The organism is Paraglaciecola sp., from assembly GCF_039942875.1.
GTDB lineage: Bacteria > Pseudomonadota > Gammaproteobacteria > Enterobacterales > Alteromonadaceae > Paraglaciecola.
Map to the genome: position 1 here is coordinate 57,672 of NZ_JBDVBQ010000004.1, position 57,671 is coordinate 115,342.

At 40.4% G+C, this 57,671-nt stretch carries 42 protein-coding genes (2 of these 42 cut by a window edge); 11 read left to right on the plus strand and 31 right to left on the minus strand.

Features of this window, described 5'->3' with window-relative positions; translation table 11 throughout:
* Positions 1 to 32, plus strand: the 3' end of a protein-coding gene (gene ybaK, locus ABJE44_RS00795; protein WP_348113074.1) for a Cys-tRNA(Pro) deacylase. Its footprint begins 439 nt before the window's first position; 32 of the gene's 471 nt are visible here — the last part of the coding sequence; the start codon falls outside the window, past its left edge; its stop codon occupies positions 30 to 32.
* Positions 29 to 781 carry a sulfite exporter TauE/SafE family protein gene (locus ABJE44_RS00800; RefSeq protein WP_348113072.1) on the plus strand — a complete coding sequence of 251 codons (753 nt, stop codon included), beginning with the start codon at positions 29 to 31 and terminating at the stop codon, positions 779 to 781. The genes ybaK and ABJE44_RS00800 overlap by 4 nt, the downstream gene beginning before the upstream one ends.
* A gap of 41 nt (positions 782 to 822) precedes the next feature.
* On the opposite strand, the gene ABJE44_RS00805 is transcribed toward ABJE44_RS00800, so the two are convergent.
* The 8 genes from ABJE44_RS00805 to ABJE44_RS00840 all read right to left on the minus strand — a co-directional run bounded on the left by ABJE44_RS00805 (position 823) and on the right by ABJE44_RS00840 (position 12,055).
* The gene (locus ABJE44_RS00805; protein WP_348113070.1) at positions 823 to 2,751 is read right to left on the minus strand and encodes a hypothetical protein; all 1,929 of its coding nucleotides are present in this window, start codon (positions 2,749 to 2,751) and stop codon (positions 823 to 825) included.
* Positions 2,748 to 5,096 carry a hypothetical protein gene (locus tag ABJE44_RS00810; protein WP_348113068.1) on the minus strand — a complete coding sequence of 783 codons (2,349 nt, stop codon included), beginning with the start codon at positions 5,094 to 5,096 and terminating at the stop codon, positions 2,748 to 2,750. The genes ABJE44_RS00805 and ABJE44_RS00810 overlap by 4 nt, the downstream gene beginning before the upstream one ends.
* 4 nt (positions 5,097 to 5,100) lie before the next feature.
* On the minus strand, positions 5,101 to 6,264 hold the full coding sequence (locus ABJE44_RS00815; protein WP_348113066.1) for a BatA domain-containing protein: 1,164 nt from the start codon (positions 6,262 to 6,264) through the stop codon (positions 5,101 to 5,103).
* 30 nt (positions 6,265 to 6,294) lie between these two features.
* Entirely contained in the window at positions 6,295 to 7,191 is an 897-nt protein-coding gene (locus ABJE44_RS00820) for a DUF58 domain-containing protein (RefSeq protein WP_348113064.1), read from the minus strand.
* A 3-nt stretch (positions 7,192 to 7,194) separates the two neighbouring features.
* A complete protein-coding gene (locus ABJE44_RS00825) occupies positions 7,195 to 8,217 on the minus strand; it encodes a MoxR family ATPase (RefSeq protein WP_348113062.1) in 1,023 nt (340 codons plus the stop codon).
* Between the two features lie 59 nt (positions 8,218 to 8,276).
* A complete protein-coding gene (locus tag ABJE44_RS00830; RefSeq protein WP_348113061.1) occupies positions 8,277 to 8,981 on the minus strand; it encodes a DUF4159 domain-containing protein in 705 nt (234 codons plus the stop codon).
* 72 nt (positions 8,982 to 9,053) lie between these two features.
* Positions 9,054 to 10,397 carry a TldD/PmbA family protein gene (locus tag ABJE44_RS00835; protein ID WP_348113060.1) on the minus strand — a complete coding sequence of 448 codons (1,344 nt, stop codon included), beginning with the start codon at positions 10,395 to 10,397 and terminating at the stop codon, positions 9,054 to 9,056.
* 29 nt (positions 10,398 to 10,426) lie between these two features.
* Positions 10,427 to 12,055, minus strand: a complete 1,629-nt coding sequence (locus tag ABJE44_RS00840) for a TldD/PmbA family protein (RefSeq protein WP_133470200.1) — start codon at positions 12,053 to 12,055, stop codon at positions 10,427 to 10,429.
* Between the two features lie 329 nt (positions 12,056 to 12,384).
* Here ABJE44_RS00840 and rlmD point away from each other — a divergent pair, with 329 nt between their 5' ends.
* Positions 12,385 to 13,764 (plus strand): 23S rRNA (uracil(1939)-C(5))-methyltransferase RlmD, encoded by a 1,380-nt coding sequence (rlmD, locus tag ABJE44_RS00845; protein WP_348113059.1) that lies wholly within the window; start codon positions 12,385 to 12,387, stop codon positions 13,762 to 13,764.
* A 32-nt stretch (positions 13,765 to 13,796) separates the two neighbouring features.
* Here rlmD and ABJE44_RS00850 read toward each other — a convergent pair whose 3' ends face one another.
* The 11 genes from ABJE44_RS00850 to mutS form a co-directional block, all read right to left on the minus strand.
* A complete protein-coding gene (locus ABJE44_RS00850) occupies positions 13,797 to 14,153 on the minus strand; it encodes a hypothetical protein (protein ID WP_348113058.1) in 357 nt (118 codons plus the stop codon).
* 213 nt (positions 14,154 to 14,366) lie between these two features.
* On the minus strand, positions 14,367 to 14,783 hold the full coding sequence (locus ABJE44_RS00855) for a hypothetical protein (protein WP_348113057.1): 417 nt from the start codon (positions 14,781 to 14,783) through the stop codon (positions 14,367 to 14,369).
* On the minus strand, positions 14,783 to 16,006 hold the full coding sequence (locus tag ABJE44_RS00860) for a hypothetical protein (RefSeq protein ID WP_348113056.1): 1,224 nt from the start codon (positions 16,004 to 16,006) through the stop codon (positions 14,783 to 14,785). Before ABJE44_RS00860 ends, ABJE44_RS00855 begins: the two co-directional genes overlap by 1 nt.
* Positions 16,007 to 16,171: 165 nt before the next feature.
* A complete protein-coding gene (locus ABJE44_RS00865) occupies positions 16,172 to 16,774 on the minus strand; it encodes a DUF4202 domain-containing protein (protein WP_348113055.1) in 603 nt (200 codons plus the stop codon).
* Positions 16,775 to 16,862: 88 nt separating this feature from the next.
* The gene (locus tag ABJE44_RS00870) at positions 16,863 to 18,332 is read right to left on the minus strand and encodes an NCS1 family nucleobase:cation symporter-1 (RefSeq protein ID WP_348113054.1); all 1,470 of its coding nucleotides are present in this window, start codon (positions 18,330 to 18,332) and stop codon (positions 16,863 to 16,865) included.
* Positions 18,333 to 18,441: 109 nt separating this feature from the next.
* Positions 18,442 to 20,757 carry a TonB-dependent receptor plug domain-containing protein gene (locus ABJE44_RS00875; protein ID WP_348113053.1) on the minus strand — a complete coding sequence of 772 codons (2,316 nt, stop codon included), beginning with the start codon at positions 20,755 to 20,757 and terminating at the stop codon, positions 18,442 to 18,444.
* A gap of 594 nt (positions 20,758 to 21,351) precedes the next feature.
* A complete protein-coding gene (locus ABJE44_RS00880) occupies positions 21,352 to 21,996 on the minus strand; it encodes a hypothetical protein (protein WP_348113052.1) in 645 nt (214 codons plus the stop codon).
* Positions 21,997 to 22,101: 105 nt separating this feature from the next.
* Entirely contained in the window at positions 22,102 to 23,400 is a 1,299-nt protein-coding gene (eno, locus tag ABJE44_RS00885; RefSeq protein ID WP_348113051.1) for a phosphopyruvate hydratase, read from the minus strand.
* 52 nt (positions 23,401 to 23,452) lie between these two features.
* A complete protein-coding gene (locus ABJE44_RS00890; protein ID WP_348113050.1) occupies positions 23,453 to 25,084 on the minus strand; it encodes a CTP synthase in 1,632 nt (543 codons plus the stop codon).
* Positions 25,085 to 25,280: 196 nt separating this feature from the next.
* Entirely contained in the window at positions 25,281 to 25,667 is a 387-nt protein-coding gene (locus tag ABJE44_RS00895; protein WP_348113049.1) for an MAPEG family protein, read from the minus strand.
* A 12-nt stretch (positions 25,668 to 25,679) separates the two neighbouring features.
* Complete coding sequence (gene mutS, locus ABJE44_RS00900; RefSeq protein WP_348113048.1) at positions 25,680 to 28,262, minus strand: DNA mismatch repair protein MutS; 2,583 nt, start codon at positions 28,260 to 28,262, stop codon at positions 25,680 to 25,682.
* Between the two features lie 551 nt (positions 28,263 to 28,813).
* On the opposite strand from mutS, the gene lysC reads away from it, so the two are divergent.
* Both lysC and ABJE44_RS00910 read left to right on the plus strand, forming a co-directional pair.
* The gene (gene lysC / locus ABJE44_RS00905; protein WP_348113047.1) at positions 28,814 to 30,175 is read left to right on the plus strand and encodes a lysine-sensitive aspartokinase 3; all 1,362 of its coding nucleotides are present in this window, start codon (positions 28,814 to 28,816) and stop codon (positions 30,173 to 30,175) included.
* Between the two features lie 199 nt (positions 30,176 to 30,374).
* Positions 30,375 to 32,258 carry a CocE/NonD family hydrolase gene (locus ABJE44_RS00910; RefSeq protein WP_348113046.1) on the plus strand — a complete coding sequence of 628 codons (1,884 nt, stop codon included), beginning with the start codon at positions 30,375 to 30,377 and terminating at the stop codon, positions 32,256 to 32,258.
* Positions 32,259 to 32,334: 76 nt separating this feature from the next.
* On the opposite strand, the gene ABJE44_RS00915 is transcribed toward ABJE44_RS00910, so the two are convergent.
* Both ABJE44_RS00915 and ABJE44_RS00920 read right to left on the minus strand, forming a co-directional pair.
* A complete protein-coding gene (locus ABJE44_RS00915; protein WP_348113045.1) occupies positions 32,335 to 34,302 on the minus strand; it encodes a sulfotransferase in 1,968 nt (655 codons plus the stop codon).
* Between the two features lie 90 nt (positions 34,303 to 34,392).
* Positions 34,393 to 37,038 (minus strand): TonB-dependent receptor, encoded by a 2,646-nt coding sequence (locus tag ABJE44_RS00920; protein WP_348113043.1) that lies wholly within the window; start codon positions 37,036 to 37,038, stop codon positions 34,393 to 34,395.
* Positions 37,039 to 37,312: 274 nt separating this feature from the next.
* Here ABJE44_RS00920 and betT point away from each other — a divergent pair, with 274 nt between their 5' ends.
* Positions 37,313 to 39,280, plus strand: coding sequence for a choline BCCT transporter BetT (gene betT / locus ABJE44_RS00925; RefSeq protein WP_348113042.1), 1,968 nt, complete (start codon positions 37,313 to 37,315; stop codon positions 39,278 to 39,280).
* 285 nt (positions 39,281 to 39,565) lie between these two features.
* Here betT and ABJE44_RS00930 read toward each other — a convergent pair whose 3' ends face one another.
* The 7 genes from ABJE44_RS00930 to lptD form a co-directional block, all read right to left on the minus strand.
* Positions 39,566 to 41,590 (minus strand): methyl-accepting chemotaxis protein, encoded by a 2,025-nt coding sequence (locus ABJE44_RS00930; RefSeq protein ID WP_348113041.1) that lies wholly within the window; start codon positions 41,588 to 41,590, stop codon positions 39,566 to 39,568.
* Positions 41,591 to 41,748: 158 nt separating this feature from the next.
* Positions 41,749 to 42,567, minus strand: a complete 819-nt coding sequence (locus ABJE44_RS00935) for a symmetrical bis(5'-nucleosyl)-tetraphosphatase (protein WP_348113040.1) — start codon at positions 42,565 to 42,567, stop codon at positions 41,749 to 41,751.
* Positions 42,568 to 42,571: 4 nt separating this feature from the next.
* Positions 42,572 to 42,946 carry a Co2+/Mg2+ efflux protein ApaG gene (apaG, locus tag ABJE44_RS00940; protein ID WP_133470220.1) on the minus strand — a complete coding sequence of 125 codons (375 nt, stop codon included), beginning with the start codon at positions 42,944 to 42,946 and terminating at the stop codon, positions 42,572 to 42,574.
* Positions 42,947 to 42,976: 30 nt separating this feature from the next.
* A complete protein-coding gene (gene rsmA / locus ABJE44_RS00945) occupies positions 42,977 to 43,795 on the minus strand; it encodes a 16S rRNA (adenine(1518)-N(6)/adenine(1519)-N(6))-dimethyltransferase RsmA (protein WP_348113039.1) in 819 nt (272 codons plus the stop codon).
* On the minus strand, positions 43,792 to 44,775 hold the full coding sequence (gene pdxA / locus ABJE44_RS00950) for a 4-hydroxythreonine-4-phosphate dehydrogenase PdxA (protein WP_348113038.1): 984 nt from the start codon (positions 44,773 to 44,775) through the stop codon (positions 43,792 to 43,794). The genes rsmA and pdxA overlap by 4 nt, the downstream gene beginning before the upstream one ends.
* Positions 44,776 to 46,071 carry a peptidylprolyl isomerase SurA gene (gene surA, locus ABJE44_RS00955; RefSeq protein WP_348113325.1) on the minus strand — a complete coding sequence of 432 codons (1,296 nt, stop codon included), beginning with the start codon at positions 46,069 to 46,071 and terminating at the stop codon, positions 44,776 to 44,778.
* A gap of 89 nt (positions 46,072 to 46,160) precedes the next feature.
* On the minus strand, positions 46,161 to 48,350 hold the full coding sequence (lptD, locus tag ABJE44_RS00960) for an LPS assembly protein LptD (protein ID WP_348113037.1): 2,190 nt from the start codon (positions 48,348 to 48,350) through the stop codon (positions 46,161 to 46,163).
* A 152-nt stretch (positions 48,351 to 48,502) separates the two neighbouring features.
* Between lptD and ABJE44_RS00965 the strand changes: the two genes are divergently transcribed.
* The 4 genes from ABJE44_RS00965 (at position 48,503) to ABJE44_RS00980 (ending at position 51,906) form a co-directional block, all read left to right on the plus strand.
* Entirely contained in the window at positions 48,503 to 49,510 is a 1,008-nt protein-coding gene (locus tag ABJE44_RS00965) for a phosphotransferase (RefSeq protein ID WP_348113036.1), read from the plus strand.
* Positions 49,503 to 50,174 carry an N-acetylmuramate alpha-1-phosphate uridylyltransferase MurU gene (gene murU / locus ABJE44_RS00970; RefSeq protein WP_348113035.1) on the plus strand — a complete coding sequence of 224 codons (672 nt, stop codon included), beginning with the start codon at positions 49,503 to 49,505 and terminating at the stop codon, positions 50,172 to 50,174. The genes ABJE44_RS00965 and murU overlap by 8 nt, the downstream gene beginning before the upstream one ends.
* Before the next feature lie 13 nt (positions 50,175 to 50,187).
* Complete coding sequence (gene djlA, locus ABJE44_RS00975; protein ID WP_348113034.1) at positions 50,188 to 51,021, plus strand: co-chaperone DjlA; 834 nt, start codon at positions 50,188 to 50,190, stop codon at positions 51,019 to 51,021.
* A 138-nt stretch (positions 51,022 to 51,159) separates the two neighbouring features.
* Positions 51,160 to 51,906, plus strand: a complete 747-nt coding sequence (locus tag ABJE44_RS00980; RefSeq protein ID WP_348113033.1) for a choice-of-anchor H family protein — start codon at positions 51,160 to 51,162, stop codon at positions 51,904 to 51,906.
* Between the two features lie 31 nt (positions 51,907 to 51,937).
* On the opposite strand, the gene ABJE44_RS00985 is transcribed toward ABJE44_RS00980, so the two are convergent.
* The 3 genes from ABJE44_RS00985 to ABJE44_RS00995 are packed head-to-tail and all read right to left on the minus strand — an operon-like array spanning position 51,938 to position 53,201.
* Positions 51,938 to 52,129 carry a hypothetical protein gene (locus ABJE44_RS00985; RefSeq protein WP_133470227.1) on the minus strand — a complete coding sequence of 64 codons (192 nt, stop codon included), beginning with the start codon at positions 52,127 to 52,129 and terminating at the stop codon, positions 51,938 to 51,940.
* Positions 52,130 to 52,134: 5 nt separating this feature from the next.
* Positions 52,135 to 52,332: a DUF4177 domain-containing protein gene (locus tag ABJE44_RS00990; protein ID WP_348113032.1), complete on the minus strand. Its 198-nt coding sequence runs from the start codon at positions 52,330 to 52,332 to the stop codon at positions 52,135 to 52,137.
* 11 nt (positions 52,333 to 52,343) lie between these two features.
* Complete coding sequence (locus ABJE44_RS00995; protein WP_348113031.1) at positions 52,344 to 53,201, minus strand: SPFH domain-containing protein; 858 nt, start codon at positions 53,199 to 53,201, stop codon at positions 52,344 to 52,346.
* A 400-nt stretch (positions 53,202 to 53,601) separates the two neighbouring features.
* Here ABJE44_RS00995 and ABJE44_RS01000 point away from each other — a divergent pair, with 400 nt between their 5' ends.
* A protein-coding gene (locus ABJE44_RS01000; protein ID WP_348113030.1) for an ExeM/NucH family extracellular endonuclease crosses the window boundary here: on the plus strand, positions 53,602 to 57,671 show its 5' portion. Its footprint extends 367 nt past the window's final position; the window shows 4,070 of its 4,437 coding nt (coding positions 1-4,070); its start codon is at positions 53,602 to 53,604; the stop codon falls past the right edge of the window.

A 57,671-nucleotide genomic window follows, 5' to 3' on the forward strand; every position in this document is an offset into this window, starting at 1 on the left:
GAGCCTCATTTTTCAGTATTTGTCAGGCATGATTGAGCTATTTGGCTATACATTGAGTTATCAACACTTGGCTCTACTATGTTTAGTGGCGTTTTTTGTGGGCATGGCCAAAGTGGGTGTACATGGAATTGTCATGTTGGCTGTGCCTTTACTTGCGCTTATTTACGGTGGTAAAGGGTCAACAGGCTTAATGTTGCCAATGATGATCATGGCAGATGTTTTTGCTGTGTTTTATTATCACCGGCATGCTAATTGGGGCTATCTAGGTAAGCTGTTTCCATCGGCAGCAGTAGGTGTAATTATCGGTACTTGGCTAGGTCAAATAATAGATGATCAAGCCTTTCGTAGTATTATGAGTGTGATTATCTTTGTTAGCTTAGCCATGATGATATGGATTGAAAAAGCCAATAAAGAGCGTATTCCTGATTATTTATGGTTCGCCCTACTAATGGGGTTATTGGGTGGGATAACCACCATGATAGGTAACCTTGCGGGGTCTATTATGGCTTTATACTTATTAAGTATGCGGTTACCTAAAAATGAGTTTATAGGAACGGCAGCTTGGTTCTTTTTAGCCATAAACGTGTTTAAAGTGCCGTTCCATATATTTGGTTGGCACAGCATTACTGTTAATTCTTTTTTATTAAATCTTAGTTGCCTGCCATTTATTGCCTTGGGCGCGTGGTGTGGGGTGTGGGTGGTAAAACGCATTGCAGAACAAACCTATCGCTGGTTAGTGATAGCCATGACGGCTTTAGCTGCGGTATTTATGTTGTTTTGAGATTCGTGTATTTAAAAGTTGACTGAATTAGCTCAGCTGCCTTAAAACAATTTCCGTTCTACCCATAAAATGCTTAATGCTAATACTAATGCCACCCATACCCAGAATTTGTTGAGGTTTTTATAATAATTGCTGCTAGCTATGTATTGATGATTTTTTAATACGTATTCAGTGGCGGCTATCGCTTGGGATTGTCGATAAGCTTGCCAGTTTTCTTTGGAATAGACGTAGCCATAGGTATCCACTGTTTTAGCTGTGGAACGAGTTATTCGCTTAACGTTAGGCTCTGCTGATGCCTGTAATCTGTACCAGCCGCTCTGGTTAGGCCATAGAGTCAAGCAATGCTTTTGGGGCTGTAATAACTGATTAGTCAGCGGTATCTCTTGTGGTTGTTGGGGATTAACTAAGGTTGCAAATGTAACTGAATTGGCATCTCCATACAGGCATTGTACAAATAAAGCGTCCTCAAAGTTAATACGATCAGTATCTTCTGACTGCCAGTGAAGAGATTGTTTAGGCCGAGCTAATTGGCTGAGTAAAGATTGCCAATAGTGACTATATTCACTGGTTTTTCCTGATGTTTGCCAACTATAGCTACTATTTATTAAAGATAAGGCAATATTCCCAAGGCCTACATTTTGTTTAATTACTATACTTTGGCCCTCATTCCCCGTGACTAATACTTGTTGGCTAGCGCTGTCTATTTTAGCTTTATTGATATCTATCGCTTCTTCGATACTGCTGTTGGGCCAACTGGGAATACTTGAATAGGTTGCAATATCTAAAGGGGTTATCGACAGTGTATCTAACCATTCAATTTGTTTAAGGGGCCAAGCGGCTGCTAATTCACTATCTACTAAAATAAGCCCCCCTAAACCTAGTTGCACTGAGTCAGATAATGTTTGTATTTGTTCATCTGAAAGATCTAATACTGCTCGCCCATCTAGTATTATCAAGTCAAAGCTTTGTAAGGACTCTACGGTAAGTGGTTCGTTAAGGGCTGCCACCTCTTCTTCATTGAAGTTGATGACTTGTTGGATATCTCTATTTTTACTGATTTGAGTCGCTATTAGCAGTTTGACACCAAATTGACTTGCCCAATTAGAAAAGTGGCGAGTCTCAAAAGAAGGGGCTGATTGTTTAACTAAAACTTGTAGTGGCGTACTTGCATTAATGAGTACTGCTAGGGGGTCTTCAATTAGTAGTTGTTTGCTTGGGTTGGTTAACTGTAATCGATACAACCATTGCCCTTGGGTTTTGACTGGAGCACTTAAATTAAAGGTCTCACCTGTTCTAATCCTCTGTGTTGTTAGCACCTCACCGATAGGGTTGAGTAGGGCTAATTCAAATATTATGTTGTCATTTGAAGTAAGAGTGTCGCTTTGTAAGCGCCCAGTGATTTCAAGAAACTCACCAACTGTTAGGGTTTTCTGAAACCTGATATCAACTAAGCCTAGCGCCTTCTGCTTAGGTGAAAAGTTTATGTTTATTGTCTCAAGGGTTTTAGCAGGTATCACCGAATTTAGATGTTGCCATTGTTGTTCACTAAGGCCGCTGCCTAGAATATGTAAAGCGTGTAAAGGCGTAGTTTGATTGAATATTTGTAAAGCATCTTGAATGACTATCCCTTGTTGCATGGCTTGATGATTCATTAGGTCCTTGCTAATAGGTTCTAAAATGAAAACGTTTTGTGCGTCATCTAATGTATTGAGTTGTTCAACTGTTACGCCCTCGGTAATGAGCACGCTGGTTGGTTGTGTATTTATAGGCGCTTGTATGTCTATAGCTAAAGCGATAATACAGAGACTCGCTACAGCAGAGCTCAGCCAAACTAATAAAAGCCTCAATGAGTGTTTTTTCAGTCGCTGTAATGACAGGTAGGCACTGGTGCCAAGAGTTAATAGTAGCAACACCAATAAAACCAGAGCCATTATTGGGTTAGCTGCAAATTCACCTAGGGAGAAGATCATGGTGACCCCTGCTGTCTATTATCTTGCATAAAATCATTAAAATATTGCACAGTTGGGTTGTTGAGCAAGTATGCTTTTGAGTGGGGGGCGGGTTCGGCAATAGGCTTTGGTATAACTTGCCATAATTTTGTTCGTAAATCTGCAGCGCACTGGCTACAGTTTTCTATTGGTAATTGAGCAGTCAGACTAATCTTTTCTAAGGTGGCGATAAAGACAATATCTTCCGGAGAATTAGCCAGTTGCTCTGTGAAGTAGTTCTTAACTACATTTAAATCGTTTATTTGCTGTTGAGTCAACTCTTTAGTCTGCTTGGTTGCGGTATGGCTGAGTAAACTTAATAGTCTCTTAATGGCTTCTAAGTTTGGTTTTTTTAGCTTAATTTGTTCTTTACGCTCATAGCTGAGGACCTCCGATAAATCCCCTTGGTATCTTCTTTTCTCTGATACTGGTGGCGGTTCAAACCCCAGTCGTTTAACGTAAATACGCTCAGCTCTTTTCGCGCGGTTTAAATATTCAAGAGCTTGGTTCTCAAAGGGTAAAGCGTTAGCAGGCTCAGCTAATTGTAAGTGCAGCTCTGCTTGCCACATGTTGGCAATAGAGCGTTTCATCAAGGTAATTGGACTAGGCACACCACGTTTTACAAAGTTGCCATCATCGGTGGCGCCATGTGCATGACCAAACTGTTCTATAGCTTGATTGTAACCCGACTTATCATTTGAGGATTCATTTTCGCTGTGGTGATGTTTTCGAGATTCAGCTTCCTCACGTAGCGCCTCCTCTTGTTCATCCTGTGTTTCATGGGCCTCTAGTAACGGGTGTGGTAAAGCCTTGTTTTTTTCACTCTGTTCATGGTGGTGGCTAGGCCCTGCTTCCATTGAGTGTAGGGTGACGCTCTCAAATTCATCACCTAAAAATTGCCCATATTTCTTTTTAAGGTCACTTTGTGCAGTCCCTAAAGCACGGGAGGTATTAATGAAGCTTTTTTCACTGATGCTATCTTGGTTAGCAATTAATTCTTGGGTCTCAATAATGATTTGCCGTTGGCTTTTGAAATATTCGGGCACAAAATCAAGTAAAATACCTTCACTATGTATGCCTTCTTGCTCGTCTTCTAGCCATCTAACTATTTTGTTGGCAGAGCGAGTAAGTTGTGGTGCAGGCTGATTGTTTTTCCACGCATTGTCGAAAGCTCTGACGCTAAAGTAAAGTTCATCCCCCGGTTGCATGCCTAGTGCAGATAAATCCCACTCTTTAAAAAACTCATTTTGGCCATCGACTGTTTTTTGTGAATCAAACACAAAGGTTTGATCCCTAAATTTTACTGATTCACCTGAGCCACTGGCAATTGAGCCTAAGATTTCTACTTTACTCAGGCCGAAGTCATCTTGAATTTGCACCTTTGTAACAAAGTGAGGCACTGCATTTTTGGGGATTTCAGTTATGGTTTGAGTGGGTTCAATAAAGCGTATGTTTGGGGGCGTATCTGCTGTCACCTCCAAGGTAAAAATGTCTGAAATAGCGTGTTGTCTATGGGTAATAAAATAAATGCCAGTCGTACTTATTTCAGCATTGGCAGTGTAGATAGCATCACTATTTCTGGTAAATTCGACTTGCTCTTGACCTATCTTAAGGCCTAAATCAGAAGCGTGTATGTCTGATGATAATGTAAGCTGCCAAACCACAGTTGATCCAGCCACAAGGTGTAAATTAAAGTCTGTGGTTTCAACCTTTGATAACCCTGTGTACGCCGGTGGCTGAACTGAAATTTCACTCGACTCAATACGAATAGACGCTGTTGACTCTGCCTCTTGGTGTAAAGCTATGACTTTTGGTGGTGAGCTATGGGAAGCTTGATTACCCAAAAATTTGATAGCAATAGTAGCGAGTAATACAAAACCAATGACTGAAACGGCTATTGGGGCAGGATAATCAGGTAACTTACTAGATAAATCTTTAGCGAGTAGAGCGTTAACTGTAATGGTTATGCGAGCTTTCTGTAATCGTTGCAGTAAGTTCAAAGATTCATCTGGCACTAGAATTAAATGTGCGCTTTCTTCACATTCAGGAAACTCTCTGTTTAAGTGCTGTAAAACGGCTTTCTCAGATATCTTTTGATATGTAGAGGTATATGTTAGTTGCCAGCAAAATAGCAGGGGAGTGCAGGCGAGTACCCAGTAAAGCCAGTTGTTATCACCAATTGTTAAATAAAATCCAGCCCAAACTGTTACTACACACACCAAGCTATATATAAGTCGCTGTAGTAATGCTCGCATACGTATTTTGTTAACGAGAGCTTTTAGCTGGTTTTGAATAATACTTAGCTCAGAATTTGAAGGTAAACTCATCAATTTAGTTACCTTCTACCTGAGCCGTGTGCTTACTTGGCCACTCACTAACTAAACGTTCGACCACAAAAAGTATAACTAGAATCAAGATTAACCAAATGTGCAACGGCTGGCCATTTTCAACGCTAGTTTGCTGTCGTTCAAGCAAATCAATAGTGGGTAATTCAGTTATTTGGTAATTCGAGAGCCTAGCGTTATCACTAAACCACTGCTTAGTTTGCGATGCAAATAACTGAGTGGCTAAGATTAGAGGGAAATCAACTTGGGTGTAATCTTGTAGTTGATTACTGTTTATAATAGTGATTGCCCCATTATCTAGCTCGGTTGGCAAAGGCGTATCGACCAGATAAATAATATGAGATTGTTGTGCGGCTAAATCCAAATCATTAGCTAACGCACTAAAATCTATGTACTCAACTTTAATATCTACTGGTAGGGTTGCTGTCAAAGCATTTAAAGCTCCGCGTATGTAAGCTAATTGTTGTTGATGGTTTGCGTCACTAATAATCGCCAATGAAGCTGCAAGCTTGGGTTCAGATGAGGTGCTTGGTAAAAATTTTATGTGCCAGTCAATTGGATTGGCTAAAGTGACTTTTTGTCCCGTAAATTGGTTTAGCCTGTTAGTGGTATAAAGCTGTATTTTCTGAGATTTTGGCAAGGCTTTCGTTATCTCTGCCAGATTCGCCCAGATATTTAGTGGAGTGGTGGTTGAACTAGTGTCCCCTTGAAATGCTAATACTGCCTTTGATTCGAGCTTTCGTTGTGATAAAGGCTGGTTCAGTCCGTCAATTAGAAATAAGCGAGGGCTTTGGTTAGCGTTTAGACTTTCGAATAATTGTTGTTTTTCAGCATCACTACTTTGGGTTAACCAGTCGTTACTCACTAGTACTATGTCTGCACTTGTATTGGCATTTTTATTCCAAAATAATTGCGCCAAAATGCCACATGCTACTAGTAGCATCAGTAACCGTATTATCAATAATAACCACTGGGTCAACCGAGCTTGATTCAACTGGGGCGAGTTTTTAACTGTGATTAAAGCAATATGTGCAAAGGGCACTATTTTGCCTTTATGTTTACTCAACAAGTGGATGGCAATTGGGATTGTTAATGTTAGCAGCCCCGATAAATAAGTGCCTGATTCGAGAGTGAGGGCTAACTTATCCATGAGCTATTCCAGAGTGTAATGAGAATAGGTTCATAGCATTTTTTGCCTTGCAGATAGAAATTGGTGCAGGGTTTTATCCAAAGGCTCGTCAATATTACCTTGAATATGTTGAATGTGATTAGCAGCAAGGTGTTCGCTTAAATTCTGATTGAATGCTTCTCTAGTTTTTAAATAATCTGCTCTGACATCTTTAGCCGAGACTAAAATTTGTTGTTTGGTTTCTCTATCTTCAAAACGAATATGCCCTTGATAAGGAAATGTAACTTCATCAATACTTTCTAGCTGTAGCGCCACAATTTCAGTTTTGTGACTCGATAAACTTGTCATAAAATCAAAAATTTCATTGTTGTGCTCATAGAAATCACTGACAACAAAGATTACTGCGTTGTCGTGCATTTTAGCTAAATGGTTTTGAATGATAGTGCTATCTGGGAACACGTCACCGGCCTGCATATCACTTAATTGCAGTAAACATTTTTGCCACTGTTGTTTACCGGGTAAAGCAGGTAAAAAGTGTAGATTTTTGCTAGATAAACCCAATAAGCCTAAACCATCGCCTTGTTGGTGGGCTATGTAAGCTATGGTGGCTAATAGGTGCCGAGCATAGTCAAACTTGTTCCACCCTTCGTTTGAGTGAGAAGCTTGCTGCAACATGGATGCACTTGCGTCTAATACTAGCCAGATGTTGATATTGCTCTCACGTTCGGCTTCACGAACAAAATACCGGTCTGATCTCGCGAATAATTTCCAATCTATATTAGATAAAGCATCGCCAGGCTCATAAGCTCTATACTGACTAAATTCAATACCAGTGCCCCGCTTTACACTGTTATGCAAGCCATGAAGAAATCCTTGGGCTACCGTCTTCGCGACTAAGGGCATATCTTTTACACGTGCCAACACTAAAGGGTCGAGAAATTGTTCCATAATTTATTGAGCGGACGTTGTAAAAGGGCCGCTTGGTAAAGGGAGCTCTTTAAGTAAGGCATCTATGACTGACTTTGTGGTAATGCTTTGTGCTTCTGCTTGAAAGCTCAGTAGTAACCGGTGCCTTAACACCCCGTGGGCAATACTGTGTATATCGTCTAAGGTGACTGCAAAACGTTCATTCATTAAGGCATTAGCCTTGGCGCATAATACCAGGGCTTGGCCGGCTCGGGGGCCAGCTCCCCAGCGTACATATTTTTTAACGGAGTCTGATACACTGTTGTCAGGGCGAGTGTTGCGTGTCAGTTGATTAATATAAATTAGTAAGGGCTCGGCAATGTCTATTTCCCGTACCAACTGTTGCAGTTGTATTATGTCTTGTGCGTTTAACATTGCCTCTGGTGCTGATGACTTAGTGCCAGTGGTGCGACGTAACACCTCCATTTCTTCTAGTTCAGTGGGGTAATCCACACTAATAAACATTAAGAATCGGTCTAGTTGAGCTTCTGGTAAAGGGTAAGTTCCCGCTTGTTCAACTGGGTTTTGAGTGGCTAATACAAAAAATGGTTTAGGCAGAGAATAACTGGTGCCCCCATAACTCACTATCTTTTCTTGCATGGCTTCAAGTAAGGCAGCCTGGGTTTTAGGTGGGGTACGATTTATTTCATCAGCTAATAAGATATTGGTAAAGACAGGGCCTTTCTGAAATTTGAAAAAACGGTCGCCAGTTTCATGGTCTGTCTCAAGTATTTCAGTACCTATAATATCACTTGGCATTAAATCAGGGGTGAACTGTACTCGCTTAAAGTCTAGCTCTAGGGTTTGCGCTAAAGTATGCACCATAAGGGTTTTCGCAAGCCCCGGTACACCTTCAAGTAAGCAATGACCGCCAGCTAAGATACTCACTAAGAGCTGTTGAATAACCTGCTGCTGGCCAACAATAACCTTACCAATTTCATCGCCTACATTGGCGAGTTTAGCGAGTAATAGTTCAAGGTCTTCTTGGGTTATAGGTTCTTTGTTCATCATCACTCTTATTATTTTATATTTGATTTAAAGTTTGGGTTAGGCGCTACACTATTGAATTAGGCAGTCATGGCATAGACCACAATATTCACCGCAAATTTAGTATTGTCTTCTCTTAGCCAGCGTTTGTTGCGAAAATCATAATCCCACTCGCAGCCCAAGTCTTTATTGCTATACAACACGGCTATACGGCCATTTATCTCTATGGCTTTTAGATAGTTATGAACTATGTCGTCGCCCCATCCATTTAATTCCACTGAGGTATTTGGCGGGCCATCAAACTCAAAAAAAGACGAGTAAATTGCATGGTCATTGGGGATTTTTTTGAGAGCTTCAGCCCCAAACATCTTACTCATTTCAGCTTCGAACGTGCGGGCAAACATACCGTCGATATCATGGTTGCAATCATCTACAAATACAAATCCGCCGTTTTCAACATATTGTTTAAAGTTCTGTTTTTCTTGTTGGTTAAATTGCACCAACCTATGACCTGCCATATAACAAAACGGTACTGTCAACATGCTTGGATCGGATAGCGGAATAATTCGTTCTTGAATATCGACTCGAAGGCTGGTGTATTCAATCAGTGAATTAAGTACATTTGCAGGCATACGCTCATCTACTTCCCAGTCTCCTGATTCATAACTCAGGCGAGTGAAGTAAAAGTCATAATCACTATTTTGGCTAAATGATACCTTCGGCAAAGCCATGGTCACAGCCAAAGCGCACGTAGATGATATAAATCGACGACGATTTTTTTGCATATTGGTCAACAATTAACTCATCAATAGATGTTTAAAAACCCAAGGTTGCATGCAACCTTGGGGGATTTTCACTTATACAGCGTCAGACAAACTACTGAAGGTAAAGTCTCTGATTTTCATCGGAGGGATCATATGACCATCAATACGTTCAGGCTTACCTAAGGCTTCGATATTGTTCAACATCACAATTGGACTTTCGTTAAAACGGAAGTTTTTAATAGGATATTTGATCTTGCCATTTTCGATATAAAACGTGCCGTCACGCGTTAACCCAGTGTATAGCAAGGTTTGCGGATCTAACGCACGAATATACCAAAGACGAGTTACCAAGACCCCACGACGGGTACTTTTTATCATGTCTTGTAATGATTCGTCTCCACCTATCATTATGATGTTTTCACCGCGAGGCACGTAAGGCATGCCGGTTTTCTTAGCCCAATAAGGACTGTTTGGCATATTTGCAATAACGCCATCTTTTATCCATTCAGTTTTAGCTAATGGATAGCCGTTGCCACTGAAAGGCGCTGTAGGTGCAATAGGATGTTGTGGATCAGAGTAAATATTGACTCGCTCATCAAACATTTTCTGACCAAGCTTATTTTTAGGGGCTTTTTCTGAATCCTCACCATCTTTGGCTTTGTAACTTAAGAAGCTGCGACCTTCATCTGCACCGCGTTGCTCGAAACTTCTCATCATGTTACGAATTAAGCCAACGCTTGCAGCTGGTTCAAGTATTACCGTGTATTTACCTGGCTCCATGGCTTTAGCATCAACCGAACCCTTTGATTTTGTGATAGCAATATCAGATGCTTTAGCTGTATCGAGTAACTTATAGTCACTAAAGTTGCGGGTTGCCCAGCCAGAGCCTTTGCCATCTTCGGTACGTATGGTGACTGAAAAGTCTACATCTGTGGCTTTGTTGTATGCGAATAGGCCTTTGTTGTTCATTATAGCGCTGAAGGTTACAGCCTCTTCTAAAAATCCAGCTGCAACTAGCTTGTTCTTTTTAGATGGCGTGATACTACTTGCCGCAGCCTCTGCTCTGTCATCGGGTGTGACGTTAGCGGTAGACTCAAAGAAGGTTTTTGACTCAGCGTACTTTTGTTTGCCAAATAAAGGCATAAGCTCTTCGTTTTCTGGAGCGAGTTTGGCCAGTTCTTCAGAGCGCCGAACGACTTTCTCAAGTGATGCGTCATCAAACTCATTGATTGTGGCTACGCCCATACGTTTACCAAATGTAGATTGTACAATTAGTTCTAGGTCGCTCTCTTCACCTGCTGTTGATACAGTGTTGCGGGCATAACGAATGTTGCCTCCAACTTTGCCTTCAAGGTTACATTCTATCTCGTCGGCTTTAGAGTATTTCAATACTTTAGCCAGCAAGGTTTTTGATTTTTGTTCAGATAATATAGTCATGATGATCTTTCCTCTTATAGGTTGCTGGTTTAAACATTACGTGCAGTGTTAATGACGTTAATGTCGTTGAATCTGGTTGTTGGGCAACCATGAGACACCGCGCTAACCTGTGAAGGTTGGCCCTTACCATCGAAGAACGAACCACCTACTCGATAATCTGATTTACCTGCTAATTGAGTACACTTGTTCCAAAACTCTTGGGTATTTGATTGATAGGCAACATCTTCAATTTGGTCGACGATTTTACCGTCTTTGATTTCATAAAAAAGTTGACCTCCAAATTGGAAATTGTAGCGTTGTTGATCAATGGAGAATGAACCTCGACCCGCAATGTAGATACCTTTTTCTACATCTTTGATGACATCTTCAGCTGAAATATCTTTTTCATTTGGTTTCAGGGAAACGTTAGACATACGCTGGAATTGCACATCACGCCAACTTTGAGAATAACTACAGCCGTGGGATTCGTTTTGGTCGATCATATGAACTTGATCACGGGTCGCTTGGTAATTTACTAAAATACCGTCTTTTACTAAGTCCCATTGTTTGGTTTTGACACCTTCGTCATCGTAGCCCACATTACCCAAAGAATAAGGCTGAGTTTTGTCTGCGAACAAATTAACTATATCTGAGCCATACTGGAATTTGCCACTTTTCCATTTATCCAATGTGGCAAAACTGGTTCCAGCATAGTTGGCTTCATAGCCTAGTACTCGGTCTAATTCTAATGGATGACCAACGGATTCATGAATTGTAAGCATCAAGTGAGCTGGATCTAATACAAGATCATATTTGCCTGGCTCTACAGATTTAGCTGCTAGTTTTTTCTTCAGTTGCTTGCCCGCTGCTGCCGCATCTTCAACCATATCATAGGAATTGTTATAACCGACACCCGCTCCCGATATTCTAACTTTGTCTTTTTCAAGGCCATCTAAATATTCAAAGCCCATACCTACGGGGTTGCCTAATGCATTACGTTGTTTAAAGCCATTTTTACCAATGCCAGTGGCAAAGAAGGGGGCCCATAATCTATGTATGTCTTGGTCTATGTATGAACCATCAGTAGAAGCAAAGTATTTTTGTTCGTTAACTAAAAACAAAATAGAAGTAATATAGTTTGCACCATTAGACATAGCTGCGTCGTTCACCGAAAGCAGTAAATCAACCTTGTCTTTGATGGGGACTTCCATGGCGTTTTTCTTAATTGGAGTTTGCCAGCTTACTTCGCCTACACCTTTTACTGGGGCTAATTTAACCGGAGAGGTTTGAAACTTAGAGTTGGCCATGGCAACCGCTACAGCACGCTCTGCAGCTTGGGCAACGCTATCTGGAGTCATGTTTGACGTTGATGCAAAGCCCCAAGTACCGTTTGCAATAACGCGCACTCCAATGCCGGCTGATTCAGTATTCACTATGTTATCTACACGGGTTTCTCGTGTGGTAACGAATTGGTTTAGGTAACGACCAATACGCGCATCAGCGTATGTTGCACCTTTAGCTTTAGCTGCGTTTAATGCAATGTCAGCAAGTTTCTTTTTGTAAGCTACATCCATTGGTTTATCTAACATTTGATCTGCGGATACCGCAATTCCAGATAGTGGTAGCATTAACGCGCCCATACCTGCACCGCCGATTTTAATAAAATCGCGTCTTTCCATTGTTTATTCCCCTGTCGTAACTTGTTGTGTTTGTACAGCCTCATTTATTATGTATTTATTGAGGCTTTTTGACCTGTATAGTGTATGGCAGAAATTAAAACTCACTCAACAGTTGATCGCTTTTTATTTAAATTTATTAAGTAACAAAGCGTTACATATTGAGGAGAGAATCGTCATCATACAAAATAATGCTCTTAATGGTATTGTTAAAATGACTTAATTTAGTCATAACGTGTTATTGAAATAAGCGTTTGAATCGGAATTAAAGCCTCCTCGATAATGAAATGATATAATCTTTAGTAAATTTTCTAGCCATTCTTGAGCTCCATTTGAAAAAACGTTTTGTTAACTCTTCAAAGGAGGCCCCAGCGGGGCGCTCATCTAAAAATACTCGTGGTAATAAATATTCGCAACCCATGGGGCCTGTGCGTATGTTTAATATTGAGGGGTTAACTCATCAATGTAAGGGGGTGGCCCGAGCCGATGATGGTAAAGTGACCTTTATCGAAGGGGCTCTACCCAGGGAAACTGTAAGTGCACAAGTCGTAAAGTCTAATCGTCGATTTGATGAAGCAAAGCTAATTGATATTGAACAGCCCAGCCCTGACAGGGTTGCCCCGCCATGCATTCATTATGACTCTTGTGGTGGTTGTAGTTTTCAGCATCTATCCGTTGAACAACAAAGAGCATCTAAAAAACAATGGTTGCAGGGGCAATTAAGAAAAGTTTTTGAGCCTGATGATTTGATTTTATTAGCAGGTTCACCTTTGGCTTATCGGCGCCGAGCTCGCTTATCGGTACGAGTGATTGACGGTAAGTTGTTATTAGGCTTTCGGGGTCATGCTTCTAATAAAATAGTATCAATTGATAACTGCGTTGTATTAACTCCAAAATTACAGTTGGCTTTTACGGCTTTGAAAACCGCACTGTTTCAAGACAAGGAGCTGTCTCAAATTTCAGGAAAATTAGGGCATATAGAGTTGCTCGAAGATGATAGTGGCGTATCTGTGCTGTTTCGCTTAACCGCTACTCTCGATACTGAAGTTCAAGAAAAATGGTTAAATTGGTCACTGCAACAGCACCTAGAGTTATATTGGCAACAAGCAGGTCAAGACCGAGCAGTAGTAGCACCTACATCATTAAGGCATTATCATATTGAAGAACTAATGCTTAGCTATCATCCCCAAGACTTCATTCAGGTTAACGCTCAAATGAATGCTAAAATGGTAGCCCAAGCAATGGCTTGGCTAGATCCAAACAAAGATGATGTCATCCTAGATTTATTTTGTGGGATAGGAAATTTCTCTCTACCTTTAGCTAAGCGAGCTAAACAGGTAGTAGGCGTTGAAGTACAAGCAAGTATGGTTGCTGCGGGTACCAATAATGCCAAAGCAAATGGGCTAGATAATCTGTCGTTTATAGCAGCAGATTTAACTCAAGCCACTAATAAAGATATTGGCTCATTAGGAGTAACAAAAATTTTATTGGACCCTCCAAGAGCGGGAGCATTTGAATTTTTGCCTAGCATAGTAAAGTTAAAACCAAAAAGCATTTTGTACGTATCTTGTGACGCGGCGACCTTAGCCCGTGATGCAGAATATTTGCTTGATAAAGGTTATAGAGTAAAGCGCGGGGCTATGATGGATATGTTCCCCCAGACTGCTCATCTTGAAACTATCTTGTTATTTTCTCGCAAAATAGGTAAATAAAGTTAGGTGATTTTACCTTTAGTGAGTAAAAATTACGCTGTTTTTTTAGGGAATCGGATACACACGAAATAACCGTTTCCTTTGATTATATTAGCAGAATGATGAGTGTTACTTGGAATAAAGACAACGCTACTCTCTGTTATTATTTGAGTTTCTTCAACAAATTCCAATTCCATGGCGAAATCTCCTTCAGCGATAATAATGTTAATTTCGTCTTCATTAGGGTGTAAGTGACTTGAACAATACTTTTCTTTGTTAGAAGTCGCATCAAACTGATGCATAGCAACATGTACAGGGCAAGTTTGTGCAACATATCTAGTTAATACATTAGTTAGGTAATGGTTTTCATCCCATTCTTTTTTTCTTTCTAATTTAGATATTGACCACATAAGTCCATTTATGCCTTTTTGTTATTATAGTGAGGGTTGAGTAGCTTAAAAAATGAACATAACGTCAGTTTTTTATATAATTCCACAATTAAATCTATTTGAAAAGCTTTAAAAAGCGGCATAGTTACGTGGTGAATTAGGTCGCAAAAATTTTAGCGCTATTGGTGTAGTTAACGCTTTCTGATTTTCTTGGAAAATTAATTTTTATAGGGGCTAATCAACTTTATAAATAACCGTTAGTCCTTCTGGAATTTTGATATGAGCGGGTAAATAGGTCACTGTATTTTTATTATTTTTGACATATTCAAGCATTATATCTGGTGACTCAATTTCTATAGGAGGCTTTTTTCTACCGCCAAATTGCATTTGTGCCCAATAAGATTGAATTCGTGACTCAGTTAACCCAACTACTTTGGTATTAAATATCAGTCTTGCTTCACTATTTGGTTTTAGCACCACAGGCTTTAATGCAAACTCTGAGCTACTTCGCATAAAAATATCTCTTACTTGGCGCTTGCCGATATTCAAGTCAGTATTGTCTGTATTTGCTACGACTACAATCCCTACAGCGTTAGCGTAGAAACTTTGTAAAGCTAAAATTACCAGTATAAATTTGATAAGATTTTTCATCAGAAAACCCACTCCAAACCGATTTGATACAAGGTTGCCTTGCGATCAAAGTCGGGATTAGTGATATCTTCAAAGAATGAATTCTCTTCCTGCTCTCCACTTAAATAAGTAACTTCTGCTTTAGCTGAAATGTTGTATTTTAAATCCCATCGCAAGCCAAAAGTGAGAGACTCTAAAGTATACAATGGCAAATTTTGTGTGATACCATCGTAGATAAACGATAATTCGGTTAACTCTTCGCTGACATACTTGGGGATTAGGTTTTCAGGAATGTTGTATGAACTATCTGAATTTGCGTAGGTAATATGTACCTGAAAAGCATCAAAATGATACCCTAAGGTCAGGTAGTAAGAGTCAAGTTGAGGCACTACCAAAAGGTCAGAGTCAATCTTTACCCACTCAGCAGCTACAAAGTAATTCAACGTGTCATAATTCACGCTCGCTTGATACCCTGTTGCAGCACCATTAAACCTTAATGATTCAGCGTTTTCTGGGTAACCTGCATATTCTAATATATCTGCAAACTCATTAAAGCCAGGGAAATCAGCGTAGAAATCTGATGATTGGGTTATTGAAGCTCGTGCCGAGAAGTTGCCCCTGTTAAGAGTCAAAATCATTCCTTTTATTTCATCCACATCAATATCAATGTTCTCGCCGGCTCTTGAAAATTCACCACTATAGGTGCCGTAATAGGCTTCGATATCAAAATTTAGGTCATTAAAATTAAACTTGTAAGCACCACTGACCCCTTCATAATTTGAAAATAAAAAACCACTGTAAACTTGCTGGGGAGGGGATATCCAAGGATAAGAAAATCCAACATCTATAACGTCAGTGTAACGGAAGAAAGGTGTTCGTAGCTTGCCAAGTTTAAATAGCCAACTATTGTTGGGTTCGTAGGTTAGGTATAGCCATTCTATACCCGAATCTCGTTCGTCGCTTGAGTGGGCTAATAACTGACCAGAAGCACTGATGGTGTCTGTAATTAGTACATCAGCTTGAATAGCTAAAAGAGATTGCTCAGAAAAGCTCACTTCATTAGAGTAATTGCCATAACTGGCATTTGATTCATCAAGATACCCGCCTACAACTCGTGCAAAGCCACTTATGTTGACTCGCTCATTGAGCGCTTGCGCAGCATGCAGTGGCTGAACCAAAAAGCAGCTCAAAACAACAAGCAATTTATAGTAACGACGATTTGGAATAATAATGAGTTTCTTCAAAATTAACTAACTCAAAAACAAAACTACACTGAATGTTCGTACTTATCGGCTCAAATTGCAAAATAATTAGTTCATTTCATTTCATGTCATGAGTCAATTTTAACTGCCATTGTCTTTTAACTCTGATGTTAAAGTAATATCGATAAATCATCTTTTACATGGAGGCTAGGCTTGAACTGCTTTTAAAATTAAAGGGGTTAAATCTTTTGGTAATATGACTTTTCCTGCTAGCACAAAAGAATGCGCTTCATCAGACATTTTTCGCCAGGTTTTTTGAATAATCGTTATCCATTTTTCTTCGCTATATTCCGGATGCTTTTCTGCAAACTTCAACATGTAGTGCTCAATAAACACTAAGCTTGCGACATCTTCAAGTAACTGTGTATCTGAGTTGGATTTCATTGCTACTTTTGCTACCGCATGTTTTGCTCTTAAAACCGCATCCTCTGCAAACCCTACTTGTGTCATAATCGCTGCCACTTTGTTTGCGTGAAATACATAAAGGTCACTGCGCCATTTATGGTATCCCTGACGGTTCATAGGGTAATTACTGCGAGATGATTGCCAGCGCTGAATATGTTGGCCGCGAACGGCTAGCTGCATTACATGGTCAGCATCACTTTTGTAGCGGCTAAGCATGTCAGACATACGCTGACCGTATAACAACTCTTTAGGGAATTCTTTACCCTCAGCAGTCTCAACATTAGTGTCTTCACTATTGGCTTGATCAATTAGAATTACAGCTTGTTCATAAGCGGCTTGAGTCATAATGTTTTACCTTTAAAAGAGGCTTTAATTTTTGCTGCTACTTTAATTTGAACATCGAAAGTATGCATAAATAATCTGCCTGTAATTTTTATCGATATAGTAACTTACTTAGCAGCAAATATAATGCAGCAGCAAGAAATAGCCCTACAAACCATGCATATCCATAGATAACATCAAATATAGGCATCACTGAGTCTAGTATCCCAGCGGCATGTAAAAATCCCGGAAGGTTGGGTAGTATGCCTAAGGTGAGAGCGCCAAGCCCCGCCCAGTTCCAACCATTAGAAGCTCCATATTCTCCCTTGTGACTAAATAGATCAGATACGTTTAACTGACATTTTCTTAATAAAAAATAATCAGCTAACAAAATACCCGCAATTGGGCCTAGTAATGCTGAATAACCTACTAACCAAACAAATAAGTAACCTCCGGCTGTTTCGAGTAACTTCCAAGGAAAAATAGCCAGCCCAATGCCAGCTGCAATGTAGCCACCGAGTTTAAAGTTAATTATTTTAGGGCTTAGGTTAGAAAAACCATAAGCAGGGGCAACGAGATTAGCCGCTAAATTTGTGGTGAGAGTGGCTAAAACTAATACTGCCATGGCAAATACGACGCCCATACCCCCCATTTTTCCAGCAAGTACGATCGGATCCCAAATAGGTTCTCCGTATATCACTACGGAGGCTGAAGTGACAGCTACACCGATAAAGGCAAATAAAGCCATGGGGATAGGCAAGCCAACAGCTTGACCGACTATTTGGTCTTTTTGAGATTTAGCAAAACGTGTAAAGTCAGGGATGTTCAAAGCCATAGTCGCCCAAAAACTCACCATAGCCGTTACACCAGCGATGAATACAGGCACAAATTGGCCTTCTTTTTCGGCCCCAGCACCAAACTTAGAGGGCACAGAAAGCATTTGTCCAAACCCTCCAGCTTTAGAATACGCCCAATAAAGTAATGCTAAGCCCATCGCAATTAAAAAAGGGGCTGCAAAGCTTTCTAGCCAACGAATTGATTCTGTTCCCTGTTTGATAAAATACAAGTGCATGGCCCAAAAAATAACGAAGCAACATAGTTGTAGTAGGTTGATACCAAAAAATGGTAGCGGGGAACCGACTAAGGCATCAGCTGTTAGGCTATTTATAATTACGTACAGGGCAGAACCTCCCATCCAGCTTTGAATGCCAAACCAACCGCAGGCAACTAAACCTCTTGCTACCGCTGGAATTCGAGCGCCCTTAGTTCCAAAAGCACTTCTTAATAAGACTGGAAAAGGTACGCCGTACTTTGCCCCTGCGTGACCTACTAAAACCATGGGAACCAAAACAATGACATTGCCTAACATCACAGTAATAACAGCTTGCCACCAATTCATGCCCTCTGATACTAACCCAGAAGCCAACATATAAGCGGGAACACACACCACCATTGCCACCCATAGCGAAGCAAAATGTAACCAGTTCCAAGTGCGGCTAGCGCTGGTGGTAGGGGCTAAATCCTGATTCCAGAGATCGGCATCATAATGGGTGTTGTATTGGTTGTTGTCTTGTTGCTGCATTTTTTAACCTTTAAATAAACGTTTTCTTTTAAACTGAAACTGTTAAAACCGAACGTACAATTGAGTTAACCGACTAGGTGAGTAGCCGGTTATTGAGTTCGCTCTGTGGTTAAAATTTACGTTCAACCGTTAAACCAAAGGTACGTGGTTTGGCATAGGATATTTGGCTCGTGCCATAGAATCCTGTCACGTCAAAACCAATGATCTCGTGATCGGAATCAAACAAGTTATCCACGTATGCCACTAAGCTCCATACATCGTCAGTCCAAGTCACTCGAGAATCTGCTTTGATATGGGATTCAATTTCGTGGGCTGTGAAATTACGAGCATTGTGGAATGTCTCCGATTGATAGGAGCCACTAATTTGAGCGGCAATGTTTCCTGAATCCAGATCCCAATTGTACCTAAGTATTACGGCAGCTTGATATTCTGGCGTAAAAGCGGGTTTGGTATCTTTAAACACACCGTCAGCTACTTCTAAGTTTTCAACCGTGGCGTCTGTGTAAGATGCACTTAATACCACATCTAAGCTTTTACTTGGCGTTAAGAATAGTTCAGCTTCAAGTCCTTGAAAGCTGGCTTCTTCGTTAGATACGACACCAGAGTTATTGACCCAAGAAAACGACTGATAATCAGTGTAATCGTAGTTATAAATACTGGCATTGAACACACCTGCGCCATCCCAAAGTTCAAGTTTCATTCCTGCTTCTATGGAAATTAAAACTTCAGGGTCATAGCTACTAAAGCCACCAAACAATGGAGCATTAAAGCTTCCGGCTTTAACACCTCGGTTCACACCAAAGTAGTAAAGGTTGTTATCAACTGAGTATTCTAGCTGTAGTTTTGCCGACCATAAATCTTGGTCGTTATCTTGATCATACACTTCAAGTGAAGCACTGCTGGTGTCTATTTCAACTACTCGGTCGTCAGTATTGGTATTTTGATATACATTGCCCAACATGTTTTTATTTTCTTGCATGAGGCGTAAGCCACCCACAAGTACATAGTTATCGTTAAAGGCGTAATCAAATTGCCCAAATATTGAGTAAGAATCAGTGCTCAGATCTACTAGGGTGTTGTTTTCTTCGCCCCCAAGAAAATAAGCTGTAGGTGAAGCCGCTAACCCTTGACTGTAATCAGTGTCGATACCTAAATAATATAGCCCTGCTACCCATTGCATATCGTCGGTTTCACCTGAAAAGCGCAACTCCTGGCTGATTTGAGATATTTCACTATAAGATTGAAAAATTAATTCTGGTGAAGCTGTCTGATCAGAATCTAGGCCGATTGCTCGTTCAAAGTATTTGTAGTCAGTCATAGAAAAGAAATCGACACTATCAAAGCCATATTCTAGAGTGGCTGCTAACCCTTGAGATGATATTTTATTTTGATCATCAAAGGCGAAGTCTTTATTTACCTTTTCTCCTGAACCATCTGGGTCAAAGTTACCGTTAAAGTCACCCCCTTGCACAGGTCTAAATGGGTCACCATTAAAGTTACCGTCAATACATTCACCTAATTGAATGGTGTCGCAACCAAGAGGATCATCCGCTGCATAAATCACGTCTATGACATTACCATTGGCATCTTTAACTTCTGTAGTGTTGATAACTTGGTAGGGGCCTTCACTTTTTACTGTATCAGCCCAGTTAGCGCTTAGTAGTAAGCTACCATTGTTGCCCAATGAAAAGTCTAATTGTCCGCGAATGGCTTGGGTATCATCATTGTAGCCATCTTGCCCGCCCCCAACAGACCCTGCGCGGGTGTCTGGCTCAGCTGTGTCTTCGTAGACGTTTTCAAGAATTTCCCCTTGAACATTGCTATATAAAGAGAGGCGCCCTGCTACACCATCGGTTAACGCGCCAGATACTGCGGTTTCTAAGCGGAACTGTTCAAAGCTGGCAGCAGTAAAATTTGCATAAGCTTCAAAGTCTTCGGTAGGCTTAGCGGTGATGGTATTGACTAGGCCGCCTGTGGCATTACGACCAAATAAGGTGCCTTGAGGACCTTTTAATACCTCTACTCGAGCTACATCAAACAGTCCAAAGGTTTGCGCCTGCGTACTGGCTAAATACCCTCCGTCAATATATACAGCAACAGGGGCTTCGGCCATATCCGCGTAATCGTTTTGCACCACTCCCCGGATATTGAAAATAGCTCTTTGCCCTCCAATATCACCTGCTAAAGATACCCCAGGGGTGTAGGCAATTATTTCGGTACTTTCATCTAATCCCAAGGCTTTTAGTTGTTCACCACTAAATGCGGTCACAGCAATACCTACATCACTGATATTTTGTGAGCGTTTTTGTGCGGTAATTTCTATTTTCTCTAATACATTTTCAGCACTATATGTTGAAAAGGGAGTACAAAGTAATCCTGTGACTACTATCGCAATTGCACTTTTACTAAACTGCCTATATTCCATTTGTTCCTCTCATTTATTGTTTTTTTAGAAAAATCCCAACGGGCATTTAGTTATACATAGTTATTTATGTGTGTGTCATTTGAACAAAACGTACTGCTATAAACCGATTCATCAAGGCGACGACCAGCTACAGCATCAACTGGGCCAAGGAGTGAAAGTTCAATTAAAACAATAGGTTGACTTATTTTTTGAGTGCGAACATAGACCTTTTGGTCCAATTTAGTTCATTGTTGCTGTATTATTGAACGGTACTGGTGCATTTTTCCGCAGATTAGCAAATTGAATTTAGATTTTTGACATGTTCAGTTTTTCTTTTTAACTTGTAACTAAGCCATGTGCTTGACTATTCGCCAGCCTAAGTTCCCCAGAAACTAATTGGATGATCAAGCAGCCTGATAGAGGTAAAACTACTTTTTTTAACGGTATGAAAGCAGGGTTCTAGGAGCTAGTTTGTAAAACGCAATGGGTTGTGGTGTACGAAGTGCATGCTCCTTCGCGTAGCGATGCTTTGTGTGCAAAGCAGATAAATGACGAAGTCATCATCTCCAGCACGGGGATCAAATAATTAAACAAAGTGAGAGCTTCTAAAAAAACTTACTTGAATGTTTTCCAGTCTATCGATAAAGACAACAACAACTCTCTAAGAGATAGTGCTCGTTGCTGAGAACGGCCTTTATGATTCCAATGGTGGCCACAACAAGCTGCGGTAAGTATGGCTTTGCTAGGTTTGAGTAACTTAACATTTAGTACTTCGATTTGACGTGGGCTATCTTCAAGAAACGTACCGTTAAAAGCGAACCAACCAAACTTATTGGCGTGCAATTTTGCGTTTTCAAGGTCGATTCTGTCTACTGAATCCAACTCAATATGTTCAGCACCTAGGGTATCCACATGGATAGGAATACAACGACCTATTTGAACATTGTCAAAATACCACTGTTCGGTTTTATCAGCATCGGCCTTAGCAGCCATACACTTTGCGGCTTGTTTAGCTTGCCAACTAGCGTTGTGTAAATCGACTTCTAATGGTGAATCATATTGTAACAAGCTATACGCAGCGCGTTTAATGTGATGTCTTAAACCAGCAATTTTACGTTGTAATAAGCTGACATTATTGAATTTTTGCTGGGATAGGCTAGCTAACTCACGTTCATAAAGTGCATTACACAACTCGGCAAAATGCTGCTGACGTTTGTCGTCAGAAAATATATCTACCTGTTTTGATGAGGGAGTAAGCATGTTTTAAAAGTGTGTGTAAACAAAAATGGCCAGCAATAGCCGGCCATTTTAACCTCTTACGCTCTTTAAATGCAGTTTTTTTGCAGTAAAAAGCAAATCAAAGATTTACTGACCTTTAATTTCAGAGCGACCATTGTATTTGACTGCATCACCAAGCTCTTGCTCGATACGTAGTAATTGGTTGTACTTAGCTACACGGTCTGAACGACATAGTGAACCTGTTTTAATTTGGCCTGCCGCAGTACCTACAGCTAAATCAGCAATCGTTGCGTCTTCAGTTTCACCTGAACGGTGTGAGATAACAGCAGTAAAACCAGCATCTTTAGCCATTTTAATCGCAGCTAAAGTTTCAGTTAGAGAGCCAATTTGGTTGAATTTGATTAGGATAGAGTTACCAATACCATTTTCAATACCACGGGCTAAAATCTTAGTATTAGTAACGAATAAGTCATCACCAACGATTTGAACTTTGTCACCTAACAATTTGGTTTGGTAAGCGAAACCATCCCAATCTGACTCGTCTAAGCCATCTTCAATTGATACGATTGGATACTCTTTACAAAGCTCGCCCAAGAAGTCTGAAAATTCGTTGGCTGTAAATTGCTTGCCTTCGCCTTTAAGGTCGTAAATACCTTTTTCTGCGTCGTAAAACTCAGATGCTGCACAATCCATCGCTAATGTAACGTCTTTACCTAATTCGTAACCTGCAGCTGCAACCGCTTCTTTAATTACTGCAAGTGCGTCAGCATTTGAAGCTAAATCAGGTGCAAATCCACCTTCATCACCAACCGCAGTATTTAAGCCTTTTGCAGATAATACTTTTTTAAGTGCATGGAATATTTCAGCACCCATACGTAGAGCTTCTGTGAAATTAGGAGCGCCAACTGGCTGTATCATAAATTCTTGAATATCAACGTTATTGTCTGCGTGCTCACCACCATTGATGATGTTCATCATTGGTACGGGCATACTGAAAACGCCTGGTGTGCCGTTTAAGTCAGCAATGTGTTGATACAAAGGAATACCTTTGAAAATAGCTGCCGCTTTAGCTACAGCTAACGATACTGCCAGAATAGCGTTTGCACCAAATTTTTCTTTATTTTCTGTGCCGTCTAGATCGATCATGATTTTATCAATGCTAGCTTGATCTAATGAGTCTACGCCGATAAGTGCTGATTGAATGTCTTCGTTAATAGCTGCAACAGCTTTAAGCACACCTTTACCTAAATAACGGCTTTTGTCGCCATCTCTTAATTCTAGGGCTTCACGTGAACCTGTTGATGCACCAGACGGTGCGCATGCACGTCCCATTGCACCAGACTCTAAATATACGTCTGCTTCTACGGTTGGGTTACCACGTGAATCCATTACTTCACGGCCAATAATTTTGCTTATCTTTGACATGGTTGTTGCCTTACATTATTAAAAAATGAAAAGGTCGATTCGATCGACCCAACTAATTGTGACTCTTAAAATATTCCCCTGCGGCTTTTACAAAACCTTCAAACAGAGGGTGACCATCTCTTGGGGTCGAGTTGAATTCAGGGTGAAATTGCCCTGCTACAAACCAAGGGTGATCGGGTACTTCTATTACTTCTACTAAACGTTTATCTGTAGACAGGCCTGTTACTTTTAAGCCAGCAGCTTCGATTTTTTGTCTTAAGTTGTTATTGACTTCATATCTATGTCTGTGACGTTCATAAATTTCAGTTGAACCGTACATCTCGTGAACTTTACTGCCCGGTATAAGGTGACATAACTGACTACCTAAACGCATTGTGCCGCCTAAGTCTGAGTTTTCACTACGAGACTCGGTGCTACCTGCTGCATCTAACCACTCGGTAATTAAACCGACAACTGGGTAAGGTGACTCAGGGTCAAACTCGGTGCTATTGGCGTTTTCCATACCTGCTACGTTACGAGCATATTCAATAAGCGCCACTTGCATACCTAAACAGATACCTAAATAGGGTATTTTGTTTTCACGGGCATATTTTGCTGCAGCAATCTTACCTTCTACACCCCGTTCTCCAAATCCTCCAGGAACGAGTATGGCATCAAGCCCCTCTAATACTTGCTCGCCTTTGCTTTCAATGTCTTGAGAGTCAACATATTTTATATTAACAGCAAGGCGGTTTTTTAAGCCTGCATGCTTTAAGGCTTCGTTAACAGATTTATAAGCATCAGGTAATTCAACATATTTCCCTACCATACCAATCGTTACTTCATTGGTTGGATTAGACTCAGCGTAAAGTACTTGTTCCCATTCTGTTAAGTCTGCCTCTGGGCATTCTAGACCAAAACGCTCAGTCACTAATTCATCCATACCTTGTGCTTTGAGCATGGCTGGTATTTTGTAGATGCTATCTGCATCACGTAAAGAAATAACGGCTTTGTCTATTACGTTCGTAAATAACGCAATTTTTGAACGTTCATTAGAAGGTAAAGGGACTTCTGAACGGCACACTAAAATGTCAGGTTGTACCCCAACAGAGCGCAGCTCTTTTACTGAGTGTTGAGTGGGCTTGGTTTTTACTTCACCAGATGCTGCAAGGTAAGGGACTAACGTTAGGTGCATAAACATGGCACGGTTACGCCCCACTTCGACACCTAACTGCCTTACCGCTTCAATGAAAGGTTGTGATTCTATGTCACCAACTGTGCCGCCAATTTCGACTATTGCAACGTCTACACCTTCGGCCCCTTCAATTACGCGTCGTTTTATCTCGTTAGTAATGTGTGGAATAACTTGAATGGTGGCACCTAAGTAATCACCGCGGCGCTCACGTTTTAACACTTCTTCGTATACTCTGCCTGTAGTGAAGTTGTTGCGCTTAGTCATGCGGGTACGAATAAAACGTTCGTAGTGACCTAAGTCTAAGTCTGTTTCTGCACCATCGTCGGTTACAAAAACTTCACCGTGTTGTATCGGGCTCATGGTACCCGGGTCGACGTTAATATAGGGGTCAAGCTTTAACATGGTGACCTTGAGGCCCCGTGCTTCTAGAATTGCTGCAAGAGAGGCTGCTGCAATACCTTTTCCAAGTGATGAAACCACACCACCTGTGACGAAAATATAATTTGTCATAAGAACCCTAGTATAGGCGTTTTGAATTGAATAGATTTCTGTAAAGTTGGTTTGAATTTCTTATTATTAACTAAGAATAAACCATTACCGGACGGGGGCGTAGTATAAACAAAACTGCTTTCACAGACAAAGAATAATCTAAAATAAAAGACATATGGTATGTCAATTTTGTGAACACACTTATCCAGAATGGAATTTATCCTATAAGTGTATAAATGGCTCGCCCCAAACCACCTATGATTAATATCACGTTAGCGAAAAATCCTAAAATAAAGCCAGCAGCTCGTGCACCAGGATCTTTTACATAGCTAAAGTAGTATATAGGTCGCCCAATCAAGAATAGCACACCAATTGCAGCCCCTAAAACTGGGCTTGCAAAATAAGCAAACACCCATAAAGCAGGGATAAATACAATGAGTTGCTCTAAGGTGTTTTGTTGTACACGGTACATACGCTCCCACGTTGGGTCGCCTGTAATAGCCGGAGCCTCAACCTCATATTTTTCACGGCCCATTCCCACTTTAAATGTAAAAAATAGATATTCTAACAATGCTAACAGGGTAACAATTGCAGGTAATTCCAAGGCGGTCTCCTTTTAATCTTCTGTTGCTAAATTTTTAAGTTGGTATAAATACTCTAAAGCCTGCTTTGGGCTTAAATCATCTGGGTTGATCTGTTTTAAACTTAAACGTAATTCATCTATGGAATTGAGGAGGTCAAGTTGTTGCTCCTTTTTTTGAGGCGCTGCAGGATTATCACTTGTTTGGCTCTCTAATTCTATTAGTTTGCGTTTTGCTTGTTGGATTACACTTTTTGGAACGCCTGCTAATTGTGCTACTTGCAAACCGTAACTTTTATTGGCTGCGCCCTCTTGAACTGCGTGCATAAAGCGAATTGTCTCTTGGTGCTCTACGGCGTCTAAATGCACATTTGCAAGTTCAGCCAGGGTCTCGGCCAACTGAGTCAATTCAAAGTAATGGGTCGCAAATAATGTATATGACTGCAATTTGCGGGCTAAATACTCGGCACAGGCCCATGCTAAAGAAAGGCCGTCGTAGGTGCTTGTACCTCTGCCTATTTCATCCATCAGAACTAAACTATTAGCGGTTGCATTATTCAGTATATTAGCGGTTTCTGTCATTTCTACCATGAAGGTGGAGCGGCCTGAGGCTAAATCGTCTGATGCGCCAATCCTCGTAAAAATGCGGTCAATAGGGCCGATTTGCGCGTTTTCTGCCGGAATGAAGCTACCTATGTAGGCCATTAAAACTATTAAAGCAGTTTGGCGCATATAGGTAGACTTACCTCCCATATTTGGCCCTGTTATTACTAACATCCTGCGTTGAGGATTAATGGCTATGGGGTTGGCGATAAACGGGGTATTCATTACATTTTCTACCACAGGATGCCGGCCTTGCTCAAAATGGATACCCGCATGGGTGGTTAATTCTGGACAATGGTAGTCAAGGGTTTCGGCACGTTCAGCCAAATTAGTTAATACATCTAATTCTGCCAAGGCATCTGCACTTAACATTAACCGAGATAGCTCAGGCAACAGTATGTCGAATAATTCTTCGTACAAACGTTTCTCTAAGGCTAACGATTTACTTTGACTGGTTAATACCTTGTCTTCGTGTTCTTTTAGCTCTTGTATGATGTAACGTTCATTATTTTTAAGGGTTTGACGGCGCACATATTCAGCAGGCACTTGATCAGCGTAATTGCGGCCTACTTCTATAAAATACCCATGAACTCGGTTGTAACCTACTTTTAGGGTAGCAATACCGGTACGTTCCTTTTCCCTTTGTTCTAATTCATCAAGATAATCTGTGGCTCCTTTAGATAAAGCTCTTAGTTCGTCTAACTCCGTATTGTACCCAGTCTTGATAACACCGCCGTCACGTATTAAAACAGGAGGCGTTTCTTCGATAGCTTGGGTCAATAAGTCGGTAAATGCTGGAAACTGGCTAATATCGTTGGCTAATTGCATTAAACCTGTGTTGGCTGATTCTGCAGATTGTTCGGTAACAAAATCTTGAATGTCGGGTAGTAATATAAAGGCTTGTCGCAATCTTACAAAGTCTCTTGGGCGAGCTGAGCGCAAGGCTAAACGCGCTAAAACTCGTTGCATGTCACCCACTTGTTTGAGAGAGCTTTGTAATTGCGGGTAATCACTATTTAACAAAGATTTAATGTTTGCTTGACGCTGTTTTAAAACGTTGGTGTCGGTTAATGGGCGGTGTAACCATCTTTGCAATAATCGGCTTCCCATAGGCGTGGACGTTTTATCTAATACGCTGGCTAGGGTGTGATCTTTACCGCCACTTAAATTTTGGGTGAGCTCTAAGTTGCGTCTCGTAGCGGCATCCATTAGTACTGTATCGGACTCTGTTTCTAGTACTATGTTTCGAATATGGGGTAGAGCGCTTCTCTGGGTATCTTTAACGTACTGCATCACGCAGCCAGCGGCGCAAAGTCCAATCTTGCAATTGGACACGCCAAAACCGTTTAATTCTTTGGTACCGAATTGTTGATTAAGTTGATTACATGCAGTGTCGAAGTCAAACTCCCACTGGGGTCTGCGTCTTAAGCCTTTGCGTTGCTCAATTAGATGAAAAAACTCAAAGTCTTCTGGGTATAGCAACTCCGCTGGTTCAGTGCGTTGAATTTCGGCGATTAGGGTGTCTAAATCTTGCGGCTCACTTAACGCAAAGCGTCCGGTGGATACATCTAAGGTGGCATAACCGAAAAATGTTTTGCTTTGTTTTTTTATGCTCACCACGGCAGCAAGAATACTGTCTTGTTTGTCTTCTAGTAAGGCTTCATCTGAAACTGTACCTGGAGTGACTATCCGTTGAACTTTGCGTTCTACTGGGCCTTTGCTGGTAGCCGGGTCGCCTACTTGCTCAACTATGGCTACTGACTGTCCCATTTTGACTAAGCGGGCAAGGTAATTTTCAACTGCATGATAAGGTACTCCAGCCATTGGAATAGCATTACCGCCAGACTTGCCGCGAGCGGTTAATGATATATCTAATAACTCAGATGCTTTTTTTGCATCATCAAAAAATAACTCATAAAAATCCCCCATGCGATAGAACAAAAGTATATCTGGGTGTTCTGCCTTAATGGTTAAGTACTGTTGCATCATTGGGGTGTGTTCGGAGGATTTAATCATGTTATTAATAGGGGTTCTTTAGGAGTTGTTATTTCATTTTTGGATATTGATACACTGACAAAGTGTGTACTACCAGAAATTAAATATTATGGTTAATTTTCTGGTCTTTTTGTGTTAAAAATATACACGGGCTTATTTAGCTAATCCTTTCTTGTTACTAATAATACGTTGCTTAGCCAGTTAGGGCTAGTCTCAAGCTTTAGAAGTAATAAAATATTTAGGGTAAAAGTGATGGATCTCAAAATTTACGTGATACTACCCGTAAAGCGGACGATGCATTGTATCGAGCAAAAAATTCCGGACGTAATAAAACTGTATTTTATTAATCTCAGTTTTAAATTAATAAAAGCGTAAAGTATTTTGTATGTTGAAATATGTAGTGCATAGCCGACTCTAATATTCAAATTTGAACAAATCCTATCCAGCTAGTCCGATAATCTGAATATACTATTCCAAAATAGCTGAACTTTTAGGCGACTTTTACTTTGTAATTGCTAACAAAACTGCTATTTTCAGCGCCATATGAAGTTGTTAAATAGTGTATCTAGATAGTGAGTAATTCAGACCTTAAAAATATCAATGTCGCCAAGTTTGGCGGCACCAGTGTGGCAAATTTTGGAGCGATGGAAAATTGCGCCAACATAGTTAAAAACAATTCAACAACACGTGTGGTTGTGGTAAGTGCATCTGCCGGTGTCACTAATTTATTGGTTGATATTGCTAATACTGCCATGTCTAAAGAGCAAATTAGACAAAGGTTAGCTGATATCGAAGCTATTCAATATGCCATAGTAGCTGACTTAGAGAATACTGATGAAGTTGTCGATAAATTAGAACAATTATTAACATCGCTAACTGATTTAGCCTTACATGAAGAAATTATTCATCGAGCTGATTTAAAGGATGCCTTGTTATCTCATGGTGAAAGAATGTCATCTCTGCTGTTTAGTCAGGTACTAAAACAAGTTGGAGTGGTGGCTGAAAACTTTGACGTTCGCAACGTGCTTAAAACTGATAATCAGTTTGGTAAAGCAACGCCGGATTTAGAGCAAATCAAAACTGCGACACAAAGTATTATGCAGCCTTCTTTGGCAAACACCGTGTTTGTAACTCAAGGGTTTATTGGTTCTGATGCTGATGGTAATACCACCACACTTGGCCGTGGTGGTTCAGATTTTACAGCAGCTTTGCTGGCTGAAGCATTAGATGCTGCTACTTGTGAAATATGGACAGATGTTATAGGTGTGTATACCACAGACCCACGTATAACAGACGCAGCTCGACCGTTACCCGAATTGAGTTTTGAAGAAGCGGCAGAAATGGCAACCTTTGGCGCTAAAGTATTGCACCCCGCAACTATGGAACCCGCACTTCGTCAGAATATTAAAGTGTTTGTTGGTTCTAGTAGAGAACCAGAAAAGGGCGGAACTTGGATTGTTAAAGACTGTGAGACTGAGCCTGCGTACCGTGCGATAACTCGCCGCAAAGAACAGGTTATGGTAACGGTTAAAACGCCTAAAATGATGTATGCCCAAGGCTTTTTACAGAAAGTGTTTACCATTATTGCTAAACATAAACTAAGCGTTGATTTGATAACTACGTCTGAAATTTGTGTGTCTTTCACTTTAGATAATCCTGCTAATTCAGTTTTAGAGCGTTTAAATCAAGCAACTATTGAAGAGCTGGGGCAATTTTGTGAGGTACTAGTAGAAGAAAATTACGACTTAGTGACAGTGGTGGGCAATAATATGCACAGCGCCGCTGGTGTTTCGAGTAAGATTTTTGCTGCGGTAGCAGATTATAATTTACGTATGATTTGTTACGGTGCTAACCCTCATAACTTGTCTGTATTGGTAAGTGATAAAGATAGCAGCGATGTTGTCTGTGCCTTACATGATGCCTTGTTTGCTTAAAAACGATTAACTAAGGCTAATAGTTAGCCTAGTTTCATATAAATTGATTGGAAAAACGTCCCAAGTGGCGTTTTTTTTGTTTCTGGTATTCAATATCTTTTCCTCGTTTACAATTTAATACACTTTCTTTTAGAGTTTACCCTTGAGTAATAGTAAGGTTGCGCCCGAAAACTTTAACTTAATTTTGAAGGATAACTTAATGAATAAGAAAGCCTTATTCGGTTTTATAGCGTTATGTAGTTACATGATGTTGACAGCATTTGTGCATGCTGCAGAGACTAAAGAAGCAGACAAAAGAGCAGAGTACATCCGCTCACACTTTGCTAAATATGAATATCAAATTCCCATGCGAGACGGTGTAAAGCTATTTACATCTGTGTACGTCCCTTACGATAAATCATCAGAATATCCCATGTTAATGCAGCGCACTCCTTACCGTGTTGCTCCTTATGGTGCTGATAAATACAAAACCAAATTAGGGCCAAGCGATATTTTTGAAAAAGAAGGCTTTATTTTTGTGTTTCAGGATGTTCGCGGTAAGTTTATGTCTGAGGGTGAGTACGTCAATATGCGTCCGCAGGACGCCGGTGACAAAGGTGGTGATGCAGTAGATGATGCCACGGATACCTACGACACTATCGATTGGTTAATTAAACATGTCCCAAACAACAATGGTAAAGTTGGCATGTGGGGCACATCTTATCCTGGTTACTATACATCGGTTGGTGCTATTAACAGCCATAAGGCTCTGAAAGCTATTTCTCCACAGGCGCCTATTGCAAACTGGTTTTACGATGACTTTCATCGTAATGGCGCGTTTTCTACACCTATGGCTTTTATTTTCTTCGATACCTTTGATAAGCAGCGTGAAGGGCAGTTTGCCTATTGGCCAGAAGGTATGAAATCAAAAACTCCTGACGGCTATGACTTTTTCCGTAAATTAGGGCCCTTAAGTAACGTTAATAAAGATTATTTTCATGGTGAGCGACCTTTCTGGAATGAGCTCACAGAGCATCCTAATTACGATGAATATTGGCAGGCGCGTAATGTGCTACCTCATCTTAAAAATGTAAAACCTGCCACCTTAGTTGTGGGGGGCTGGTACGACACTGAAGATTTATATGGTCCACTCGCTACCTATGAGAAAATGTCTAAAGGTAATAAAAAAGACAATGTTCATATCATTATGGGTCCATGGTATCACGGCCAATGGAATGCTAAAGATGGCAGTAAAATGGGCGAAGCTGAGTTTGGGTTTAATACCAGTGCATGGTTTCAAGAGCATATTCTCCTGCCGTTTTTCAAACATAATCTAAAAGGTACAAAAGCTGAATCCTTAGCTGCAGCTACTATGTTCGAAACAGGCGCTAATCGCTGGCGTGAATTCGATACTTGGCCTCCTGAGCAAGGTGAGGATGTTGTGTTATATATGGGCGCTGGAGAAAAGTTGTTAACTCAAAAAGAGTCATTGGGTGGTTCGAGTGATTACATTAGTGATCCAAGTAAGCCTGTTCCTCATTCAGATAAAGTAAGTCGCGGATGGGACAGACCTTATATGGCTGAAGATCAACGTTTTACTGCTAGGCGCACAGACGTATTAGTGTTTAACGGTGAGGTAGCAACAGAAGACCAAACCATTGCCGGTGCAATTGACATCGATTTGTGGGTGTCTACTGACCAAAGTGCGGGTGACTTTGTCGTTAAATTAGTGGATGTGTTTCCCGGTGTAGATGAAACTTCAAATAAAGTAGACAAAGAGACAGGCAACCGTCATGAGTTAGTGCGTTGGGGCATCATCCGCGGCCGATTTAGAAATAGCATGAGTCAGCCAGAGCCATTTGAGCCTAATAAGCCTACATTGGTGAAGTTTGAACTACTAGATGTTCTGCACACCATCAAGCGCGGGCATAAGTTGCAAATTCAAGTGCAAAGCAGCATGTTTCCGTTTATGGATATGAACCCACAAAAATATGTTGATAATATCTTTGAAGCTAAGCCTGAAGACTATGTAAAAGCGCAACACAGGCTTTACCATAGTGAACAATACCCTAGTGCTATTACGTTTAAAGTGATTGAACACTAGTAAGCTTTGAGTCACTTTATTATTGTAACGACAAAACCTTTCTAGGGTGTTTTGTCGTTACTTTTAGTGATTATTTTCAAGTAAAAGCTTTTATTAGTGGGGTTAAGTTTTTCTCAAAGTTTTTCCATTGGTCTTTGGCGGTACTATTGATCGGTTGGCGTACTTGTTCTGAACTTGGGGTTTTAATTGTACGTTTTGTTTTATGAAAATCTAAACAGTTTGTTTCAAAAGGTAATTGGCAAAAGTCGAGTATCCGTCTAACTTCACCTTCTAAATCTTCTATTACATCTTCGTGCTGTACTCGCAACACAAACCCCGGTAACACTTCATCCCAATGTTTCATGAGTGACTGATAAGAGTGATAATAGTGAGCCATGTTTTCTAAGTCGTAAGAAAACTCTTGGCCTTCGGCAAATAGTTGTTTGTATCCACTGAAACAACATGCAATTGGGTCTCGCCTAGCATCAATGACCTTGGCATTAGGTAATATGAATTTGATTAACCCAATATGCATAAAGTTGTTTGGCATTTTATCTATAAAAAACGCTGCGCCTTGACGATAGCATTGAGTTTGTTCGATAAATTGTTGTCCAAATCTAGCGAAGTAGGTGCTGTCTATCTCACTTACTATGTGCGGGTAGCCACTTTTACTATTGCTTAATTTTGCTGCTAGTCCAAGTATGTTGTGTAGCTCCATGGTGCCATCCACTTGAGAGTGAGATGCGAGGATTTGCTCAAGTAATGTTGAGCCAGCTCGAGGTAATCCAAGAATAAAGATAGGGGCAGGGTTGTTGTCTCCTATATGCTTGTGAGACTCAAAAAAGGCTGATGTAAATACCGATTTTTGCGCATTAATTTGTTCGTTGAGTTTCGCTTGAGAATAATGACTAAGTTGATTTTTTAAGTCATTACCCTGTTTATAGTGATCAAATGCAATATCGAATTGTTTGCTGTCTTCATAGGTTTTAGCCAAGGCAAATTCAAAATGTACCCTGTCGTCTTGTTCGATATCAGGTTTTTCTAGTTGGGCCTGCATTTGCGTTAGTTCGTGTTCGCTAAAGCGATACGTTTTGGTGTTAGCTAAACTCCAGTAGGCATCACCAAAGTCAGCTCGAATAGTGTAAGCCGCTTGATAGGCGGCAATAGCTTGTTTTATGTCTCCATTAGCTTTGTGTGCGTGACCTAATAATAGTTGTATACCAGGTAAATTATGATGTTGTTGAAGTATCTGCTGATAGATAACAATGGCTTTTTCAACTTCTCCAATTCCCACCATAGCCCCCGCCTTTGCTGCAAGGTATTGAGGGTTATCGGCTTGTTTGTTTAGTAATAATTGAGCCTGCTCTTTAGCTTGTGCAAACTTACCTAACTTAGAGAACAGTTGCACCAGTGCTAATCTTGCATCTAAGTGATCTGGATGAATTTCAATGCAACTTTCTAAAAGAAACTCAGCTTCATGGTATAGCTTTAATTTAATACCAATTTCAGCGAGTAACATCATGGCTTCTACATGATGCTTGTGCTTCTGTAAAAAGCGTCGGCAAACCGTATCCGCTAGTGCTAATTTGCCTTCATACATTAAATCTTGTGCGCCACGTATCTCGATAGGTAACTTTGCGAGTTGTGCTATTTTTTGCTCTGCCGCTTGCTGTCCTGACGTCTGCGCATACTCTTGATATAAAGGGGCTAATTTTTGCCAACTTGCTAAAAGGGCAGGGTTTAAGCGTGTGGCTTTTGCGAATGCTATGGCAGCTTTGGGTTTATCTGCGGCACTTAAACTTAGATAACCTAGTTCTTGATAGGCCCTTGCATGATTGGGGTTTAAGTTAATTAACTGGTCGATGGTTTTTGTTGCTTCTGCAATTCGACCGTTGCTTCTTTGAGCAACCGCAAGTAAGTACAATACCTCTTGGTGTATTTCTGCTGATGGCTTTGTAGCTAAAGCTTGTTGTGCTAATAAAATAGCCTTATCAATATTATTTGATTGTAATGCACGTTTTATATCGTCAACGTTTATCTGGGGTTGGCTGGCGTTAGTACTCACGTGTTACCTCTATTTTATTTTGAATTTTTTGTACAGATAAAAATAAAGGCAAGCTAAAAGCTTGCCTTTAAGACTTACTTGACTGCTATTTTAATAGAAGTCGTAAGACAATCTCAATCCCATTGTACGAGGGCGGTTAGTTACTACCTTAGGTGTAAACTGCTGCGTATCTATATATAAAATCGCACTTTCGTCAGTTAAATTGTCAATGTAAAGCTCTGCTTTCCAGTCGTCTTTGGTGATGCCCACTGATACATTGGCAATCGCATAGCTATCTTGAATGTAACGGCCACCTTGAAATACATCACCGTTAGAGTCAGTAAAAGACGCGCCTGCATAAACATCAGCTTCTTTTTGGATAGATAATCCTGAACCTGTTCCATAAATTAAGCGGGTGGCATCTTCAGTTACGTATGCATCCATTGCCATTCCGGCTAAACGTTCGCCAGTATAACTTACTGAACCATTTATATAGCCTTCGTATCCATCGTTTAACTCGAAGAAATAACGAGCACGTATATTCCCTGAGAACTCAGCTGAGTAAGGCAGTGATGCGCCTACACTTGGTGCGATACCATCTAACTCTGCGTTAACGCGACTAAGCTCTGTATCCAATAAACTGAACGCGGCATTGATTACTAAATTATCTGTGGCTAACCAAGTAATGTCGGCATCTAGACCTTTTATTTCAGCATCACCTACGTTGTCGGTAAATACTAAAAAGCTAATGTTGGTCGGGTCATAACGTGAGGTTTGCAAGTCAGTTATTTCTGAATAGTAGGCTGTTGCGTTAACTCGTAAAACTCCGTCTAAGAAGTCACCTTTCAGACCTATTTCATAGTTATCAAGGCTATCAGTTGTAGAATAAACTGGAATTCTAAATCCTTCAAAGGCCCCACTTTGATTACTTGCTAGGCCGCCACCTACACGGTTGGTTACTGGCGGTCTAAAGCCTTCAGAGTATGTAGTAAATAACAATATGTCGTCATTCAGTTTATAGTCTAATGATGCTTTGAAAATGGTATCGTCTACGGTTAGTGTTCCGTTATTATCTAACAAACTAACATCAAGTTGCCCACTTGCGATTGCTGCTTGGATTAACGCTGGGTCTTCACCTACCGCTTCTAACTCTGATGCGTCTAATGTGCCAAATGCACGGATACGGCGACTTACATCAACAGTAGTGGTTGACCCTTTAAAGGTATCGTCAATTTGATACCAACGTGCGCCAAAGGTGGCAGTTAATTTATCTGTGATGTCATATTCAGCTTGCCCAAAGACTGCAATCTGTTCAATGGTATGAGTAACATCATTCACAAAGCTGATTTCTGACGAAAAGGGTCCGCCGTCCGAATTTATCCCTTCAGTACCTACTAAAGTTCGTTGTAAATCAGTGAAAAAACCTAACTCAGTATTTGCTATTTTGAATTGGCCAACAGAACTCACTTCTTGGTCATCATAGAAAATACCAGCAGTCACACGCCATGGCTTATCAACATCAGTATTAATCCGAAATTCATGGGTGACACGTGATGTGTCAGTTTTTTCTTTATAGAATTTAGTTGGGTCAATACACACTTCGTCAGCAGGTGTTGCTGCTTCATAATGGTTACATACGTAATATGCAGCAAATAAACCACCGTTAGTGTAACCAGTGTAATCAATGGTTGAACTGATTTCACGGTCGAGGTAACCACCAGTGTAAACTAAGTCTAGTTTGTCTAAGCGGCCTTCTAAGGTCCAAGTGGTTAGTCCGAATTCATCATCGTTGTCTTCTGGAACAAAACGGTTAACTGAACTTTCGCCTTCTAGGTTGGGATCGTAAGCAAACACGCCTTCAGTTTCTAAAGACTGCGCAGTATGTTGAAGTAAGAACGACCAATCTTCGTTGATTAAATAAGAGAGCCCAAACCTCACTCCAGCGTAAATTGCGTCGTTAAAATCATCTTCAACTAGGGTGTCATTTTTAGGAGATATAACTGGCGTGTTCTGTGGATCACTTAATACACCACCAGAAATTCTGTCGATAACGACAGCGCTACCTATATAGCCGCCTTCGCCTGGTTTGTTTAAGATGTTATCAATCCAGCCACCTTGTTTGTCATTGTATGCGACCACGCGTAACGCTAACTCATCGGTAGGGGTGAAATTCATATAGGCTTCGACAGAGTTACTCATTTCGCCGCCTTTAGTACTGCCAATATTGACATCAAGTCCTGCAGAGAAACCTGTATGGTCTGGTTTTTTACTGATCATTCTAACGGTACCCGACTGAGAGCTTGCACCAAATAAAGTACCTTGGGGCCCTGGAAGTACTTCTACTCGTTCCATGTCAGCAGCGTAGACATCTAAGTTTCTTCCTTGCATAGAAACAGGTTGTTCATCTAGGTAAAATGCTACAGAGGGTTGCAATGCTTGAACAGAAGAAACGGCAATGTTGGATTGTGAGGTAGCAGCCCCGCGAATGTAAATTTCATTTTGACCAGGTCCAGTACCTTGAAATACTACGTTAGGCAAGAATTCAACATAGTCATTAAAACTTTCGACGCCAAGTGCTTCTAACGCCTCACCATTTAGTGCAGAAACAGATACAGGTACATCCTGTATAGATTCTGTTCTTTTCGTGGCGGTAACTTGGATGGTTTCTATTTGTGCTTTTGCTGCTTTTTCTTGAGCAATAGCAGGTGTTAGAGCGAGAGCTGTGACAATGGCACAGCTAATTTTAGTTTTTTTCATGAGGGGAGCCTTGTGGGCTATTGCATGCAATGCCAAGGGGAGACGTTAAAGAGACCCAATTGCTTACAATTTAAAATCAGTACAATTTTTTTTCGCGCGGCGGTCATATTATAACCCAACAAGGCGATTATTTCCTGATTCATTATACTTTATCTAAAAAAGTTCAATCAATATTCATATTTCTTGAAAAGTGTAAATCACAGTCATTGAGTATCAAACAGTTTACTGACGGGTTATATTGTGACTATCTAAACTAATCGGTAGACACATTTAAGTGGTTTTAAGCAAATTAGATCAACATCTCAATCGCCCTGTTTTTTATCTTTCCTCATTATTGATCGCAATATTGGTGTTATTTGCACTGGTAAGCCCTAAAACTGCTGATGTTTTTTTTAGCCATCTGCAAAGCACTATTATAGCTAATGGAAGTTGGTTTTATGTGTTGTCTGTGGCAGCTATTTTGATGTCTGTATTGTATTTAGGCTTTTCCAAATACGGGGAAATAAAGCTCGGACCTGACCATTGTAAGCCTGATTTTTCTCTACCTACTTGGCTGTCTATGCTATTTGCTGCAGGTATGGGGATAGGCTTGATGTTTTTTGGAGTAGCCGAACCTGTTATGCATTTTTTGTCCCCCCCAACCGCTACTCAAGGTACAACCGAGGCGGTACGCGAAGCGATGACTATGACGTTTTTTCATTGGGGGTTACATGCATGGGCCATCTATGCAGTTGTCGCCTTAGTATTGGCCTATTTTAGTTTTAGGTTAAATTTACCCTTAACCTTACGTTCTGCTTTGTATCCTTTAATTGGTGACAGGATCTACGGTTGGGCAGGGCATGTCGTAGATATTTTTGCCGTTGTGAGCACTATTTTCGGTATTGCGACCTCCTTAGGTTTAGGAGCCGCTCAGATAAACTCTGGTCTTAATTATTTGTTTAATTTAGAGGAGTCAGTTAACACACAAATCGTATTAATGATTGGAATTATAGCTATTGCCATTGTGTCTGTTGCTACGGGGTTAGATAAAGGCATTAGGCGCTTATCAGAGTTAAATATGGTCCTTGCTATAGCGCTTTTAATCTTCATTTTAGTATTAGGTCCTACTGTATTCTTGTTAACTGCCTATGTGCAAAATACAGGGGCTTATCTGTCGGACATTGTACGTAATACATTTAATTTATTTGCCTATGATAAAACTGACTGGATTGGCGGGTGGACTATTTTTTATTGGGGCTGGTGGTTAGCATGGGCACCCTTTGTTGGATTGTTTATTGCTCGGATATCTAGAGGGAGAACCATTCGAGAGTTTGTAACTGGGGTGATGGTGATCCCAACGGCGTTTACTTTACTCTGGATGACTGTTTTTGGTAACTCTGCCATAGACCTTATTTATACACAGGGTGTCGATAAATTGGGAAGTATGGTGAGCAGCAATGCCCCAGTGGCGCTATTTGTGTTTTTAGAGAACTTTCCGTTTCAACATTTTTTAAGCTTTATTGCTACTTTAATGGTGGTGGTGTTTTTTGTGACATCCTGTGATTCTGGCGCCATGGTGGTGGATATGTTGTGCTCTCACGGTCGAAATGACACCCCCGTTTGGCAGCGTATCTATTGGGCGGTAAGTATAGGCTTGGTTTCTGCTATATTACTGACAGCTGGTGGCTTGAATGCCTTGCAAACCATGACGATTGCCTCTGCCTTACCTTTTGCAGTTATTCTGCTGTTGGCCTTGGTTGGTTTGATTAAGGCATTAAGGGTTGAAGCGCACAAGAAAGCTAGCTTAGCAATGAATTCACACCCGCAACCATCAGATACCGATGGGGGCTGGAAACAACGACTTTCGACCATAATACAATGCCCTAATGAAGCCACAGCTAACAAGTTTGTCGCTGTTACCGCTCGCTCTGCTATGGAGAGTGTGAGTGCTGAACTTGCACTTAACCAAGTAGAATCTAAGATTGTTGGTGATGTGAATAAGCTTACCTTACATGTAGATCATGGCCCAGAACATTCATTTGTGTATGGCGTGAAGTGTGCAAAACATCAACAGCCTAACTTTACCTCTGAACAAGATGAGACAAATGTTGATAATAGCAATGAAGACTACTATCGCGTTGAAGTGCATTTAGCTGAAGGGGGCCAAGATTACGATATTATGGGGTGGTCAAAGCAAGCAGTGATTAACGACATGATTGATCATTATCAAAAACACCTACACTTTTTACACCTTGTTCGTTAATCATTTTTTGGGTATTTGAAGTGTTGCTCTTACTTTGTAAGGGCATCATTAGTATAGGGTTGATAAGCTTTCAATAGACTGTCTAGTGCTTCACTATGCAAGTGAAGATATTAAATCTGCTATCTAAATCATGATGCTGATTTTAGGTTAAGTGCTTTACAACTATTACCTTAAATGCTCTGGGGTATCTGCACATAAAAAGACCCCCAGCAATTAGAATATCTAACTATTGGGGGCCACTTCATTTTCTATTTATTCACTACAGGTCCAATCTTCTATACGATACTACACCTTAAATGCTTGTACTGAACTTTGTAACTCTTCTGCCAGTTTAGCCACTTCTTGGCTAGACTCTGCAGTTTGGTGAGCTCCTGTTGTGGTTTCTTCAGCGATATTCACTATGTTCTCAAGTTTTTCACTAATCTCTTGAGACACAATATTTTGTTCACGGGCCGATTGTTCAATTTGACTACTTACATCATAAGCCTTGTGCACTGCGCTTGTTATAGATTCTAATGCAACGGTAGCGTTTTCAGCTTGCTGAACGCACACAGTGGTCTGCTCTTTACCTTGGTTCATTACAGATACCGCTTTTTCAGCTCCTGCCTGCAAGACCTCTATCATAGAGTTTATTTCTTGAGTTGACTGTTGCGTACGACTTGCCAAGGTTCTGACTTCGTCAGCTACTACTGCGAAGCCGCGACCATGCTCACCTGCACGGGCCGCTTCGATAGCAGCATTTAACGCTAATAGGTTAGTTTGGTCAGCTACGCCTCTAATAACTTCTAAAATACCCCCAATACTTGCGCTGTCTTGGTTAAGTTTATTAATTACTTGAGCTGCTTCTTCAACGTCTTTTGCTAGTATCAAAATGGTGTTTTTGTTTTCTTCTGAAATAGCTTTGACTTTCTCAGCTTCGTTGTCAGCATTCTTAATTTGATTTAGCGTATCTTCGGCATTTTGAGTGACTAATTGAGAGGTACTATGCATCTCAGTAGTTGCTGTAGCTACTTGAGATACTTGCGATTTTTGATCTTGAATAGAATGGGTTGTTTGCGCCGTAATTGCAGAGGTTTCTTCTGCTGTAGCAGCTAATTGAGTTGCTCTGGAACTTATACTTGAAATAAGTGTTTTTAAACTGGCTATTAGGTTATTACAATTCTTAGCTAATTCTCCAAATTCATCATTAGCTGAATCATCAAGTTTACGGGTTAGGTCACCAGTGGATACAATATTAAGTATCTCATTAACTTTATGCAGTGGCTTTATTATTGCTAATACCGTTCTGTATGCAATGGCTGCTGCGATTGCTAAGGACGCCAAACCTATGATAATGGTAATCATTTTTCCTGTTGAAACCGATTGATTTACATCATCTTTTGCACTTTGAGCTTGGGCATCTGCTAATTTTTTGAGGTCATCGAGTTTATCCGACGCCTGAATGATATTTTGTTCTGATGCGCCATAGGCAATACTGGCTTGTTGTTTATTTTCTAAAAGTCTTACTTGGGTTTGTAAAAGCCCCTGTGAAGAGTTGATAGAATCTAACACGTCATCAACAAGGGAGTATATTTCACTTAAAGTACCTGATGTATCTAGGCTACCAGCTTCATCTTGCATTGCAGTTACTTTACTTTGAATTTGATCCGTTACAAATTTGACATCGCTACCGTTAATCTCTGCACGAAGTAAAGTTTCAGTTTTTACATACTCAGCACTTGCCGTAAGTAAGGTCATTAAATTTGATTCTAGACCGTTAGCTATCTCAGAGGTCTGCTGTAAGCTACTATTATCCGCTACCTCATCTAAATCTGCAAAATCAACTATCAGTGTGGATGTATCATCTGCGTTGTCTTCTACGTCTCCAATTATATCCAATAGATTGTCAGCGTATTCCAACTGAGATTTTTTGTTAACAAAAAGTGTATTTACGTTATCTAAGTACTCACGGAATATAGTCTCAGTTTCTACTAAAGATTTACGCAGCGCAGGCTCTCTAGTTACTACAGCTGATAGCGTGCGTAATTCATCTTCAAAATTTTGATGGCTATCTTCAAATGCAACTAATTTTTCTTCTAAGACTTCTGACTCTGTTTCGTAAAGTGCCTCAGTAGTTAATTTACTCATGTTTAAAAAGGCAATTTTTAGTATTTTACTCCCACTAACAGTTGGGAAAGCTAGTGTATTAACTTCCTCAGTAGCGTTATCAATTTTGCTCAAACTGGTGTAAGAAACTACACCTAATATGAACATAAGAATGGTAATGACTGCAAAACCACCTACTACACGAGTTGCAACTGTTATTTTCATGAAACGACCTTAAACTAAGTTGGATGAACCAAACATTGTCAAAGGTTAGTTATTAATTTTATATTAACAAACCTACAATGTGACAAGATTTTAACTATAACCGACTGAACCCAAATTGGTAGAGATAATGGGTATAATTATTCTAAGCTATCGACTGTTTATTGGGTATCTTTATACTTAACTGAATGTTTTACGTTCTTAGATAAATCTAAAAGGGTCAGCTTGTTGCCCCAGATGTAACCAGTATCTAGGCCTGAGGCCTGTGTGGTGTGGGTTACCCCATTGAGAGCAGCCCAATGCCCAAAAATAACTTGTTGTGAATTTTTTAGTTTTTCATTGTGACAGTTAAACCATGGAGTGAGTTCTGAACTCGCATCTTCGGGGGCGGCTTTACAGTCAAAGTCTAAGGTATTCCCATCCTTAATAAAACGCATTCGGGTTAAGGCATTAACGATAAACCGAAATCGTTTAGCTCCTGTTAGTTCCTTATCCCAGATATTTGGTTGGTTGCCGTACATATTAGTTAAAAAAGTTTGCCATTTATCACCTGTTAATTGTTCACTTATTTCGTCGCTGTATGCTAAAGCTTGTTTAATAGACCATTTAGGGTAAAGACCGGCATGGGTTACTAATGAATTTTCGTTAGGTTTGAGGGCTAAAGGTTTTTTTCGTAACCAATTGATATAGGTTTCTATATTTTTACTAGAAAGTAAGGTGTCTAACTTATCATTTGGCTTGGCTTTTCGTATTCCAGAATAAATAGCAAGCAAATGTAAGTCGTGATTACCTAGTACTGTGTCAAAACTATCCCCGAGTGAGTATAAATATTCTATTGTCTCGATAGCATGTGGGCCTCGACCTATTAAGTCGCCCACCGCTATTAATTTGTCTCGTTCAGCTGAAAACCCAACAGAGTCTAAAAGTCTAACTAGACCTGTGAAGCAAGCTTGTATATCTCCAACAATATAAGTTGCCATTGCTTTAATTTAAGACATTGGGCACAGCTAGGCGAAACACATCAATGGGAGCCTCAAAGATTTGTCCATCTGCAGAGAGCATCTCGTAAAACCCCTGCATAGTTCCAATGGGGGTATCTAAAATAGCACCACTGCTGTAACGAAATGACTCACCTTGTTTTATATTGGGCTGCTCTCCAATTACACCAGGTCCCCTTACTTCTGTGTTTTTGCCATTGCCATCGGTTATCAACCAATACCTGGCCATTAACTGCACGCTTTTATCACTATGATTAGTGATCGTAATGGTATAGCTGAAGGGATACTTGTCTTTCTCTGGAATTCTATTTGGCAGGTATTGGGTCTGCACATCAATAACAATAGGTGTTTCTTGACTCATCACAGGGCTCAGTTTCTAATGTTTTTGTATTTAGTTGTTGCTAGAGTCTAGCGTATAGGTTTCTACTGCATTAGCAATTTTTGCAAAATCTTGTAAAGACAAGTTCTCAGCTCGAAGCTCTGGGTTAATTCCCAGATCAATAAGTTGCTGTTCGTTTAAGCTGTTTTTAAGGCTATTGCGTATTGTTTTGCGTCTTTGATTAAATGCCTGTGCACATACTGTATGAAGGGTATCTTCATTAATCAGTGAAACTGGCTTTTGTTGATGGGGGATTAATCGCACTACTGCTGAGTCTACCTTGGGAGGTGGATTAAATGCCCCCGGTGGAACTTGAAGAACCGGTATGACTTGACAGTGATATTGGGCCATCACTGATAATCTACCGTAATTTTTATTCCCAGGTGATGCGGCCAAGCGATTAACCACTTCTTTTTGCAACATAAAGTGCATATCTTGTACTTTATTAGCAAAAGAAAATAAATGGAACATAAGCGGTGTTGATATATTGTAAGGAAGGTTTCCAAATATTCTTAAAGGTGTATCTTCTGAAATCAACTGCGAAAAATCGTATTTTAACGCGTCTGTTTCTACGATATTAAGTTTGCTTGCAATAAAAGGATGGGTGCGTAACCGAGCCGCTAAATCTCTATCTAATTCTACGACCGTTAGCTCATCAAGCAATTCACACACAGGTTCGGTTAGGGCGCCAAGGCCTGGACCGATCTCTACCATGTGCTGTCCTTTCTGAGGATTAATAGCTGATACTATTTGATCAATTACATAGTTGTCGTGTAGAAAGTTTTGACCAAAACGTTTTCTAGCTGTATGCCCTAAATGCTGTTTACTCATTGTTTTTTCGCTGCTATCTCGATGGCTTTTTCGATAGCTAATTCAAAGCTACCCGTGTCTGCTTGACCCGTGCCTGCTAAATCTAATGCAGTGCCATGGTCTACTGATGTTCGAATGAAAGGTAATCCTAGGGTAATGTTAATGGAAGCGCCGAAGCCTTTGTATTTTAATACAGGTAACCCTTGGTCATGGTACATAGCCAAAATAGCGTCAGCTTGCTCAAGGTATTTAGGATTAAAGATAGTATCTGCTGGTAATGGGCCAGTAATCTTTAGTCCTTCCTCTCGTAATGCTGCTAATGCCGGGTTAATCACAAGTATTTCTTCTTTACCAATATGACCATCTTCACCAGCATGAGGGTTTAAACCACACACAAAAATATGAGGGTTTTTTATGCCAAATTTTAACATCAAATCGGTATTTACTATGTGCAAAACTTTATGTAAGCGCTCAAAGGTAATGGCTTTGGATACATAAGCTAACGGAATATGTGTGGTCGCAAGTACCACCCTCAACCCTTCGGTTGCTAGCATCATCACGACGTCATTAGTATTAGATTCGTTGGCGAAAAACTCTGTATGACCGCTGAAAGATATGCCCCCTTCGTTAATGATCCCCTTATGTACAGGGCCAGTTACAACTGCATCAAACTCGCCGTCTAAATTCTTTTTACAAGCTTGGCGCAAGGTTTCCACTACATATGGTCCATTTTCACTATTCAGCACCCCACTTTGAGTAGGTGTTTTGCTTTTGATATTAACTAGAAACACTTTCCCTGGGGGCAGGATATGCGTGGCATTTTCTTCATACTCCACAAATGATAGGGGTAAACCTAATTGCTTAGCTCTTTGACTGAGCATTTCACCATCTGCAAAAACAACTAGCTGCGCTGACCATGCTTGTTGCACTATTTGAATTAGTAAGTCAGGGCCTATGCCTGCAGGCTCTCCAGGTGTAATAGCTATTTTTAGTGGTTTCATTTAGCTTGCCGTATCGCTTAATACTTCAACATATGCGCCTGCACGTATTTCTCGAAGCCAAGTGTCGGCTTCTTCAGCAAATTTACGTTGAAATAATAACTGGTAGGCTTTCTCTTCTTTACGTTGTTCAGTTATGTCACCCACTCGCTTGCCAAGTAATTGCATCAAGTGCCATCCGAATTGAGAGCGCACTGGTTGACTAATTTCATCTATTTCTAATTTACCAAGTGTTTCTTGGAACTCAGGAACATAAACACTCGGGTCAGACCAACCTAACTCGCCACCTTTTAAGGCAGAGCCTGGATCAGCAGAGTGTTCTTTCGCTAACTCACCAAAATCAGCTTCTCCTGCTAATATTTGTTCACGAAACTCTTGTAGCATTTGTTTAGCTTTGTCGTCACTTAAAATAACTGAAGGTGAAATTAGAATGTGTCTTGCGTTGACTTCAGATATCTCAACTTTTTCAATGCCTCGAAGATCTTTGACCTTCAAGATATGAAATCCGGCTCCACTTCGAATAGGGCCTACTAAAGTGTCTTTACTCTTATTTTGAACCGCTTCTGCGAATAAGGTTGGCATTGAGTTAATATTCATCCAGCCTAAATCACCACCTTCTAGGGCAAGCGCTCCACCAGAGGAAGCTGTTGCAATTCTGGCGAAGTCGGAACCATTATTTAATAACTCTAGTACATTATTTGCACGGTTTTTGGCGGCAGTTATATCTTCATCTGTGGGCTCTGGCGGAAACTCAATTAAGATATGGCCTAAATGATACTCAGCTTGTTGACTGCCTTGCTCATCTATAAGTTTAACTAAGTTATCTACTTCTTGATCTGTAATATAAACACGACGTCTAACATTGGCTCTACGAACTTCACCTAAGATTATTTCTTTGCGAATTTCTTCTCTATATGTGTCATAAGTGACGCCTTCTTGAGCAATTTTGTTACGAAATTGCGCAACTGTCATGTTTTCACCTTGAGCAATATTGCCAATGGTTTGTTCTAATTGCGGGTCGCTAATTTGAATACCCATACGCTCAGCAAGTTGCATTTGTAAATTATCGACAATTAATTTTTCAATAGCTTGGGTGCGTATCGCTCGGTCTGACGGTAGTGTTTGGTTATTAACTGCGGCGTTACGTTTTACTACTGCTATGAGTTCTTTGACCTCGCTCTCTAACACCACACTTTGGTCAACAATCACTGATACCTTATCAAGTGATTCTGGTGCTGCATAAGATTTAAAGGTTAAAAAAGAACTGATTAAAAGAGTAACTACTAATACTTTCATGATATTTTTACTTTTAAGTTTAATGGCGTTTGGTCTAGAAGCGCCAAATAGAAATTAGGTTGTTTGAAAAGGTTAGTTATTTCAAACGTTAATTAGTTCAACAGATAAGGGCGTCTATATCCAAAAAGCCCGTCACGTAATAAGTTCCGATTGGTGAAGTATACATGAAATCCTGTTTCGAAATCATTGGTACTTTGCACTCCTGTTGATTCATAACTATTGCTCAAATATCGCTCAGCTACAAAACTCACAGTCCAACAACATGAGCTATATTGAACACCATTATAGGCTTCTACCGTCCTGTTTAGGGTCCTGTCATAGTACCAACGGCCTATCCACTGCCAATTTTTAGAAATGGGCCAAGTGGCAGTTATACCCACTTGATCAATTTTTTCTGATGATAAATCTCTAACAAACCTATGGTTTATCTGGAGCAGTTTATTTTCAGAGAGCTGATATTCAAGGGATATACTACTGCGTTCAACTTTATCTGTAATGCTTGATACCTGTGCTAACGTATGGGCATACCACTTACTGCCCATTTGCCAATCTAATTCGGCAGCTACGGCTGATTTACTATCTTCTTTAGTTGCATCAAGCACTTGGTTGTCTTTTAGGTAAAATATCTGGCCTATGCTTAGCTTGAATTTTTCCTGATTATTGTTATCAATAATGCGGGTAGTCGTACCTAGCGTGATCTGATTGTTATCACTAATTCTATCTAGCCCTGTGAATTCTTGGCCCCTAAATAAGCCTGCAAAATCATTGTAGAGCCGAGTTGTATCATATAATCCTATGTTAGTTTGTTCTTCATAGCTGGTGTATAAATATTGTGCTTTGGGTTCAAAGGTTTGTGTTAGGGTTTTACCAAACCAACTGATTTCTCTTTCAAAAGCTAAACTACCATAGAGCTTTGCTTGACCTAAGGTCCTAGTGACTTCTTTTTCTAAATTGGTATCTGTAATATTTTCCTGAAAATAATGGGTGTGCATTACCGATACTTCAGCTAGTAATTCACTCCATTGATTTTGGAATGGATAGCTCAATGTGGGGGCAATATGAAAACGTGTGGCAGTTGGGTTGTCTTCATCACCACTTTCAAAGTAGGCCAGTTCTGAGTTTATCTTAAATTCAAATCCTGCCACTAGATTGCTTAAATAATTGAGCCTTATTTCAGGAAGGGCCCGATAACTATCTGGATGATCCCCAAGCACCTCGAAGTCTCGGAATTGGGCACTTATATCTAAACCTTCAGAAAAATAATTTAAGCCTAGGGTTTTATAAAGGTGGGTATCTGATTGGCTGTAATAATCTGAGCCTAAGTCATTAACATAGTTATCATCGCTTAGGCCGTTAATTTCAGCATTTATACGCCAATTCTCATTGATAGAACCATTATGAACATATCTATAGAAATACCGTTCTGAGTCTAGGTCTTCAGCTAAATCATTGGGAAGATACTCAAGGTTAAGCTGACCTTTATGTTGCTCTGTTAGGTAGCGAAATTCTGTTTTGAGTTGTAAGCCGCGATTAGTCATTAATCTTGGACTCAAGGTTAAATCGTAGTTTGGGGCAATGTTCCAATAAATGGGTTGCTCGACGCTTATACCAGCGGAGCTACTGTTTGTAATATCAGGATATAGAAAACCAGATTGGCGCTCATCATTAACGGGGAAAGAGAAATAGGGTAAGTACAGAACTGGTACGTCTTTTATATAGAACCGGGCGTTTTTGACAACCCCTCTAGCCTGATTTGGGGTGATCTCGATTTGACTTGCTTGAATTCTCCATACTTCATCATCAATAGGACAGCTACTATAACTTGCTTCAATTAGATTGATGCCGGTTTGCTCACTAATGGCTATTTCTTGGGCTTTGCCATGACCTTGTACTCGATTAAGTTGATAATTAGATTCTTCAATTAGTAATTCATTAGATATTCTATTTAAGGTTACCTTATCGCTAGAGACAGTGATGTTTTTATCTTGAAAGTTAACACTGCCATTAGCCACTAATGTTTCACTGAGTCTATCTAATTTCGCGCTTTCAGCTTTTATTTTAACTTCGGAACTGTTTATTTCTACATCGCCATTAAATTCTGCATAGGTGTTTTGTTGAATTTCACTGTATTGGGATTTTACGAGAATTTGCCCATCAATTAATGAGTTATCTAAGTTTGGTCCTGCTAAAGGAACAAAACACACCTCTTGAGCATGTGATACCCCCGCCCACATCGTTAATGCGCAAAATAGTGGGCGGTGCAGTTTTAGAGTAATTGACAAGTAAAAAATAGCCTAAATAGAAAGAGTAAAATGATATAAAATGTTAATTTTAAGGGTTTCGAACGGATTTACCAGTAGACTTGCAAAAAAAGAGATATTTCGCCATTCTCTCATAAAAACACATAGACATCATTCTCAACTAGAGACAATTTTTGAATATCCAGACTAAACGTGAACAACAGTTATTAAATTGGATTAATATCCACACGAACTTTACTTGCAAAGCTCTAATTATGGTTTCGGCTGACGCTAGCTTTCGTCGCTACTTTCGTTTTCAATCAGGCGATAAGTGGATTATCGCTGTAGATGCCCCCCCAGAATTTGAGAACTGTGCAGCATTTGTAAATGTTGCCTCTAGTTATAATGAACATGGTATTCATGTTCCTAAAGTATACGCCTACGATTTGGAGCTTGGATTTTACTGTCAGGAATATTTTGGTGACACCTTGTTTTCTGAGCATTTAAATCATCAAAATTGCCACCAATTATATAAAAAAGCACTTGGCGTTATCCCTTTGGTTCAAAAATGTAAAGCTACATTGCAAGGGCCATTACCTATTTACGATGCTGCTTTAGTTAATAGAGAAGTAGCCTTGCTCAAAGATTGGTTACTAGATAAGTATTTGCAAATGAGATTATCGGAAACTGAGTTAAGGGTAATTCAGCAAGCGACAAAGAGATTAACAGATAACTTTTTGTCTCAGCCTTATGCTGGAGTCCACAGAGATTATCATTCTAGAAATCTCATGATACTTGGCGATGACATTGGCGTAATTGATTTTCAAGATGCTGTAGTGGGCCCCATAACCTATGATGCTGTATCCTTATTGAAAGACTGCTATCAAAAATGGCCCAAAGAATGGGTTGTTTCATGGTTAAAGGTTTGGCATCAGGAATTCTATTCTAATTATTCTTGGGATGACTTTAAGTTTTGGTTTGATATAACGGGTATGCAGCGGCACACCAAAGTCGCAGGTATTTTTGCTAGATTATATGTACGTGACGGTAAGTCAGGGTATTTAGCAGATATTCCCCGCACCTTAGAGTATTTAATTGAATCCGCGAATGCTTACCCTGAATATAAAGATTTTGCTGCTGTGATTGTAGAGAAGATTTTACCAGCTGTTATAGCAAAACAACACAGTATTGCTTATGCATAGTACCGCTATGATTTTAGCTGCTGGCAGGGGAGAGCGGATGCGGCCACTTACGGATACGGTACCTAAACCCCTTCTTACTATTCATCAAAAACCATTAATCGAGTATCACCTAGAAGCGTTAAAAATGGCGGGATATCAACGGGTGATTATTAACCACGCTTGGTTGGGACATCTGATTGAAGAAGAAATTGGTAATGGTAAACGCTTTGGATTACAGGTTATTTACTCTCCAGAAGTCAATGCACTTGAAACCGCAGGTGGTATAGTAAAAGCATTACCTTTGCTTTGCCCGACTGAACAAGCGCAGAGTTTTACTGTCATTAATGGCGACGTGTTTACTGATTTTGATTTTGCTAGCTTACGAGACCTAAGACTCTCTAGTGAGGCGGCGCATTTGGTGATGGTAGATAATCCAGAGCATAACCCCAATGGCGATTTTTACTTTGAGGATAAGCGTCTGAATGTTAGCCGAGGAAAGAAGCTCACATATAGTGGTATTGCCGTTTATCAGAAATCTTTTTTTGATAATGTTAGTTGTGAAATTCAGTCTTTGGCCCCCATGTTAATAGCTGGAATACAAAATAATGTAATTAGTGCCCAATACTTTTTGGGTAATTGGACTGATGTCGGGACACCAGAACGCCTCGCTCAGTTAAACAAATAGGTATGATGAGTAAATGATTGGAAAAATTTTAGGAACCATTTTTGGCTCTATGTTTGGTGGAATTCCTGGAGCCGTATTAGGTTTTATGGTGGGGCACTTTTTTGATAAAGGCTATAGACAAGACTTTAATCAAAAAGGCGGCTTTAGCCGCTTTTTTAGTACTGAAGAGGCATTAAAGTCCCAGGCAATATTTTTCCATTGTTTATTTTCTGTGATGGGGCATATCGCCAAAGCTGATGGCAAAGTTAGCGACTCTGAGATTCGCATGGCAAGTACCTTGATGGATCAGATGAAGCTAGAGGGAGAGATGCGGGTTGAGGCTCAGCAAGCCTTTAGAGATGGCAAGGCCGCAAGCTTTCCGTTAAAACAAACTGTCAAAGACTTTAAAGAGTCATGTCACGGTCGTCGTGACATAATGCAAGTGTATTTAGAAATCTTAATTCAATCAGCTTATGTAGATGGCAAGCTAGATAAAGCAGAGCAAGTTATTTTAGAAACTGTGGCGCAATATCTAGGATTTCCCCAAAGAGACTTATTGTATTTACTGTCAGCATTTGAAGCAGAACTTCGCTTTAGACAAGGTGGCGGACAACAGCGCACTGGTGGGCACTCTGGCGCTTATTCATCACAACAGTCTTTAGCTGATGCCTATAAAATTTTAGGGGTTACCACATCTGATGACGATAAAAGTATTAAAAAAGCCTATCGAAAATTAATGAGTGAACACCATCCAGATAAATTGGTCTCAAAGGGCTTGCCTAAACAAGCCTTAGAAATGGCAAAAAATAAAGCTCAAGATATTCAAGCTGCATATGAGCTAATTAAGGAAAAGCGCGGGTTTAGATAAGCTTTAAAGTCATGGTTGCTTGTGTTTCGTCAATAAATTAGATTTAGTGTCTCGACGTGGGTAATGAGTTAAGGCTCGCTTCAGTTTTTGTTCATGTGATTTTCTGCAAACTAGTCACAGGTTTGAAAGGAGCACCACATGAAACGTTTATTATTAATTGGGTTGGCAAGTTTAACTTTAACAACAGATTTATATGCTAAACCAGCAGATGACTGGGAAGTTACATCGTTCGAACAGCAGTTTGATAATACCAGCGAGATAGTTTATAAAAATACGTCTGCTGCCCCTAAAGAAGCATTAGAAACATCTAAAAATGGAGTCCCAGCCACTAGCCAAGCAAGACAAATTGCTGAGGCAAGAACGTTAGATATTCGCCCAGAAGCTAAAAACGCCCGTTCTGATTTTTGGATATATGATGCTTGGGTAGAGTTTTATGGTGATGAAGACGGGGATGGTTTTTACAGTCACTTTGCTGTGAGCTTAGATGCAGATACTTATTTTAGTGAAGCTCAAGTATATGCCCGTCTTTATTTGGGCAAAAATGAGCTATTTAAGGAATACCATACGACTAGTACCTTCACTATTTATGGTGATAGTAGTGCCGACAATTTGGTGGTAGAAAGTGAATTGTTAACTGGTTTTACCCCAGGTGACTATGAGGTGCTAATTGAACTATATGACGAGTATAGCAATGAATTGGTTGCTGTAATTGATGGTTATAATGATGGTGACTTGTATTTATTATCCTTAGAAAGTAGCAATTATGAAGAGGTGTACGAAGAGCCTAGTGTTATTATTGTGACTGAGCATGGTGGCAGTATCGGCTGGTGGGTATTAAGCTTGTTGCCTTTTTTGTTTAGACATAAATGGATAAGCAAGCGGTAAGGCTTATCCATTCAAGTAGTTAATTTTTATGCTATTTTTTGTCCGGTTCAACCACTTCAGTGACAACTTTTTGTATTAGCTTGACTCTACCTTGTTTCACTAAGGTATCTCTAAGAACGTACTCAATCTGCGCGTTAACACTGCGCAGGTCGTCATCTGCCCAGCGTTGCATGGCAGCTAGCACATCAGGGTTTATGCGCAGTGGAAAGGCTTTTTTAGACACCTTTATTACCTTGGCCTTTTGAGAACCGCTTGAGAATGACTATTCGCCATGCTGGTTGTTGAACCCAAAGTACAACTGACTAACTCCCAGTTTTGCCTGCCTAAATCATTTAGTACTACCTCTAGCTCATGTGTATCGGGCACTTGGGTGATAAAACCTTTAGCTTTTGCTTTTATATTCACTACTTTGTATTCCCATTGCATGGTTATTCTCCTTAATACAAGCTGCCGCTGTTGACTATAGGTTGTGCATTTTTATCGCCACACAAGACCACTAATAAATTACTTACCATCATGGCTTTCCGTTCTTCATCTAGCTCTACCACACCCTTAGACTCTAGCCGTTCGAGAGCCATTTCTACCATACCAACAGCACCTTCAACTATTTTACTGCGAGCGGCAATAATCGCAGTAGCTTGCTGCCGCTGCAACATGGCGCTGGCGATTTCTTGAGCGTAGGCTAGATGGCTGATTTTAGATTCGTGCACGGTTAACCCTGCTTTACCTAAACGTTCTTGGATCTCTTCTTTGAGCTTTTCAGATATTTGCTGAGGGTGGCTACGAAGTGCAATATCAGAGCTATCTTCGTTTTGAGGGTCATAAGAATAACTGCTGGCTAAATTACGCAGTGCAGATTCACTTTGAATGGTGACATAGCTCTCGTAATCGTCTACCTCAAACATGGCTTCTGCTGAATCAGTGACAGACCAGACGACTATGGTGGCAATTTCTATTGGGTTACCTAAGTTATCGTTAACCTTAATCTTGGCAGACTCGAAATTACGTACGCGTAAAGACACGGTTTTACGCATAAAGAAAGGAATGGTCCAACGCAAACCATTACGCTTCTCGGTGCCAACATAACTACCAAATAGAGTCATGACTTTCGCTTGGTTTGGTTGCACCATGAAAAAGCCGCCCCAACAAACCAGCACAACTACAGTGCAAAATACACTAAGTGGAAGCAGTATTTGGTTAAGTACCATAAAACCAAACCCTAGTTGCAACACAGGCAAAACAGCAAAAAATGCTAAATAACCATTTATTGAAAAGCCTTTTTTCTCATTTATCATAATTAATCCATGTGATGTCTAATTGATATCATAATGATTTTATTTCTTTTGGGTTATAAATGCAAGTGAAGCGCTAGTTATTGAAATATAGACGTTTTAATTATGTTGGTAGTTATTGCCCCCTTATAGAGAGTTGTGTTTATTTATTTTGTCTCTGTTATATTTACGCTGTTGTGCGTTAAGTTTTGTAAGCATTTTAAGTTGCTGTTTTAATTACCTAATTGTTTAGGTGTGAATATTGCTTTGTATGCAGACCAAAAGGTCAGGATCGGTCTTGGGAATACAATCAAAATACTATCTATCTGTCATAAGGATGTCACAGAAGTATAAGAACATCGCCTTCAATTTATTAAATGATAATAAGCCGACTAATCGGTAGTGAAATATTCTGGGAGAAAATATGAAGTTGAAATATCCAGCACTGGTGGCCGCAATATGCGCCTCAACAGTGCAAGCTAATGATTTAGTAATTACTGGGGTGATAGATGGGCCACTGTCAGGTGGTACACCCAAAGCTGTAGAAATATTTGTATTAAATGACATTGCAGATCTATCTGTTTGTGGGTTAGGTTCTGCTAATAATGGCGGCGGAAGTGATGGTCAAGAATACACTTTCAATAGTATCGCTGCTGCTGCAGGAAGCTATATTTATATAGCCTCGGAAGCCGATGGCTTTGAAAGCTATTTAGGTTTTGCTCCTACAGATACCGCCGGGGCAATGGGCATTAATGGTGATGATGCTGTAGAATTGTTTTGTGATGGCGCAGTTATCGATACCTTTGGAGACATTGACGTTGATGGCAACGGTGAGGCTTGGGAATATTTAGATGGTTGGGCATATCGTTCAGCTAACACCGGCCCTGATGGCGCTACATTTACTTTAGCTAATTGGTCATTTAGTGGAGCTAATGCATTAGATGGTGAAACCTCTAATGAAACAGCAGTATCAGTGTTTCCTCTTCAGTCTTTTGCTGATGGAGTTATCATTGATGACGGCAGTGACGGCGGAAGTGATGACGATTCAGCTGGTGCATGTGTTGGCTGTGACGCTGCAGATAAAGTTGCTGATGCTTCAACCTTTGATGCATCAAGTTACTATGCCACTGTACAAGAAGAAGTCGATGCAGGTTCACAGGCCGATATTATTAAGCAACTACTTTCTGAAACCATTAGCGCTAATACAACTGTACTTTCGTACTCTCAAGTATGGACTGCTTTGACAGCCACTGATGAAGATCCCGCTGACTCAGATAATATTATTCTTTGGTACACAGGCACCCCAAGAGCGAAAAACTTAAATGGTGGTGATATTGGTGACTGGAATCGTGAGCACAGTTGGCCAAGTAGTCATGGTTTTGGTGATGATAGTTTTGAAGCTTATACCGATATACATCACTTAAGACCTTCAGATGTAACCATTAACTCTACTCGTGGCAACTTAGATTTTGATGATAGTGATTCAGAAATTTCAGCTGCACCAGGTAACTTTGTTGATAGCGATTCTTTTGAACCTAGAGATGACATCAAAGGTGATGTTGCTCGAATGATGTTCTACATGGACACGCGTTATGAAGGTGCGGACGTTACGCCTGACTTAGAAGTAGTGAATGACTACACCGATACAAGTTCAGAACAAATCGGCCTTTTGTGTCGTCTATGGGAATGGCATGTAGAAGATCCTGTTGATGCCTCTGAAATGGCACGTAATGACGCTATTTATGAGTATCAAGGCAACCGTAATCCTTACATCGACCACTCTGAATGGGCGGCGCTGTTTTACACGACTGACGCTTGTTCTAATGATGACGGTGGTTCGGATGATGGTGGTGATGACGATAACGGTTCTGGTTCATCTGCAGATAGTGTTTTTATTTCTGAATACATTGAAGGTAGCAGTAATAATAAAGCGATTGAGTTATACAACCCATCAGGAGCTGACATCGATTTAGCGGCTAGCAATTATCAACTAGGGCGTTTTTCAAATGGTGCCACTACTGCGACCTTCATCGATTTAGAGGGGACGCTAGAAGCTGGCGGCGTATTTGTTATTGCGAATCCATCATCCGTTCAGGACATCTTAGACGTTGCCGACCAAACCAATTCTAACCTTAATCATAATGGTGATGATGCCTATGAGCTATATGCTGATGGTGAAGTGATTGATTCATTTGGGCAAGTCGGTACAGATCCGGGCTCTGAATGGGGTACTGCTCCAACTGACACTCAAAATAACACCTTAGTTAGAAACGCTAATGTATATGGTGGCGATGTTGATAGTAGTGATGAGTTTGATCCTGCTGTTGAATGGTCTGGGCTAGGTGAAGATGTATTTACTGACTTAGGTAGCCATACTGTAGAAGCAAGAGAAATCTTTATTTCTGAGTATATTGAAGGAAGCAGCAATAACAAAGCAATTGAGCTGTATAATCCTTCTAGTACAGATATTGATTTAGATGCCGGTAACTACCAGTTAGGCAGATTCTCAAATGGTGGGACTACTGCTACTTTAATTGACTTAACAGGGACTATTTCAGGAAAAGGTGTATATGTTGTTGCTAACTCTTCATCTGTTCAGGAAATTTTAGATGTTGCTGACCAAGAAAGTGGTAGCCTTAGCCATAATGGTGACGATGCTTATGAACTATACTCTGATGGTGTAGTTATTGACTCATTTGGACAGGTAGGCTTTGACCCTGGTTCTGAGTGGGGAACAGGTGACCAAAGTACTCAAAATAATACGTTAGTGCGTAAAAATACCGTTACTAGCGGTGATGCTGATAGTTCTGATGAGTTTGAGCCTTCTCTAGAATGGGACGGTTATGCATCAGATACTTTTACTTTCTTAGGTAGTCACGGTGTCACTGATGGCGACGACGATGATGATACTGTGGTTGACCCAGCGTTAGGCCTTTGTTTTGAAGACGCAACGTTAATAAGTGCTGTTCAAGGTAGTGGCGATGCATCACCTTTAGTTGGCGAAACAGTGGTTATTGAAGGGATTGTAACGGCTTCTCTTCCAGATCAGAATGGTTTCTTTGTTCAAGAAGAAAGTGTAGACATGGATTCTGATAGCTCAACCTCAGAAGGATTGTATGTTCCTTATTCTGGTGAGTTACCAAGTGTTGGTGATGTCGTGCGTGTACTAGGTGTGGTCGCTGAGAACTACGACCGTACCCAAGTTGCTGCTTCAGAAGCTCCCATTATTTGTGGTACCGATTCTGCGGAGGTTTTTCCACTGAGTTTACCATTTACTGATTTTGCAGCAGCAGAGTCTTTAGAAGGTATGTTAGTGACGACGACGCAAGCATTGATTGTGACAGACAACTATACGTTAGGTCAGTATGGTCAAGTAACCTTATCTACTGAACGTTTGTTTACACCAACAAATGTATTTGCACCAGGCTCTGAGGACGCTATTGCTCTTGAAGCTTCTAATGCTTTAGATCGTGTATTACTAGATGATGGAAATGATACAAGTAATCCAGAAGTCGTTATTTTCCCTACGGGAGGCTTGTCGGCTTCTAATACGTTACGCGGCGGAGACACTGTTTCTTTGCTTACGGGAGTGCTTGATTATGCCTTTAGTGATTATAGAGTCATACCAACTATTGATCCGACGTTTGCTGCGACTAACGCCCGTACTGCTGAGCCAGAACTCAATTTAGGTAACTTGAAAGTGGCTAGCTTAAATGTGCTTAACTACTTCAATAACATAGATAGTGGCCCAGATATTTGCGGTCCTGATGGAAATGCAGATTGTCGTGGTGCTGATAGCGAAGCTGAATTTGAGCGTCAGAAAGCGAAAACCGTTGCAGCAATTGTCGCAATGGATGCTGATATTGTTGGCTTAATGGAAATTGAGAACAATGGCTTCACTGAAGGTTCAGCAATTTATGATTTAGTATCTGCAATAAATGACATCATGGGTTCAGGTACATATTCAATTGTTAACCCAGGTACAACAGTTGGTACTGATGCCATTACAGTTGCACTTATTTATAGATCTAGCGTTGTGTCGTTGACAGGTGCAACTCAGATTCTAAATAGTGATAACTCTATTTCTGATGACGATGGTGTGTTGTTTGTCGATACTAAGAACCGCCCAGCAGTTGCTCAAGAATTTACTCTACTTGAAAATAATGAGTCGATAGTTGTAAGTGTTAACCACTTAAAGTCTAAAGGTTCAAGCTGTGGTACTGGTGATGATGACGCTACTACAGGTCAAGGTAATTGTAATCTTACTCGTACCCGTGCAGCTCAAGCATTAAGTGCTTTCTTGACTGAGCAGTTCCCAGAGAAGGCGACGTTAATCATTGGTGATTTGAACTCTTATGCTAAAGAAGACCCAATCGTTGCATTAGAAGATGCCGGTTACACTAACCTAATCAACTATTTCAATGGTGATGAAGCTTATTCATATAGCTTTGATGGTTTAGTTGGTTACTTAGACCATGCATTAGGAAACGAAGC

Excerpts from the sequence above, each read along its gene's own strand:
- ABJE44_RS00800 (WP_348113072.1), top strand. The coding sequence starts at position 29 with ATGATTGAGCTATTTGGCTATACATTGAGTTATCAACACTTGGCTCTA.
- ABJE44_RS00805 (WP_348113070.1), bottom strand. The coding sequence starts at position 2,751 with ATGATCTTCTCCCTAGGTGAATTTGCAGCTAACCCAATAATGGCTCTG.
- ABJE44_RS00810 (WP_348113068.1), bottom strand. The coding sequence starts at position 5,096 with ATGAGTTTACCTTCAAATTCTGAGCTAAGTATTATTCAAAACCAGCTA.
- ABJE44_RS00815 (WP_348113066.1), bottom strand. The coding sequence starts at position 6,264 with ATGGATAAGTTAGCCCTCACTCTCGAATCAGGCACTTATTTATCGGGG.
- ABJE44_RS00820 (WP_348113064.1), bottom strand. The coding sequence starts at position 7,191 with ATGGAACAATTTCTCGACCCTTTAGTGTTGGCACGTGTAAAAGATATG.
- ABJE44_RS00825 (WP_348113062.1), bottom strand. The coding sequence starts at position 8,217 with ATGAACAAAGAACCTATAACCCAAGAAGACCTTGAACTATTACTCGCT.
- ABJE44_RS00830 (WP_348113061.1), bottom strand. The coding sequence starts at position 8,981 with ATGCAAAAAAATCGTCGTCGATTTATATCATCTACGTGCGCTTTGGCT.
- ABJE44_RS00835 (WP_348113060.1), bottom strand. The coding sequence starts at position 10,397 with ATGACTATATTATCTGAACAAAAATCAAAAACCTTGCTGGCTAAAGTA.
- ABJE44_RS00840 (WP_133470200.1), bottom strand. The coding sequence starts at position 12,055 with ATGGAAAGACGCGATTTTATTAAAATCGGCGGTGCAGGTATGGGCGCG.
- ABJE44_RS00850 (WP_348113058.1), bottom strand. The coding sequence starts at position 14,153 with ATGTGGTCAATATCTAAATTAGAAAGAAAAAAAGAATGGGATGAAAAC.
- ABJE44_RS00855 (WP_348113057.1), bottom strand. The coding sequence starts at position 14,783 with ATGAAAAATCTTATCAAATTTATACTGGTAATTTTAGCTTTACAAAGT.
- ABJE44_RS00865 (WP_348113055.1), bottom strand. The coding sequence starts at position 16,774 with ATGACTCAAGCCGCTTATGAACAAGCTGTAATTCTAATTGATCAAGCC.
- ABJE44_RS00870 (WP_348113054.1), bottom strand. The coding sequence starts at position 18,332 with ATGCAGCAACAAGACAACAACCAATACAACACCCATTATGATGCCGAT.
- ABJE44_RS00875 (WP_348113053.1), bottom strand. The coding sequence starts at position 20,757 with ATGGAATATAGGCAGTTTAGTAAAAGTGCAATTGCGATAGTAGTCACA.
- ABJE44_RS00880 (WP_348113052.1), bottom strand. The coding sequence starts at position 21,996 with ATGCTTACTCCCTCATCAAAACAGGTAGATATATTTTCTGACGACAAA.
- eno (WP_348113051.1), bottom strand. The coding sequence starts at position 23,400 with ATGTCAAAGATAAGCAAAATTATTGGCCGTGAAGTAATGGATTCACGT.
- ABJE44_RS00890 (WP_348113050.1), bottom strand. The coding sequence starts at position 25,084 with ATGACAAATTATATTTTCGTCACAGGTGGTGTGGTTTCATCACTTGGA.
- mutS (WP_348113048.1), bottom strand. The coding sequence starts at position 28,262 with ATGATTAAATCCTCCGAACACACCCCAATGATGCAACAGTACTTAACC.
- ABJE44_RS00910 (WP_348113046.1), top strand. The coding sequence starts at position 30,375 with ATGAATAAGAAAGCCTTATTCGGTTTTATAGCGTTATGTAGTTACATG.
- ABJE44_RS00920 (WP_348113043.1), bottom strand. The coding sequence starts at position 37,038 with ATGAAAAAAACTAAAATTAGCTGTGCCATTGTCACAGCTCTCGCTCTA.
- ABJE44_RS00930 (WP_348113041.1), bottom strand. The coding sequence starts at position 41,590 with ATGAAAATAACAGTTGCAACTCGTGTAGTAGGTGGTTTTGCAGTCATT.
- ABJE44_RS00935 (WP_348113040.1), bottom strand. The coding sequence starts at position 42,567 with ATGGCAACTTATATTGTTGGAGATATACAAGCTTGCTTCACAGGTCTA.
- apaG (WP_133470220.1), bottom strand. The coding sequence starts at position 42,946 with ATGAGTCAAGAAACACCTATTGTTATTGATGTGCAGACCCAATACCTG.
- rsmA (WP_348113039.1), bottom strand. The coding sequence starts at position 43,795 with ATGAGTAAACAGCATTTAGGGCATACAGCTAGAAAACGTTTTGGTCAA.
- pdxA (WP_348113038.1), bottom strand. The coding sequence starts at position 44,775 with ATGAAACCACTAAAAATAGCTATTACACCTGGAGAGCCTGCAGGCATA.
- murU (WP_348113035.1), top strand. The coding sequence starts at position 49,503 with ATGCATAGTACCGCTATGATTTTAGCTGCTGGCAGGGGAGAGCGGATG.
- djlA (WP_348113034.1), top strand. The coding sequence starts at position 50,188 with ATGATTGGAAAAATTTTAGGAACCATTTTTGGCTCTATGTTTGGTGGA.
- ABJE44_RS00980 (WP_348113033.1), top strand. The coding sequence starts at position 51,160 with ATGAAACGTTTATTATTAATTGGGTTGGCAAGTTTAACTTTAACAACA.
- ABJE44_RS00990 (WP_348113032.1), bottom strand. The coding sequence starts at position 52,332 with ATGCAATGGGAATACAAAGTAGTGAATATAAAAGCAAAAGCTAAAGGT.
- ABJE44_RS00995 (WP_348113031.1), bottom strand. The coding sequence starts at position 53,201 with ATGATAAATGAGAAAAAAGGCTTTTCAATAAATGGTTATTTAGCATTT.